Below are 57,671 nucleotides of genomic sequence, written 5' to 3'. Positions count from 1 at the left end.
ATGTCCGCCGTTTTAAAGACACCGACCTGTTCGAACAGATCTTTTACCGGATACTGAAAGAAGCGATGGCGAAAGGATTTGTCGATCCATCCGTTGCTTTTATCGATTCAACGCATGTCAAAGCCAGTGCCAATAAGAAGAAATTCAATAAGAAAGTGGTGCGCGTTGAAGCACGCAGCTACCAAGCACAGCTTGAGGAAGAGATCAATATAGATCGTGAAGAACATGGAAAAAAGCCGTTTCCCCCCACAGGAAAAGGAAGAGATGAAGGAAATCAAGGCGAGCACGACTGACCCAGACAGCGGATACTATGTGAAAGACGAACGAGAGAAAAACTTTGCCTATTCCTTTCACACCGCCTGTGATGCCAACGGATTTGTCCTTGCTTCCCGTGTCACGGGTGCCAATGTTCATGACAGCCGTGTATTTACAGACGTTCTCGATCAAGTCATGGAAAAAGTCTCGAAGCCTGATGCCGTAGCTGCCGATGCCGGATACAAAACACCTTTTATCGCCAAGTACATAGCCGATCGGGAGATCCGGCCGGTTCTCCCGTATTCCAGACCTCGTACGCCGAAAGAGTATTTGAAGAAGAGTGACTATGCTTATGATGAGCACTATGACTGCTACATCTGCCCGGAGGGGCAGGTGCTTTCTTACCGCACGACTACGCGTGAAGGATACAGGCAGTATGCTTCTAATCCTCATCATTGCGCGGAATGCCCATTTCTGTCTGTGTGTACTCAGAGCCAGAATCATATGAAGCTGGTTCACCGGCATATATGGGAACACTATCTTGAAGAAGCGGACCACCTGCGCCATACGGCGCAGAATAAATACATGTATGCAAGGCGCAAAGAAACGATTGAGCGGGTCTTTGCAGATGCTAAGGAAAAGCATGGCATGCGATGGACAACCCTCAGAGGACTGGGGAAATTATCCATGCAGGCGATGCTTACTTTCGCTGCCATGAATCTTAAAAAGCTGGCCTGCTGGTCGTGGAAACCAGTGCAGCCAGCTTAATAGGGCTGTCCAAATGCATAAAAAAAAGACAAAGCGGCCTCAAATCCTCAAATCGAAGATTTGAGAACCACTTTGTCTACAGTCTGAAACGGCTTCCGTACAAGGAAGCCGTTTTTTATAAGGAAAACCGATTTAATATATAGAGAGCCCTGGCAGCGCATCGCTCAAAACTGGCGCTTCTTCTTTCATTTAACATAAGATAAAGAGGATGATATAAAAAGGAGAGATCAGCATGAATCAAAAGCCGGTCATTTTTGCCCATCGCGGTGCAAGCGGAACATGCCCCGAAAATACAATGGCCGCTTTCCGGGCAGCTGCTCAAAAAGGGGCAGACGGCATTGAACTCGATGTACAAATGACAAGGGATGGAGAGCTTGTCATTATTCATGATGAAACCGTTAATCGGACAACAAACGGCAGGGGAGCCATTGGGCGAATGACGCTGGATGAATTGGCACAGCTTGATGCAGGAAGCTGGTTCAGTCCGTCCTTCGCAGGCGAAAAAATTCCAACACTCGATGAATTTTTTAAGTGGGCGGCAGGCAATAAGCTGCAGATCAATATTGAACTCAAAACCAATAAAGTACCCTACCACGGAATCGAAAAACAAGTGCTGGATTTGATTGGCGCTTACCAGATGCGGGAGAGAGTTATTATTTCTTCGTTTAACTTCGACAGCATTAAGCGGGTGATTGAGCTGGACCCGTACATAGCAATTGCGGGACTTATTTGGAAGATACGCCGTGATGCATTGGCAAGAGCGAAAGAGCTTGGTTTAAGGGCCCTTCATACACAGTCATCCTATGCGCTTAGCGGCTATGGAAGGGAAGCCGTTGACAGCGGCATGCTTCTTCGTCTCTATACAATTAACCATCCGAAAGAGTGGGAGCGGATTCGGAGCAGCGGTGTGCCGGTAGAAGCGCTTATTACCGATTTTCCTGAACGGTTTCGTTAACGCTTTGAGCGGCTGATCGTTGTAAATTTAATACCGCATCCGCATAAAGTGCTGTGCTTTAGCTTTTTCATAGCCATTTGGCAGTCAGGACAAATTTGGGCTTTTTTCAACGAATGTTCACTCCTTTTCAAAGTAAAAGAGGTATCCGCAAACGGGCGGAATACCTCTTTTTTTATTTACTGAGCTGGAACGGCAAGGCCAAGCCCTTCTGCAATGCGTGTGCCGTATTCTGGATCTGCTTTATAGAAATGGGCGATCTGGCGAAGCTTAATGTCTTCACGCTCTACCGGTTTCATCGCACCAACGATGTTGTTAACAAGGCGTGTGCGCTCATCTTCAGACAATAAACGGTACAAGTCGCCTGCTTGTGTGTAATGGTCATCATGGCTGTAGTTGTGCTGACCTGCAAAGCCTTGCACCTCAAATGGTGTCAGCTTCGCTTCCGGTGTTTCAGCCGGGCCGCCAAAGCTGTTTGGCTCATAATAAACCGACTTGCCGCCATTGCCGTCGAAGCGCATTTGGCCGTCGCGCTGATAGTTGTGGTACGGGCATTTTGGCGAGTTGATTGGCAGTGTATTATGGTTAGCGCCAACACGGTAGCGGTGCGCATCTGCATAAGCGAACAAGCGGCCTTGAAGCATTTTGTCTGGTGACGGCTCAATGCCTGGAACAAGAGTACCTGGTGAGAATGTAGCCTGCTCAACTTCTGCAAAATAGTTTTCTGGATTGCGGTCCAGTGTCATTTTACCAACTTCGATTAATGGATAGTCTTTTTGTGACCATACTTTTGTGACATCAAATGGATCCCATTTGTACGTATTGGCATCTTCGTATGGCATAATTTGCACATACAATGTCCATGATGGGAAATCACCGTTTTCAATAGCGTTAAATAAGTCTTCTGTATGATAATCCGGATTTTCACCAGCTAGTTTTGCGGCAACATCTACATCCAGATTTTTTACGCCTTGATCTGTTTTAAAGTGGTATTTCACCCAGACAGCTTGTCCTTCAGCGTTTACCCATTTAAAGGTATGGCTGCCGAATCCATGCATATGACGGAGCGTTGCCGGGATACCACGGTCAGACATTAAAATCGTAACCTGATGAAGTGATTCAGGTGATAAAGACCAGAAATCCCAAACGGCTGTAGGATTTTTCAAGTGCGTTTGGGGATGGCGTTTTTGTGTATGAATAAAGTCAGGAAATTTAATCGCATCGCGAATAAAAAATACAGGTGTGTTGTTTCCGACAATATCATAGTTGCCTTCTTCTGTATAAAACTTAACTGCAAAGCCGCGCGGATCACGAACCGTATCAGCTGATCCAAGCTCACCGGCAACGGTTGAGAAGCGGATAAACATCGGCGTACGTTTGCCTGCTTCAGATAAAAAGTCTGCTTTTGTATATTTTGAGATTTCATCATTTGTTACTTCAAAGTAGCCGTGTGCACCAGCGCCTTTTGCGTGAACAACGCGCTCAGGTACGCGTTCGCGGTTGAAGTGAGCCAGTTTTTCAAGCAAATGAACATCTTGAATTAAAGTAGGACCGCGATCTCCCGCTGTTTGTGAGTTTTGATTATCCCCAACAGGAGCACCCCAGCTGGTTGTTAAACGATTGCTTTTTTTGATCAAAGAAATCACCTCATCAATTATTGTTTACTATAAGTAAATGATAACACTTCTCAAACGAAAGTCAATATTTATTTATAATAATTATCATTAAAAACCTTCTCTAATATGATAATGTATGAAATCGAGACCGTCTATAGAATTATTTTTTAAAATCATAAGGGCGCAATATCCTTTTTTATGAAAAATCTATCGTTGAAAGCGCTGTCTGAAACGGTGTATACTTTTAGCAAATAAAAAAGGAGGAGAATCGAATGACAACGATTCATATTTTCGACCCGGCCATGTGCTGTTCTGGCACATGCGGTCCACGTGTAGACCCGGAGCTTGCCCGTGTGGCCGCATCAGTCCATATGTGGCAGGAAAAAGGGGCCCATATTAAACGCTTTAACTTAGCGGATCATTCAGATGCTTTTTTGGAAAATGAAACGGTACATACACTTATGCAAGAAAAAGGGCCGGGAATTTTACCCATTATTTTTCTGAACGGAGAAGTAGTGAAAGAACGCATGTATCCTACGGATGCTGAATTTACAGAATGGCTGGGTGCAGAAGCGGGAAGTTTACAGAAGTAAAACGGATAAGCTGAAAAAGGAGACAGCTAAATGCTGTCTCCTTTTCTTTGTTTATTTTTTCAAGGTAGTCGTTATGAAGAAGTCCATTCGCCTCCATTAACGTGAATAGTCTGCCCGGTCATATACCGTGAATCGTCGGAAGCAAGATATACGTAAGCTGGGGCCAGTTCAAACGGCTGCCCTTGGCGATCCATCAGGTTATTAACGAGCGGAACCTGGTCTGCTGAAAAGCTTGCCGGAATAAGAGGCGTCCACACGCGGCCGGGTGCCACGGCGTTTACGCGGATTCCCTGGCTGATAACGTTGTTGGCCAGAGCCCGTGTAAAGCCAATATTTGCTGCTTTTGTGGACGAATAATCAATCAATTCCTTATGGCCCCGGTAAGCTGTAACGGAAGAAGTATTAATAATAGAACTTCCTGCTTTCAAATGGGGAAGAGCGGCCCGCGTTGTATAAAAATGAGAATAAATATTAATTTTAAAGGTGAGATCAAACTGTTCGTCTGTAATATCGAGCAGGCTGAGCTGCTGAAATTGAATGCCGACGTGATTGCACAGCACATCAAGACCGCCAAGTGTTTTTACGGTGTTTTCCACAATGGCAGCACATTGCTCTTTTTTTCCGAGATCACCCGGCAGCAGTAAGCAAGACTGTCCGAGTTCCTGGATTCTGTTTTTGGTCCGCTCGGCATCTTCGTGCTCATCCAAGTAAGCAATCGCCACATTGGCTCCTTCTTTGGCAAAAGCAATGGCCACGGCGGCTCCGATGCCACTGTCTCCTCCTGTGATCAGGGCCGTTTTTCCTTTCAGCTTCCCGCTTCCTTTTTCATTCGGATTTTCTACAATTGGGCGGGGCACCATCCACTTTTCCAACCCAGGCTGCCGCAGCTGCCGCTGTTCTGGAACTGTAAGCGAAACATCTTCATATTGTGTTATTTTTCCGTAATTAGGGTAAAGAGGATATGAATGTGGAGACCCGTTTTGGTTCTTATCTTTTTTATCATTCAAAATGGAAAGACCTCCCTCATTTGAAAATGACCTATCACACTGTATGTAAGATAGGCGTTTGTGGTGAATGTTTCGAAACGAAGTGGAGCCAGAGTCCATTTAAATGAAAGCTGAATAAAGTAAGGAGAAACGAAACAGAAGGGAGGAAGCTGCACGTGCAGGCTTATGAAGTACATGGCCAGGTCAGGCTGCTGCTTGTTCAACAGTCTAATGAAAAAGAACGAATTATGTACACGGCAGATGGTGGTGTGAGCATTCAAGTACCGAAAATAGGCGCAAGACCCCCATATTACTGTAATCCGCGTTATGGATGGGTATATCCGGTGATTTAAAAGGCTGCTTCTGTTTTTTTATAGTTTGCTCTGGCAGAGGAATACTAACGGGCGTACCATTTACAGCAAAAAGGGAGGATGGCAGATGGAACAGCAGATGACATATGGCAGTGATTACAAATTTATTCCCGCCACTTCAGTGAAAAGCGGCGAGTCCGTTGAAGTCGTGCCAGGAATTGTCTGCCACACAATTCAAATCGTCAATATTTGCCTGATTGGAGATCCAAACACCGGAGACTTCGTTTTAGTAGATGCAGGAATGCCCGGCTCTGCCGAAGACATTATTTCCGTATCAGAAAAGTATTTTGGTGCTGGCAGCCGTCCGAAAGCAATCATTTTAACACACGGCCATTTTGATCACGTGGGAGCTGTCATTGAATTGGTGAAACATTGGCTGGTACCGGTTTATGCACACGAACTGGAGCTGCCGCATTTAACGGGCCAAGAGCCATACCCGAAGCCGGATGCGACGGTAGAAGGAGGCATGGTAGCGAAGATGTCGCCGCTGTTTCCGCGTGAGCCGATTAACCTGGGGGGGAATGTAGAAAAGCTTCCACCTGGCGGGGAGGTCCCGCATCTGCCGGATTTTCGCTGGATTCATACGCCGGGGCATTCACCGGGCCACATATCGCTGTTCCGCGACAAGGATCGCCTTTTACTGGCGGGTGATGCGTTTGTAACCGTTAAGCAGGATTCTTTTTACAAAGTGGTGACGCAAAAGGAAGAGTTAAACGGTCCGCCTCGGTACTTGACGACCGACTGGGAAGCTGCAAAAAATTCTGTAGCGGCGTTGGAGAAGCTAAAGCCGGCTGTCACGATAACGGGCCATGGGCGCCCGATAAGCGGCACCGAATTATCGGGTGGGTTAGCTGTGCTCGTTCAAGAATTCGAGAGAGTGGCAGTTCCTGATTATGGAAAATACGTAGATGAAGAAAAATAACTGTACGTAAAAAATGGTCTCTTTTGGAAAGAGACCATTTTTTTTATAGAAAAGCGTCCAAAAGTATGCCGCCCAGGGCGCCGATTATGACGACCATCCAGGCAGGGAGCTTCCAATGTGCCAGGAGGCTGAATAATACGGCAGCTAAAACAAAATCAAGGGGACGATTGATGCTGCTCGTCCAAATGGGCATGTAAAATGCAGCAATCAATAAACCGATAACCGCAGCATTTACACCCATCAGAGCGCCTTGAACAGCAGGCTTGCGGCGAAGTTCATCCCAAAAAGGGAGGATACCGAAAACGAGCAGAAACGCTGGCAGGAAGATGGCAGCTGTAGCGAGCAGCCCGCCTTTCCAGCCATCAATCACGGCACCAATATAAGCGGCGAATGTAAAAAGCGGCCCCGGTACAGCTTGAGCAGCTCCATAGCCGGCTAAAAACTGTTCTGCTGTCAGCCAGCCTGCTGGAACAAATTCCCGTTCCAAAAGAGGCAGAACAACATGCCCGCCGCCGAACACAAGTGCACCACTACGGTAAAAGCTGTCAAACAGTGCCAGCCAGTTCAGCCCTGTCGCCTGGCGAAGCAAAGGAAGACAGAAGAGCAGAGCGAAGAAAAGCACGAGACAAGCGATACCAAATGCCCGGGAAATAGGAAAAATAAAAGGACGGGCCGTATTTGAATCATGCTTTGGATAAAGAAAAAAGCCGATTAAAGCAGCCGCTGCAATGATGAGTACCTGCACAAACACAGCCTGCCAGAGCAAAACGACTGCCAGTGCAGCGAGCACAATGGCTTTCCGCTTAAGATCCGGTGCTAATTTTTCCGCCATTCCTAAAATGGCATGAGCCACAACCGCTACAGCCACAAGCTTCAATCCGTGAATCCAGCCGGCTTCCGCTATGTTTCCTCCTTGCAAAAGAAGGGCAAACAAAATGAGGGCTATAACAGAAGGAAGCGTAAAGCCGAGAAAAGCCAGCAAGCCGCCGATCAGACCGCCTCTTGCGGCACCAATGCTGATGCCGACCTGGCTGCTTGCCGGGCCGGGAATAAATTGACAGAGAGCGACCAAGTCAGCATAGCTCTGTTCATCTATCCATTTTCGTCTGCGTACATATTCTTCGTGAAAATATCCTAAGTGGGCTGTGGGGCCGCCGAAAGAAGTCAGCCCAAGCCGGGTTGATACAACTAAAATTTCCCATAGTGTCTTAGCATTTCTTTTCTTCATCGTTTACTCCTTTAATTTCAAAAACGTTTTATTTAAGGTAGCACGGCTGTTTCATTCCTTCAAGAAGCAAGAGGAAACCTTTACAAAATATTAAAGATCAGCCGTTTTGCCGGAAAGAAAAACAAGGAAAGAAAGGGTGAAAGTAATAATTTTTCCATTAAATTAAATTTTCAAAAAATTTTTATTATTGTATTGCAACAAGTTTATTACTCTAATATAATAAATTTTCAGAAAGTGAGGAAAAAAGTATGAATCAATCACTATTTCGAAAAAAGAATATTAGGGATCTGCTTGATGGCCAGCCAAAAGGCAGCGCACTCAAAAAAGAATTGGGTCCCTTTGATTTAACGATGCTGGGTATTGGTGCCATTATCGGAACGGGAATTTTCGTTCTGACTGGGACAGGTGCCTTAACCGCTGGACCGGGGTTAATTATATCCTTTGTGATCGCTGGTCTTGCTTGTTTGTTTGCTGCTCTGTCTTATGCGGAATTTGCGTCAACGGTACCAATCGCAGGTTCTGTTTACACATACACGTATACGACACTTGGTGAATTTATTGCTTTTATCATTGGATGGGATTTGGTTCTTGAGTATTTGTTGGCTGTAAGTGCCGTGTCAGTCGGATGGTCTGGTTATTTTCAATCATTGCTTGCTGGGTTCGGCCTTCATATTCCTACTGCTTTAACAGCAGCTCCAGGTACCATTGAAGGAACGACAACGTATTTTAATCTTCCGGCCTTTTTAATTGTTATGCTTATTACGTTTTTACTTTCAATTGGTGTGAGAGAATCAAAGCGCGTGAACAATATCATGGTTATCATCAAGGTAGCAGTTGTTCTTTTGTTTATCGTAGTAGCTGCCGGGTATGTAAAGCCGGCTAACTGGGATCCGTTTATGCCATTTGGTTTTGATGGTGTATTTGCCGCTGCGGCACTTGTATTCTTTGCTTTTATCGGATTTGATGCGATCTCATCTGCGGCTGAAGAAACAAAAAATCCGAAAAGAGACCTGCCAATCGGAATTCTTTCATCGCTGTTTATTTGTACAGTACTTTATGTAGTCGTTTCTGCGATTATGACAGGTGTTGTGCCATTTGCTCAATTCGAAGGAGTGGCGCATCCAATTTCACTGCCGCTTCAAGTCGCTGGACAAAATTGGGTAGCTGGTGTAATTGACCTTGGTGCAATTTTAGGAATGACAACGGTTATGCTCGTTATGTTGTATGGCCAGACACGTGTTATGTTTTCCATGTCACGGGACGGTTTAATGCCGCCTGTTTTGTCAAAAGTTCACAAGAAATACCAAACACCTTTTGCAGCAACATGGATTTTCGGATTGATTGCCGGCTTGATGGGTGCGCTTATTTCGCTAGATGAACTGGCGAAGCTTGTTAACATCGGTACGTTGTCCGCATTTGTTCTCGTATCGATTGCTGTTATCGTACTTCGATACAAGCAGCCGGACCTGCCGCGTGCATTCCGCTGCCCGGCTGTTCCGTTGATTCCGATTTTAGCCATCCTATTCTGCGGATTTTTGATTCTGCAGCTTGGTGCAACTACATGGATTCGTTTTATTATCTGGCTGCTGATCGGTGTCGTGATTTATTTCGTCTATTCACGGAAGCATTCAAAATTAAATCAATAACAATAAAAAAACCGTCCCGAATTAGGGACGGTTTTTTCTTATCTGTATGATGAAGAGATTTATTTAATAAGACGTGAGCGACGCAGAATAGGATATATGACAATACCTAGAAGGAACAATCCAATTCCAAGAGTAAAGGTTAACCAGTCCGCTGTTCCTGATTTAATAACCCAAAGAGAGTACACAAGCGCAATTGCAGCAATGATCCCGTGACGGATGCGCGCTTTGTCGCCTGCTTCGTACGTTTCGCCTTTTAAAGTAAGCTTTAACAGATACAGAGATGAAACCAGGTACGGAATCAAGTAAGCAAGCGTAGCGGACGTTGTTAAAAACGTGAATGCTTCGCTGATTGTTCCGGAAATCGTCGAGAAAATAAAAATCTGTGACATCGCATTTGTGATGGCTAATGAGCGAGACGGGCTGCCTTTTTTATTCACTTTCGCAAAGAAAGCCGGGAAGTTGCCTTCTTTCGCTGCAGTGTATGGCACCTCAGAGGCGAGCAGAATCCAGCCGATTGTGGAACCGAACAACGAGATCACCGCAAGCAGGGCCATCACGGTTGCTCCTGTATCGCCGATCAAAACAGAAAGAGCATCGACAAATGGCTTATCAGACGATCTTAATACATCCTGCGGCAATACACCCATCGTAATCAGGGTCAGCGCTACATAAATGGCAAGGGCAATGAGCAGGCCAAGAACCGTTGCACGTCCAACATCACGCTGGGATTTCGCCCGGCCGGACAAGATAACAGCTGACTCGATTCCAACAAATGCCCAAAGCGTAGAAATGGCTGCCATGTTTACTTGACTGAATAAGCCGTGCGTCTGGCCTTCACTGTCTGTTATCGGTGTATACATCTCGCCAAAATTCGATACTTGGAAAGCGAACAGAGCAGCTGTGACAAACAGCAGAAACCCGATCACTTTTGAAGCAGTAGCGACAAAGTTTAACTTACCGGCAGTTTGCATGCTTGTGATCAAAATAAAATGTGTTCCCCAAAGCAGTAAGCTGCAAATGATAAATGTAATCGTCTGCCCTACAGAAACTTGCTGAGAGCCAATTGTGAAAAGAAGATGCTCACTTCTCATAACCGGGAAAAACGTTGATAAGTAGCCTGCAAAACTTGTAATGATCGCGACATTGCTGATCCAGTTGGCGACCCAATAGCCCCATACCATCGAAAATCCGGCAGTGTTTCCATAATTTGGTGATTCAAACAACGATCGCGCGTAGCTTTGCGGGCCGCCTGTTAAGTCAGGCTTGCGAATTGACAATGTGCCAAAAACGAGAGCAATCATTAAAACACCGAAACCAGTCAGAAGCCAGGCAATCGTTACACCAAGTGGGCTCGCGATCTGGGCCAGCGTGCTCGGCAGCATAAAAATACCGGAACCGACCATGTTTCCGACGACAATAGCCGTCAGAAGCCATAATCCCCATTTTTTATCCATTCCATGTTCCTCCTAAATAAAAAACACAAATGCATGGGACATTTGTGTTTTATCGCTATAACCCTCATTTTCTATCTCTTTATAGTTCTCCACAGAATCAATCTGTGACAGTTTTGCACCTATTTGATACAAACCCAGCCTGAAGCATAAAATGGATGCTTCAAACTTCGGCGATCATTCCTTTTACATACCTTCACCAGCCCCATTAGACTTCTGACATGCTACTTTTAATAATCGCAACCTCTACCTCATTGAGACAGCCATGAGGATTTTATATTTAATTTTTACAAACTAGAGAATAACAAATAATATTTAGTTATGTCAATATAATATAAAAATTATCTGCTTCACATTAAAATATTTTTCACATTATTGCTATAATAAAAGGAACAGAACGTACGGAAGGTGCAGAAAACATGACAAACAAAAAACCAACACAATCGAAGCATTTAGCCAGTGCATCACTTGCTGTGATGGGCGGTGGTTTTATTGCAACTATTCCTTTTCAAGAAACAGCCTGGAGTGCTATTTTGCATGGCGGATTTGAAGCGGGCCTTGTTGGCGGTCTTGCTGACTGGTTTGCCGTAACGGCGCTGTTTCGTCATCCAATGGGCATTCCTATTCCGCATACAGCCCTTCTGCCAAAAAACCGCAAAAAAATTGTAGCGGCGCTTGTAAATACACTGGAAAACGACTGGCTTTCTAAAGAAAGCATTCAAAGTAAACTGCAAAATGTGCATGTTATTCAAAAAATGATACCGGTTGTCCAAAAAGAAGTCTCGTCAGAAGCGGTGAAAAAAGAAATCAATGGGCTCCTTGATCAAATGGTCCGCTCCATCGATGTGACAAAAATAGCGCCTCTAATCGAAAAAGAACTGAAAAAGGCGTTGCGTTCTATTGATACCGGGCATGTGATCGAAATGGCTGTAGAAAAGCTGATTCATCATCAATACGATGAAAAAGCGCTTGATTATATGCTTGATCGCATGGAGCAGTGGCTGAATAAAAATGAAACGAGCCGCCAGCTCGGCCGAACTGCCCTAAGAGCCATAGAAGGCTTGGAGCTGGATGGATTTATGCAGTTTGCCCTGAAATCGTTCCAGCAGATGTTAAGCGAAGAGAAGCTGGGAAGCCTGTTGCAAAACCTGCTGCGGAATGCACTCATTAATATAAAAAAGCCGGAGGATATGAACCGGCAGGCGTTTTTGTTAAAGGTGAAGGAAGAAATGCGGGGAATTACAGAACGGAAAGAATGGATGGAGGTTATAGAGGCCCGGAAAGAAGCAGCGATTCAGGACTGGGAGCTTTCTGGGAAAATTGAGGAGATCTTAACATCCATTCAGCAAAAAGCTTCTGCTTTTATCGAAAGCGGTGAATGCATGGAGAACTATGTCCTTCCTTTTATCAACCGGACGATTCGAAGCGTGCAGGATAATCCGGAGAAAATAAACCGGCTGGAAGCATGGGCTCAGCATCAAATAGGTGTGCTCGTTGAAGAAAACCATTCAAAAATCGGCAAGCTGGTAGAAGAAAATTTAAATAAGCTTGATAATGAAACACTTGTTCATATGATGGAAAACCATATTGGCAAAGATCTGCAATGGATTCGGGTGAATGGGGCTGTCTGCGGCTTTTTTATCGGTCTTGTGCTGGCCGGTATTCAGGCTCTCGTGTAATCTTTAATTTCTTCTTTACAGATGTTTACGATTCAACGTATGATGAAAAACAGTTGATTTTGACAAATGGGAGGAAGAGGCAGTGGCAGGACAGAAAAAAAAGCTTGAAGCCGAGCTGGGTGAAGCGCTTATTAAGCTGCAGCGCGAATTGATCGGGCGGGGACCGCAGGAAACGAAAATCTATATTGTTCAGGATATGGTGATCGCCCGGTTCAAAGGCGTGATGACGGTAGAAGAAAAGCACTTAGCCGGCCACCAGGATGGACGGAAGCTTGTAAAGGAAATGCGCCAGGTGCTGCGGGAAATGTACAGCAGTCAATTCGAAGAAATCGTCGAAAAGCATACAGGCTGCAAAGTGCTCTCAAGCCATAGTGATATGAGCACCAAAACGGGGGAACGCATTGAAATATTTGTGATCGCCCGCAATTTGGAAAAAGAAATGACTGCTGACTAAAATTCTATTGACTTTAAAAAGTGAGCGCAGTAGAATGATGTCATCAACAAACACATAATCGGCCTAATCCCCCAGAGGGGAACGGAGGACCCAATTTTTTCGGGGCTAATTCCACGGTTTTTTGTGGAAAGGATGAGAGTACTTCTTCGCCATCCTGCCCGTCAGCTAACTTCGTCGGCTAAAGCGAGGGAGGTCTAAAGACCACCTTTATTCAGGGGGCTTTTTTTTTGTGGCGGTATACTGCTGCGAAAGAGAGCAGCTTGATCAAAAAAGCAGGTCTTTTTATTATGCCTATTTTTAAAAAAACAGCTTGGAAGACAGAACGCAAAGAGGGCAGAAGTGCTTGCTGGGCGTTACGTAGACCAATGATGTTTTTTTCAATTGCAAATCAGGAAAATTCTTTTCTTGTTTTCGCGTGGAAAAAATGTCATTGGTTTTTTTCTGCGTAAAAACAGCAAGAAAGAAGCGAAATTAGTGAAATACACACTTCAAAACTGGATGGTGAACAACGTGGTGTCTTCTGTGAAACGGTTTTTGATCGGGCGGCCGTTAAAGTCAACTGAGCTTGGGGAACAAAAATTAAACAAAACAAAAGCACTTGCCATTTTGTCCTCAGATGCTCTTTCGTCTGTTGCGTATGGTCCGGAACAAATACTGCTTGTTTTAATGACTGTTAGTGCAGCTGCTTTTTGGTATTCGATGCCGATCGCGTTCGGTGTGCTCATTTTATTAACAGCACTGATCCTGTCTTATCGGCAGATTATTTATGCTTATCCGCAAGGCGGCGACGCATATGTGGTGTCGAAAACAAACCTGGGAACCAATCCGGGGCTGATAGCCGGGGGATCGCTGCTGGTTGATTATATTTTAACGGTTGCCGTTAGTGTGTCGGCTGGTACAGACGCCATTACGTCCGCTTTTCCAGCCCTGCATGAATACAATGTAATGATCGCTGTTATATTTGTTGTGCTGTTAACGCTTCTTAATTTGCGTGGAGTGACAGAATCTGCCTCCGTGCTGGCGTATCCGGTTTATTTGTTTGTCCTTGCTTTGTTTATTTTAATTGGTGTGGGGCTGTTTCGAATTGCAACCGGTGAGGTGCCGCCGGATCTGCATACTCCGGCCGGAACCCCGGTTGCAGGCATCAGCTTATTTATTCTGCTGCGGGCGTTTGCATCGGGAAGTTCCGCTTTAACGGGAGTTGAAGCAATTTCCAATGCGATCCCGAACTTTAAAAGCCCGGCTCCAGTCAATGCAGCCAAAACGCTGACAGCGATGGGGCTTCTGCTGGCTCTCTTGTTTTGGGGCATTGTGTATTTAGCTTATTATTATGGCATTTCGCCGCTGGCAGAAGTAACGGTCGTTTCGCAGATTGCGGAAGAAACATTCGGCCGTACTTTTATGTATTTCTTTATTCAAGGAACGACCGCTTTAATTTTAATTCTCGCCGCGAATACAGGATATTCGGCATTTCCTTTGCTGGCGGTAAATTTAGCACAGGATAAATTTATTCCAAGAATGTTTACCTTTAGAGGAGATCGGCTTGGCTACTCGAATGGTATTATGATCTTAGGTGCTGCTTCTATCCTTTTAATTATTTTATTTGGCGGGCATACGGAAAACTTGATTCCGCTTTACGCGGTCGGCGTGTTTATCCCGTTCACGCTTTCACAGACGGGAATGATGGTAAAATGGCTTCGTGAAAAGCCAAAAGGATGGGTCACGAAATTTGTGATTAATACAACCGGAGCTTTGATCAGCTTTGTTGTCACGATCGTGTTTTTCTTGACAAAGTTTGTGCAGGTTTGGCCGGTACTTGTGTTTCTGCCTATTATTATTTACCTCTTTCACCGGATTAAAATGCATTATGAAGCGGTCGGTGACCAGCTGCGTATTACGACATGCGAGCCTGCTGTGCCGATTGAAGGAAATATTATTATTGTCCCGGTTTCCGGTATTACACATGTAGTTGAAAACTCTTTAAACTATGCGAAGTCTCTTTCGCCCGAGCGGATTATTGCCGTTTATGTTGCATTTGAAAGAGAAGAAGAAAAAAAGTTTGAAGAAAAGTGGAGTAAATGGCAGCCGGATGTACGGCTGGTTACCCTGCACTCGCAGTATCGGAGTATTATTCAGCCGCTGACAAAATTCGTAGACACAGTGGAGCATAAGGCGCGCGAATCGAATTACCAGGTGACGGTTCTTATTCCGCAGTTTATTCGGAAAAAAGGCTGGCATAACTTTCTTCACAATCAATCCAGTCTGCTTATCCGGGCTTTTCTGCTTTACCGCAGAAATGTCGTTGTCACAACGGTTCCGTATCATTTGAAAAAGTAAAAAAACGCCGCACAGCTCTGTGCGGCGTTTTTTTAAAGAAGTCTCTCACCAAGCAGGGAAGCAATAAGCGCCACCGCTGCATCACCTGTTTTATTTTTCTCATCTAAAATAGGGTTGACCTCCACAAATTCCGCTGACGTAATGATGTCCGCTTCCTCAAGCATTTCCATCGCCAGGTGGCTTTCGCGGTAGCTGAGCCCGCCTGCAACGGGTGTTCCCACTCCCGGTGCTTCGGTCGGATCAAGCCCGTCAAGGTCCAATGAAAGATGAACATAATCGGCGCGCTCACGCAAATACTCAATGGTTTCTTTCATGACGGCTGTCATGCCAAGACGGTCTATTTCATGCATGGTGTACACTTTAATTCCTTTTTCTTTAATGAGCTCGCGCTCACCATGATCCAAATCCCTTGCCCCAATAATTACCACATTCTCTGGCTTTACTTTTGGAGAATAGCCGCCAATATGGGTGAGGGAGCGGTGTCCGATGCCGAGGCTTGCGGCAAGCGGCATCCCGTGAATGTTGCCAGATGGAGAGGTTTCCGCTGTGTTTAAATCGCCGTGCGCATCATACCAGATCAAGCCAAGGCTTTGATGTTTTTTTGCGATGCCTGCAAGCGTTCCGATTGCCACGCTGTGATCACCGCCGAGTACAAGCGGAAAGCGGCCCTGGCTGACCGTTTCTTCCACTTTTTTTGCCAGCGCTTCACTAGCCTCTGCAACCGCTGTTAAATTTTTTAAGTTGGCTGTTTCTTTTGGAATAGCCCGTTCCTGAATTTCCACTTTAATATCGCCTTCATCGCGGACTGTATATCCAAGCGTGCGGATCCGCTCTGTCAGCCCCGCATAGCGGATGGCGCTTGGACCCATGTCGACACCCCGGCGTGTTTGCCCTAAATCCATTGGTACCCCTATGATTGACACTTGTTTCTTTTGCATGTAAATGTCCCCTTTGCATCGTAAATGCCCTGCTGTTTTATGAAACATACAAAAAATAAAATGGCCCAAGCACGCATCTTTGGAGTATTTATACTTGTTTATTCATTTTTTGAAGAGAGGCCGACTTTCTTTAAACGGTACTGAAGGCTTTGCCTGCTTAGGCCCAGCTGTTTAGCGGTCCTGGAAATACTCCATTGGTTCTTATGCAGGAAATGCTCAATGTAGTATTTTTCAAAGGCATCCAGCTGATCTTTCAAATGAGTGGTTCCTTCTTCGTCGCCATTAAGGAATGAGGCAAGCTTTGATACGGGCGCAGACTGGTCGCTTGTCATTGATTTATGGCGGAAGTGATAAGGGAGATGGTCATATTCGATCCATTCCTCGTCTAAAAGCAAATTCATGGATGCTTCGATCACATGCTCAAGCTCCCGCACGTTTCCAGGCCAATGATACGCATTGAGAGCATCCAGCACTTCCGGCTTTACACCGAGTACTTTCATATCAAACAGTGCATTGTATTTCGTGATAAATTGTTCGATTAACAGCGGAATGTCATCCAAGCGCTCACGAAGCGGAGGAATAAAAATGGTCACTACTCCAAGCCGGTAATATAAGTCTTTGCGCAAGTGATCGTTTGCGATTGCATCGATAGGGTCTTCATTGATCGTGGCGATAATCCGGACGTTAATTGGAATATCTTTCGTGCCGCCGATCCGTCTGACCCTTTTTTCCTGAAGAACACGCAGCAGCTTCGCCTGCAGGTGAATGTTCATTGAGTTGATCTCATCAAGAAGAAGCGTGCCGCCTTCTGCCTGCTCGAACAAGCCGGCGCTGTCAATGGCTCCGGTAAAAGCTCCTTTTGTGGTACCAAATAGCAGCCCTTCAATTAAGTTGTCTGGCAGCGCCGCGCAGTTTTGTGAGATAAACGGCGCTGAAGCCCGGGCACTCCCGTTATGGATGCTTTGTGCAAACAGTTCTTTTCCTGTGCCGGTTTCGCCAACGACAAGCACATAGGAAGAAGTACGGGTAGCCCGCTTGGACAGTTCGATCACTTCCTGTATGGCATCGCTCTGGCCGATAATACTGTCAAATGTAAAGCGTGTATCCTCCTTTCGGGTACTACTGCGCATGAGGCGTTCAATTTTCGTAACATCCTTAGCCATTTCAACGGCACCGCGGATTTCATCCTTTTCCCGGAACGGAAATGTATGATTAATAGTTGTAATTTCCGTTCCTTTATTATTAAAGTATGTTTGTTTTACATTGACGGTTTCTTCTCCCTGCTGCAGTGCCCGGACGAGCGTACTGTTTTGGTTTTCGGGAAACATAAATACGTCCAGTACATTTTTGTGGAGCACATCCTGCGTGTCCATTGCTTCGATTTCACGCATTTTTCGGTTGTAAATAATGGTTTTCCCTTCTTCGTCAATTGCATGAATCCCCACGTCGACTTGATCCATAATATATTCATATAAGGCGTTCATAAAATGCAGCTGATCTTCTTTCATCCCGGAGTCCTCCGTTTCAGGTGTGTTGCTCTCATTCACTATAGAGCAAAAAAAATAGACTGAAAAGGCAAATTTTTTCGTCTCATGCAAAATAATTTTGCGTATCGAAAGAGTTTCAAGGAAACAAAAGCTGATCTTCCGCTCGTTAAAAAAATGGCATGCTTCTTGCATAGTATAAAGCGAGACAGTTATTTTTCTGGAGGGATCATCATGGTAATCGCATACAAGCACGAACCATTTACTGATTTTAGTGTGGAAGAAAACAAGCAGGCGTTTCAAGAGGCGCTTGGGTTTGTAAATACAAAGCTCGGTGAAGAATACCCGCTTGTCATTAATGGAAAGCGTGTACAGACAGAAAAGAAAACAACATCCATCAACCCGGCACGCAAGGAAGAAGTGATCGGAACGGTTTCAATGGCAGGTAAACAAGAAGCCGAGCAGGCGATGCAGGCAGCGCTCACTGCTTTCCAAACGTGGCAGTATACAGATCCGTCAGCACGCGCTCAGATTTTATTCCGCGCAGCTGCGATTATCCGGCGCAGAAAGCATGAATTCTCGGCATGGCTTGTAAAAGAAGCAGGAAAACCATGGGAAGAAGCAGATGCAGATACAGCGGAAGCGATTGATTTTCTGGAGTACTATGCACGCCAAATGAACGAGCTGAAAAAGGGATCACCCGTTCAAAGCCGTCCGAGTGAGCACAATGAGTTCGGTTACATTCCGCTTGGTGTCGGCATTGTGATTTCACCGTTTAATTTTCCGCTGGCTATCATGGCCGGCACAACAGTTGCAGCCATTGTAACGGGCAACACTGTTCTGTTAAAACCGGCAGAAACCACACCGGTTATTGCAGCAAAATTTGTAGAGGTGATGGAGGAAGCAGGTCTTCCACCGGGCGTTCTGAATTATATCCCGGGCAGCGGTGCCGAAATTGGCGACTTTTTAACGGAGCATCCAAAAACACGCTTCGTTTCGTTTACCGGCTCTCGTGCCGTTGGCTGCCGTATTTACGAACGGGCATCAAAAGTGCAGGAAGGACAAATTTGGCTGAAGCGGGTTATTGCAGAAATGGGCGGAAAAGACACGATGCTTGTTGACAGCAGCGCCGATTTGGATCTTGCTGCAACATCTATTGTTTATTCAGCTTTTGGATTTTCCGGCCAAAAATGTTCCGCGGGATCACGCGCAGTCATTCACGAAGATGTATATGATGAAGTGCTCGAAAAGGCAGCGGCCTTAACGAAAACCTTAACGCTGGGCAGCCCGGAATCTGCTGATACGTATATGGGCCCGGTGATTGACGAACGGGCATTCCAAAAAATTATGAACTACATTGAAATTGGCAAAGGAGAAGGCCGGCTTGTAACCGGAGGAAACGGAAATGACGAAACTGGCTACTTTATTGAGCCGACGATTATTGCCGATGTAGGGGAACGGGACCGCCTCATGCAGGAAGAAATTTTTGGCCCGGTCGTCGCATTTTGCAAGGCAAGAGATTTCGATCACATGCTGGAGATTGCAAACAACACAGATTACGGCTTAACCGGAGCACTTATCTCCAACAATCGTGAACATATTGACAGAGCCCGCAAAGAATTCCACGTCGGGAACCTTTACTTTAACCGCGGCTGCACAGGTGCTATTGTCGGCTACCAGCCATTTGGCGGCTTTAACATGTCAGGAACCGATTCAAAAGCAGGAAGCCCGGATTATTTGATTCTTCACATGCAGGGAAAAACAATTTCGGAATTTTTTTAAACTCAAAAAGGGGGAGAAGAAAATGACATCTGCAACAAACTCATCGAAAAAAATCATTGAACAAACGGAGCAATTTGGGGCGCATAACTATCATCCGCTGCCAATCGTTGTGTCGGAAGCAGAAGGGGTATGGGTAAAAGATCCAGAAGGCAATCGTTACATGGATATGCTGAGCGCTTATTCCGCTGTTAACCAGGGGCATCGTCATCCGAAAATTATTCAGGCACTAAAAGACCAGGCAGACCGGGTTACACTTACTTCACGTGCTTTTCACAATGACCAGCTTGGTCCGTGGTATGAAAAAATTTGTGAATTAACGGGTAAAAATATGGCTCTGCCAATGAATACTGGAGCGGAAGCGGTAGAAACAGCAGTAAAAGCAGCACGCCGCTGGGCATATGACGTAAAAGGTGTGGCAGAAAACCAGGCTGAAATCATCGCCTGTATCGGCAACTTTCATGGGCGGACAATGACTGCTGTATCGCTTTCTTCAGAAGCAGAATATAAACGCGGTTTTGGACCGATGCTGCCCGGAATCAAGCTGATTCCATATGGCGATATTGACGCGCTTGAAGCAGCCATTACACCGAACACAGCCGCCTTTTTAATTGAACCGATTCAAGGTGAAGCTGGGATTGTCATTCCACCGGAAGGCTTCTTAAAAGCAGCTTCAACGCTGTGTAGAGAACAAAACGTGCTGTTTATTGCAGATGAAATTCAAGCCGGCCTTGCCCGCAGCGGTAAATTGTTTGCCTGCCAGTGGGAAGATGTTGTTCCAGACATGCTGATTCTTGGAAAAGCATTGGGCGGCGGAGTATTCCCGATTTCCTGCGTTGTGGCAGACAAAGACGTACTAGGGGTGTTTAACCCTGGATCACATGGTTCTACGTTTGGAGGCAACCCACTTGCGTGTGCGGTGTCGCTCGCTTCACTCCAAGTGATTGAGGAAGAAAAACTTGTAGAGCGTTCATTGGAACTTGGTACGTACTTTAAAGAAAAGCTGTCAGCGATTACACATCCGGCCATTAAAGAAGTGCGCGGACGCGGATTGTTTATCGGCGTTGAACTGACAGAGCCAGCTCGCCCATACTGCGAGCGTTTAAAACAGGAAGGTCTTTTATGCAAAGAAACACATGAAACGGTGATCCGTTTTGCTCCGCCGTTGATTATTTCTAAAGAAGATCTCGATTGGGCCATTGAAAAAATTCAAAAGATTTTTGCTTAATAAGAAGCCGGCGGATAAATCCGCCGGTTTCTTTTTTTGCTTCCAGACAATAAATTTTTCTGCTATATGCAAAATTTATTGTCTATTTTTATTTTTCCGAAGGCCGATCCCTTTGGAATAGCGTTCGCTGTTTTTGGCATAATCCTTGCATTCTTTTTCATAAGATCAAACAGAAAGGTGGCCGCGATGCCCATGCTGAAAAACGAAATAAAAGGAAAGCCGCTTGTTCAAAAATCAGCAGCGATTCCAAATGAAGAAAAGCAAAAACAAGTAAGCAGCTTGTTTCAATCTACCCAAACGATTATAAAGAAAGCACTCGATACACTTGGATACCCTGAAAGTGTTTTCGAATTATTAAAGGAGCCTATGCGGATGCTGACAGTTCGGATTCCAGTCCGAATGGATGATGGGCATGTAAAGGTGTTTACCGGCTTTCGCTCCCAGCACAGTGACGCAGTCGGCCCGACCAAAGGCGGCGTCCGGTTTCATCCAAACGTGACGGAAGAAGAAGTAAAAGCGCTGTCGATTTGGATGACACTTAAATGCGGGATTGCCAGTCTTCCTTACGGCGGTGGAAAAGGCGGCATTATTTGCGATCCGCAGCGAATGTCAGCTGGTGAGCTTGAACGGCTCAGCCGCGGCTATGTACGCGCAATCAGCCAGATTGTCGGGCCGACCAAAGATATCCCGGCTCCAGATGTGTATACAAACGCGCAAATTATGGCCTGGATGATGGATGAGTACAGCCATATACGGGAATTTGATTCTCCTGGCTTTATTACCGGAAAGCCAATTGTACTTGGCGGATCTCACGGCCGGGAAACGGCAACTGCACAGGGAGTCGTCATGTGTCTAAGAGAAGCAGTCAGAAAAAAAGGAATGAAAATTGAAGGCGCCCGTATTGTTATTCAAGGATTCGGCAATGCCGGCAGCTTCCTGGCCAAGTTTTTGCATGATGAAGGCGCTCGTATTATCGGTATCTCGGATGTGCTTGGCGGTATTCATGATCCAAATGGGCTTGATATTCCGTACTTACTTGACCGCCGCGACAGCTTTGGCATGGTGACAAACCTGTTCGAAGACACGATCTCGAACCAGGAACTGCTGGAGCTTGACTGTGACATTTTAATTCCAGCTGCCATTTCCAACCAAATAATGGAAGGAAACGCAGAGCACATCAAGGCAGAAATTATTGTAGAAGCAGCGAACGGCCCGACGACGATTGGCGCAACGAAACAATTAACCGAGCGCGGCGTTTTGCTTGTTCCGGACATTTTGGCAAGCTCCGGCGGCGTAACGGTTTCGTATTTTGAATGGGTGCAAAATAATGGAGGCTATTACTGGTCAGAAGAAGAGGTTATGCAGAAATTGCAAAAGAGAATGGTCGATTCGTTTAACCTCATTTATGAAACGGCACAAATACATGGGGTTGATATGCGGCTTGCGGCTTACATTGTCGGCATTAAACGTGCGGCGGAAGCAGCGACATTCAGAGGATGGGTATAAATAAAGAGTCTGGCAGTCTTTCTTCCACGAAAATTGAAAAAAGTAAAAGAATGTCCCAGAATGAAGGGACATTCTTTTATTTGGAAAGGGATTGATCGGTATGAAAAAGCGTCTATGGGATTCACCAGAAAAACTTCGTGCCCTGCTGGATGAACTTGTCAGCTGGAAAAGCATCACCCTGTCTGAGGATGAGCGGCAGTTTCCAATGAAGCTGCAATCGAAGCTGCTCGGACTCCACTATTTTCAGCAGCATCCTGAGCACCTGTCCCTTCATCCAGCCGATTTGCGGCGGAGGTTTTTAACGGCGCTTTACAAACATCCAAAAGCTGTGCGCACCATTTGCTTGATCAGCCATTTTGACACAGTCAGTACAGAAGAATATGGCGAGCTGGAGCCGCTGGCGACGCAGCCGGAAGAATTGACCGCCTACTGGCTGGAGCGGCCGAATGATCTGCCGCCGGACGTGCTGGCTGATTTGCAATCAGGTGAGTATTTATTCGGACGCGGGACGATGGATATGAAAATGGGGCTGGCTTTGCATATGCAGCTTATTGAGAAAGCAAGTGTGGAACAATGGCCCGTCAATCTGCTGCTGTTAACCGTGCCGGATGAAGAAGTAAACTCAGCTGGAATGCGCGCCGCTGTGCCGAAGCTGTTGGAACTTCAAGAGGAATTTGATCTTGAATATGAACTATTTTTAAATAGCGAGCCTGTTTTTTCTCAGGAGCCGGGTGATAGGGCACGTAAGGTCTATACGGGTACAATTGGAAAAATTATGCCAGGTGCCCTTTTTTATGGACGTGAAACACATGCGGGCGAGCCATTTAACGGATTAACGTCCCCTTACATCGCGTCATTTTTAACACGAAAAATGGAATGGAACCCCCTTTTTCAAGAAACGGAGCTTGGTGAAACAACACCGCTTCCCGTCACCCTGCAGCAAAAAGATCTTCGTCTTGAATATTCAACGCAGACGCCATACCGTTCATCTGCTCTTTACAACGTATTTTTAATGAAGCAGACAGCACAACATATAATAGAAGGATTTGAACAAATTGCTAAAGAAGCAGCCGGAGAATGTAATGCTGCCTATGAACAAATCTGCCAAATGCATGGTGTGAAGCCGGTAGGGAAGGTCCGTGTCATCCGCTTCGAAGAGCTGCTGCGCTACTCAATCGATAAACTGGGAGAAGAAGCAATAGAAGAAATCAAAGCGGATGTGTACACTCGGGAAGAATGGGACGATCGGGAAAAGTCATTTCGGATCGCGGATAAACTGATTATCCAGTCACAGGAGCTGGCACCAGCCATTATTCTGCTGTTTGCGCCTCCTTTTTATCCCGCTGTTTATTCTTCCGGTGAGGCGCTCGTAGAAGAAGCCGTCGAGTTTCTAACGACATTGGCCCAAAAAGAGTTTGGGCTGCCGATTGAACGGGTCCATTACTTTAACGGTATTTGTGATTTAAGTTATGTAAATGGAAACGGTGAGGGAGAAGGCTGGCAGGCGTTTGAAAAAAATACACCTGTATGGCAGGACGGCTATTCCATTCCATTTGCCGATATGGCTAAGCTCAAAGCTCCGGTTTTAAACATCGGGCCGTTCGGAAAAGATGCCCACAAACGGACAGAACGGCTTCATATGAAACATGCTTTTGAGCAGCTTCCGGTTCTTTTAGAAAAATGGATTAAACACAGAAAGCCTTGAACTCGTTCAAGGCTTTTTTCCTCGAAAGTCTGGACAGGGCAGGCAATTTTATGATAACTTTTAATTGAAACTGATTATCAATTGCAACCGTCCGATATAGATGATAAAGGAAAAACGTAAACGAGGTGGAAGAAATGAGCAAGCTGCGTGCGGAACGAGTAAACATTGGCTATGGGGCTGCGACAATCGTCGAGGATTTAACCGTCGATATTCCAGCGGGAAAAGTAACAACGATTATTGGGCCGAACGGCTGCGGGAAATCCACATTGCTCAAAACAATGGCACGTCTTTTAAATCAAAACAGCGGTTCGGTGTACTTAAATGGTGCGGACATTCACCGTCTGTCCACAAAAGAAATCGCCAAGCAAATGGCTATTTTGCCGCAAACGCCGGAAGCCCCAGCTGGACTGACTGTCTATGAGCTAATTTCATACGGCCGCTTCCCGCATCAAAAAGGCTTTGGCACACTAAACGCACACGATAAAGAAGTGATCCAGTGGGCGATGGATGTAACCGGTACGGCGGACTTCCGTGACCGGGAAATTGACGCGCTTTCAGGCGGCCAGCGCCAGCGTGTCTGGATCGCGATGGCGCTGGCACAGGAAACAGATTTGATTTTACTCGATGAACCAACGACTTACTTAGACTTGGCCCACCAGCTGGAAGTGCTGGAGCTTTTACAGGAATTAAATGAACGGGAAGGCCGGACCATTGTGATGGTGCTCCATGATTTAAACCACGCGGCACGCTTCGCCGATTACCTCGTCGCGATGAGAAAAGGCAGTATCATATGCGAGGGAACGCCAGAAACGGTTATGACAAAAGAAAACCTGCGTTCTGTTTTTCAAATCGATGCGGAAATTGTCCGCGATCCTCGTTCCGGCAAGCCGGTTTGTTTAACCTATGACTTGGTAAAAGCACCAGAACTTGCGCTGGCAGGAAGCCGATAAAGGAATCCAATAAAGCAGGTGACTGTGTGATTAAGTATTTTTTTTCGTATTACCGCCCATATAAAAAACTGTTTTTCTTAGACTTTTTTTGTGCGGTATTTGCGGGTCTGTTAGAGCTCGCATTTCCGCTCGTTGTGAATTATTTTATTGATACACTTCTGCCTGGAGGAAACTGGAATTTAATTATGGCCGCAGGTATTGGCTTGCTGCTTATTTATATTGTAAATGCCGGTCTTCAGTACGTGGTTACCTACTGGGGGCATATGCTCGGCATTAATATTGAAACAGATATGCGCAGCAAACTGTTTGCCCATGTGCAAAAGCTGTCATTCCGTTTTTTTGACAACACAAAAACAGGCCATCTTATTTCACGGATGACAAGTGATTTAATGGAGATTGGTGAAATGGCGCATCATGGGCCGGAAGATTTGTTTATTGCACTGATGACGCTGACCGGGGCGTTTGGCATTATGCTGACAATCAACTGGAAGCTGGCTGTGTTAACATTTATTATTGTGCCGGCTGTGCTGTGGCTCGCTGTTTTCTTCAATAAAAAAATGACCAGGGCTTTTCACCAGCTCTTTGGTGATATTGCTGATTTCAATGCCCGTATTGAAGACAGCATGGGCGGCATTCGTGTCGTGCAGGCTTTTGCGAACGAAACACATGAAAAGAAGCAATTTGAAGAAAACAATGGAAGATTCCGGATGACAAAGCTCGTTTCCTATAAAATTATGGCGCAGAATATGTCGATCAGCTACATGCTTATGCGTATCATTACGCTATTTGTACTTATTTGCGGAACGTATTTTGTGATGCAGGGTGAGCTTACCTACGGTGAATTTGTCGGATTTATTCTCCTATCTAATATTTTCTTCCGTCCGATTGAAAAAATTAATGCCATTATTGAAAGCTACCCGAAAGGAATTGCCGGTTTTAAACGCTATGTGGAACTGCTCCAGACGGCTCCCGATGTAGCGGATGCACCAGATGCCATAGACGTAGACGCAGTACATGGCGACATCAGCTATCATAACGTGACGTTCGGGTACGAAGGGAAAAAGCCGGTTCTCCAAAATATCAGCTTGTCGATTAAAGCCGGAGAAACAGTGGCGTTTGTCGGTCCGTCCGGTGCTGGTAAAACGACTATGTGCAGCTTGCTGCCGCGTTTTTATGATGCGCAGGAAGGATTTATTTCAATTGATGGGCTCGACACGAGAAAAATGTCGCTTGCGTCGCTGCGTCGTCAAATTGGGATCGTGCAGCAGGATGTATTCCTGTTTTCTGGCACAATTCGTGAAAATATTTTGTATGGCGATCTTGGTGCGTCTGAAGAAGCTATCCTGTCTGCTTTAAAACGGGCGCGTCTTGATGAATTTGTTTCTTCTTTGCCAGATGGACTCGATACGGTCATTGGCGAACGCGGCGTAAAGCTGTCGGGCGGCCAAAAGCAGCGTCTTGCCATTGCGCGTATTTTCCTGAAAAACCCGCCGATTTTAATATTGGATGAAGCAACGTCTGCTCTTGATACGGAAACAGAGCTTGCCATTCAGCAGGCGCTCTCGGAGCTGTCTGTCGGGCGGACAACGCTTGTGATTGCCCATCGGCTCGCTACAATCAAGCATGCCGACCGGATTATTGTCGTTACGCCATCAGGCATTGAAGAACAAGGCAGCCATTATGAACTGCTCGAGCAAAACGGCCATTATCGGCGTTTGCATGAAGCGCAGTTCGGCCACGTATAAGCTTATTAAAACCTTTCACTGCTTGGAGCAGTGAAAGGTTTTTTATTTAAATGAGAGCAGTAAAGCGAAAAAATGGCTCAATTAAAAAAGGAGCATTATAATGGCTCTAACAATAAAGATAGGAGCTGAGTGAAAAATGGTGAAGCAAGTGATCTTGAATGATACGCCGATTCAGGTGGAGAATTTTCACGAAGAAACGGTTGTAAATAAAAAGACGGGTGCAAAAGTGCCGAAAATCAGCTTTCAATTTCCCGTCACAAGTGAAGAGTATCATGATATAACGGTTCTTTTATATGAAAATGATTTTCAAGTGAAGGTGCCCGAAAAAGGAATGGAGTTTCCGGCTATGATTCACACGTATTCTACCTCGGTAACGAATTTATATGAAGCGGGCGCAACAGGGACATTCAGTCTGGAACTGATCGGCCGATGACAACGGAAAAGCAGCTCGTCGGTGAAAAAGCGGCGGAGTTTGTAGAAGACGGCATGATCATTGGTCTTGGAACAGGCAGTACAGTACGGTTTACCATTGAGAAAATAGGCGGGCTCGTTCAACAGGGTTTGTCCATTCAAGGCGTGGCTACGTCGATTCGAACGGAACAATTAGCGAAAGAATGCGGAATTCCGCTTCTCAGCCTGGAGGAAGTGGACGAGCTTGATCTGGCTATCGATGGCGCTGACGAAGCCGATCCTGCTTTTCATTTAATCAAAGGCGGAGGAGGGGCGCTTCTGCGGGAAAAAATCATTGCCTCTTCCGCACGGAGATTTGTAGTAGTGGCGGATCCTTCTAAAATGGTCGAACAACTCGGGCGGTTTCCTCTTCCGGTTGAGGTGGAGGCATTCGGATACAAGATGACAGAGAAAAAAATCCGTTCTTTAGGAGGGGCATCTGCATTACGGGTAAAAGAAGGAAAGCCGTATATCACCGATAATGGGCATTATATTTTTGACTGTGATTTTGGTCTTATTGCGTCGCCTGAAGAATTGGAGCGGGAATTGAATCTCATCCCTGGAGTTGTAGAAAACGGATTGTTTATCGACATGGCGGATATGATCATTACTGTAAATGAAAAACAGGAGATACAGGTTAAAAAACGAACAAAACAGGAGTGATAGGATGTATTCAGTAAGCGGCATTCAAGTGTTGGCAGAGGGCAGCTTAAAAGAGAAACGAATTGAGCTGGAAGAACATAACGAAACGTATTGCCAGACGGTCAGCTTTAAAGATCGAGAAGGTGAGCATGTCGGTGACTTGGATATTTATTTTGTGGTAAAAGGCTTTGGAAAAGAAGAGGGCAGCGAAGAAATCGATGTTCATTTTACGGTTCCATTTTTCAGTGCCTATGGCCCCGAAGGCGAGCGGTTTATGGAGGAAGCAGAAGCCATGCAGTTTATTTTTGTTCATTTCGCCAGTGAAGTTCAAGATGTTGTCGATGAAGTACTCGATACGTTATATGAACGATATGAAAACGAGGAAAAAGACCGCTTTTAAATTAAAAGCGGTCTTTGTTTTGCAGTGGTAAAGGGTTTCCCGCTTGTTTGACAAGGATTTTAAGTGTAACTAAAATAAGAACAAATGGTGGTGAAAAAAATGATCAACAGCCGTCTCGCAGTCGCAATTCATATTATGGTTCTTATTGCATCCAATCCCCGTGAAACGGTTTCATCAGAATGGATGGCAGGGAGTGTCAATACAAACCCTGTTGTGGTTCGACGGATTATGGGCATGCTTCGCAAAGCCGGTCTTTTAATCTCACGTGCCGGTAAAACAGGCGCAGCTCTGACGAGGGATCCGGCAGACATTACCCTTCTGGATATTTTTCGAGCCGTTGAGCCGAAAGAAGAATTGTTTGCCATCCATGAAAAACCGAACCCGGAGTGTGCGGTCGGAAAAAATATTCAGTCGGCGCTCGACGTCACGTTTGGGCGCGCTCAGGCTGCGATGGAGCAGGAGTTAAGCAGCCAGACCCTTAAAGATGTTATGAACCATCTCTTATAACAGGGATGGTTTTCTTTTTGAGAAAAAGTAAAAAAGTTTCTAAAAGTAATTGACGTTTTCGAAAAAAGCTGATATGATTATCTCGAATTCAAGATAAATAACCAAAACGTTAGTGGAATATATCGAACTTTTTTTTAACTATATATCTCGAATTCAAGATAATAAAAGAGGAGGAAGAAAGAATGTTAGATGCAGGATTGTTAATTATTCGTTTAGTCATTGGGCTTGCGTTTGTCGGACACGGCGCGCAGAAACTATTTGGCTCATTTGGAGGCTACGGCTTAAAAGGAACGGGAGGCTGGTTTGACTCCATCGGCATGAAGCCTGGTTACGCGATGGCGCTGATCGCAGGGCTTTCAGAGTTCGTCGGCGGTGCCCTGTTTGCGCTCGGTTTGCTCACACCGCTTGCTGGTGTATTAATTGCTTTGACAATGGTTGTTGCGATTGTAAAAGTACATGGTCCAAACGGTTTTTGGAGCACACAAAACGGCTACGAGTACAATTTAGTGCTGCTGGCTGTGGCCATCGGTATTGCCCTAACAGGCCCAGGACGCTATGCGCTGGACGCGCTGCTTGGTTAAAAAAACAAAATAGGAAGAGGGCAGCAGGGATGGGTCCCATTACAGCGGAAGTAAAAGCTGCCGCTTCCCTAATGTGAAAAAAGAGGATAAAGAAAAGACCGTCTGTTCAACAAGGCGGTCTTTTTGTTTTTGAAGTGGTAAAGTGAACCAAAGCGCGATACGATAAAAGCAGGTCTTTGATTAAAAGGAGGAAGGAAAATGGCAGACGAACAAAAACAGCAGTTGTTCAAAGATGCAATGGGCAATTACCCGACCGGTGTCACAGTAATGACAACGGTGGACTCAAATGGCAAACCGGCTGGTCTGACTGTGAATTCATTCGCTTCTGTGTCACTTGATCCCCTTTTGATTTTATGGTCGATTGACCATAAAGCTGCAACCCTGCCAGCGTTTACGGAAAACGGCACGTTCGCCGTGCACATTTTAGCGGGCAATCAAAAAGACATTTGTATGACGTTTGCGACCAAAGGAGCCGACCGTTTCAGTACTTGTAAATGGAACTTTTCACTTGAACACCATTTGCCGGTTATCGAAGGCGCATTTGCTGTTTTTCAATGCCAAACCGTTCAAACAGTGGAGGCGGGCGATCATACAATTTTGATTGGAGAAGTAGACACCATTCAAATTGATGCGGAAAAAGACCCCATGCTCTATCATCGCCGCCATTTTGCTTCGATTCCAGCCACTTTTTACGCTTCAAAGTAGTTTTTTTTAGATAGAAAGGAAAGCACAGGCGAATTTGCTCGCCTGTGCTTTTTATTTTTACAAATTAAATTTTATTGGAATGAAAAAAGGATACACTCATATATTTACTTTTGTGGTTCATTTTTCATTTCAAGGGGGAAAAGCATTGGTTATGAACGGATCAAGGGTAAGATGGGCAGCGGCAGTTCTGGCAATTTTGTCTCTGGCAATAGCTTTTGTGTGTGGTTCAGCCTCAAGTGCATCTGCAACAATCAATTATGGAGAAGAAGCAGCGGCTGTGGCCAAAAGGTATGTAGGAAGTCCGTACAAGTATGGAGGAACAACGCCAAAAGGATTCGATGCAAGCGGGTTTACACAGTATGTTTATAAAAACGCCGCAACGAAAATGACGATTCCGCGCACAAGCGCTGACCAATATAAAATCGGAACCCCGGTAAGCCGAAGCCAGCTCAAACCCGGTGATTTAGTTTTTTATGCAACCGGCACAAAAGGAAAGGTATCATTTGCTGCCATTTATTATAAAAACGGTACTTTTATTGGCGCTACCTCCAAAGGAGTAAAAGTAGTGAAAATGAGCGATACGTATTGGAAGGAACGGTATATAGGCGCTAAAAGAATTGTCAAATAACAAGCAGCATGGATAAACAAATAGAATAATCGGCCTTGTGTTAAGAAAAGCTGCGACAGCTTGGCCGGATATCAGCTTATGATTCCGGCAGCCGGAGAAGGGCTGTGAATGGAACCGGACTGTCTGCTGACAGTCCGGTTTGGCTAATTTTGAATATTCGAAAGCCTGTACAGTTCACGGGCGAGTGATTCAAGGATATACACAACAGGCACCTGGGTTGTAATATTGGAGTGTGCAAACCGCTCCTCTGAAACATAGTAGGAAAGGTTAATATCAGACATTTTGGCAATGGTGCAATGCTTGTTATTTGTAATGCTGATAATGGTGCTGCCCGCTTCACGCATTTGGTGGGTATGACGGATGGTATAGTCGTTTTCACCGGATACAGACAAAACAATCGTCGTACTGTTTTGAAGAAAGTTTGTATGAATTGGATAATGCGGGTCTTTTATGTAAAGGGACAGCTTGCCAAGGCTTGAAAAGTAGCGGGCACCGTACTCAGCTAAAATCCCTGAGCTGCCGATTCCAATAAAGATAATGCTGTCAGAAAGGGACATTGCGCGGGCTGCTTCGAGCATTTGATCTTCAATCGGCCCGTTCAGCGACCGTTCAAAAAAATCTGTGACAGAATGGTGCATGCTTTTGGGCTCAAATGGCTCCTGTTCTTTTAAATAAAGCTTCAACCGAACTTTAAACTCTGTAAAACCATCACAGCCTGCTTTTCGGCAAAAACGCAGAATGGTCGCTGTTGAGACATGTGTTTCCGCTGCCAGCTCCCGAATACGCATATAAATGACTTTGCTCCCATTTTTAGATACATATTGATAGACGGCGGTTTCAAGCTCATTAAACGATGAAATCATTTCATTTGTAAACAAGTGAAGCCCCCCTTACGAACAAAAAGCCGCTTCGGTCGACCGAAGCGGCTTTTGATTAATCTTCGCCGATAATTTTTACTTCTGTTTCAAGTTCTACACCAAATTTTTCGCGTACACGATCCTGCGCGTAACGGATCAAGTTTAAATAGTCCGTAGAAGAAGCGCCGTCCACGTTTACAATAAAGCCGGCATGTTTTTTAGAAATTTCCGCGCCGCCGATCCGGGTTCCCTGCAAGCCGCTGTCTTGAATCAGTTTGCCGGCGAAATAACCGGCCGGGCGCTTAAATACACTTCCGCAGGACGGATATTCAAGCGGCTGTTTTGATTCGCGGAGCGCAGTAAAGGTGTCCATCGCTTCTTTAATTTCTTCAAAACGGCCTGGTTTTAATTCAAACACTGCTTCTAGAATAATGTAGTCTTTTTCTGTGAAAATGCTTTTGCGGTAGCCGAAGTGAAAATCATCTTCTCCAAGCGTGATCAAGTCACCGTCATGAGAAAGAACCGTTGCTTTTCTCAGCACTGTTGACGTCTCGCCTCCATAAGCGCCGGCATTCATGACAAGAGCCCCGCCTACTGAACCCGGAATGCCGCAGGCGAACTCAAGACCGGTTAAATGATGATCGAGTGCCGTGCGGGAAACATCAATGATTTTTGCCCCGCTCCCTGCCGTAATCGTCGTGCCGTCCACATGAATTTGGTCAAAGTATTCAAGGGCAATGACGATACCGCGCAAGCCTTTATCCCGGACAAGCACGTTTGAGCCGTTTCCTAGAATCGTCAGTGGAAGCGCGTGTTCTTTTGCGTAATATATAACGGTTTGTAGATCGTCTATATGTTTAGGCTTAACGAAAACATCGGCTACCCCGCCTGTTTTCGTATATGTGTGCTTATGCAATGGAAACAGTGGATACACAGACTGTTCATCCACTTTCTTCTTTAAGTCGTTTGCAATTTGCAGCGCATCGATAGCTGCTCACCTTCCTTTTCTCATAATCCTCTCTATTATAAAGGATATGAGGGAATTCGTTAATGATCTTTCACGATTTGAGAAATGTTCCCCATTTTTCAGGGTATTGTATGTAAGTATAGACAAATGGGTGCCTGCCTTAAACGGTTGAAGAGGAGGGAATCGACACAATGACAAAAACAAAAAGCACTGCTTTTGTTCAGCAGCATTTGGCGAATGAACGCACTTATTTGGCATGGACAAGAACGGCCATTGCCATTATAGGAATCGGGTTTTTAATCAGCAACCTTCACTTTAGTTTTTTGTCCCGGCATTCGACACGTGCCGATCTCCTGGCAGACATAGTCGGGTTTGCTGCTATTCTATCAGGACTGCTGGTCCTTGCTTTTTCTACACGCAGTTATTTTATTAAAGCCAAGGCGATAGACAACGAGATGTTCAAGCCTGAAAAAGCGAGTATTTTGCTCCTGACAGGTATCATTGTCACTTTAATTTTGCTGTTCGGAGTGTATATATCATTTGTTTTTTCTTAAAAGAACTGCTGCTCCCCAGTTCTTTTTTTATGGGTTTTTATAGGAAAAATAAGGATAAATTATTACAAAAAGATCGAAATTTGTAATTTTACCGTAAAACACCGTAATGTTTATTTTTGCTAGAATAAGATTTATGAGGAATTAAGTAGAGAAAAAAGAATAGGAAATTAGGAGGTACATAGTGAACAGTTGCAAGAAAGCAATTCTTTCATTTTTAGCGGTCATCTTGTTTTTTAGCGTGTCCCCATTGGCATCTGTTAAAGCAGAAGCCGCGTCCATTGGTGAATCAGTTGTTGCTTTTGGGAAAACGTTCATGGGTGTAGAGTACGTGTTTGGCGGCACAACGCCAAAAGGATTCGACTGCTCCGGTTTCGTTCAATATATTTATAAACATGCTGCTGACATTTCTTTGCCGCGCACAACAGGTGAACAGTACAATGCAGGCACAGCAGTAGCCAAAAGCGATCTTCAGGTTGGCGATCTTGTTTTTTACGCTAACACATATAAAAAAGGCATCTCCCATGTTGGGGTATACGCAGGCAACAACCAAGTATTGAATGCCACATCAAGCAAAGGCATCGCGCTTGTTCCGCTAGATGGCGATTCATACTGGTCTCCGAGATATGCAGGCGCTAAACGCGTAATTAAAGAAGAACAAGCACCGGAATGGTTTACAGATGTAGAAAAAACAGACCTTGCGTACAATGCGATTAAATCATTGACGGAACAGGGAGTTATTAACGGATTTACAACCGATACGTTCGCGCCGGACGAAAAAATAACGCGCGGACAAGCCGCAGCCATTATCAACCGTGTACTTGGTTTGAAACCAGAAAAAATGAGCTACTTTACAGATGTGCCGAAAACAAACCGGTTTGCTGTAGATATAGCAGCGGTTCATGAAGCGGGCATTATGAATGGCTACGGAGAAAAAACATTCGGCTTAGAAGAAGAAATGACAAGAAACGAAATGGCATCTTTGATCCAGCGTGCTTTTAACTTAAAAGTGTCTGAAACGGCGGCAGCAAATGTTGTGTATACAGACATTAAGGCAGGCCATTGGGCATACGAAGGCATCGTTTCTATGGCTTCTATTGATAAAACCGGCTTTTTTAAAGGCGACAAGTTTTATGGAACACACAATGCAACACGTCAGGCATTTACAGTGGCCATCTACAATGCGATGAACGCAAAATAAAAAGCACCGCCCAAACGGGCGGTGCTTTTTATTTTGTATCTGAATCAACTTCATTAAGCATGTTTTCTATTTGCTGCAGGGAAGGCAGGGAAGAGATGGCTCCTTTGCCGGTGGTCGTAATGGCACCGGCTGCATTGGCAAAACGGACGATTTCTTCTCCGCGCTGTTCAAGAAGAGAAGAGACGTTTTCTAAATTGGCACCGGCCTGAAGCAGTTGAAATAAAAAGCCGCCAATAAAAGCATCCCCGGCACCAGTGGTATCCTGTACCTGTACAGCAAAGCCGTCTGCTTGGATTTCTGTTCCGTTTACAAACAGTGAGGCACCTGCTGCACCGCGTGTATACACGACCGCTTTTACATCTCCTGTAAACAGGGAAGCAATAGCCGCTTTTTCCTCTGAAATACCTGTAATAAATTCAAGCTCTTCATCTGAAATTTTGATCAGATGCGCTTTTGGTATGAACGCTAAAATGGTTTCGCGGCACGCATTCGGATCCTCCCAAAGCGGAAGCCGCACATTTGGATCAAAGCTGATAAAAGCACCGCGCTGTTTAGCCCGGTCGATTGCTTTAATATGCGCATGCTTCATTGGACTTTCAACTAAATCAACGGAACAAAAGTGCAGAATGTCACCGGGGTGAAACAAGGATTCGTCCACTTCGTCTGCTGTCATCAACAAATCTGCACAAGGCTTCCGGTAAAAAGAAAAGTCCCGTTCACCATCTTCACGGAGGGAAACGAACGCAAGAGCCGTATTGGCTTCACCTGTGCGGATAATGTGCTTGGTTTCCACACCTGCTTCAACCAGCTTCTCCAATAAAAAATCACCGAATGCATCGGAGCCAAGCTTCGTCAGCATGGCGGAGTGCCCGCCGAGTTTTGAAACAGCAGCGGCCACATTGGCCGGGGCTCCGCCGGGTGCGCGTTCAAAGGATACGACATCTTTAAGAGCCAGCCCTTTTTGCTGTGGGATAAAATCAATTAATACTTCTCCAATTGAAAATAATGTACTCATTTTACTCTCCTATCGTCCATTTTACCGCCTGGCATGACGCGCGGCCGCCTTTTGCAAAAAAGCGGATGCCTGCCGAGTCCCTGCTTGGAAAAATACGGCTTGTAAAAACTTCGGCTCCATCGTTTACAAAGAGCTCAAGGGAAGAGGAATCCACAAATAAACGAAACGTCACTTTGTCCCCCGCTAACGAGCAGCTGCGCACAGTTCCATATGGCGAATCCATAAGCGCACCAGAATAAGTTCTATCCAAATGGACCTTTTGCTTGAGGGCGTCGTACGTAATAACGGTTTTTTCTTCTTCGCTTACGCGAATTTCAATTCCGCATGAATCTGCATCCTCCAGCTCAAACGAACAAATCATTTCAAAAGCTGTGCCGTTGAAGCTGTCAAAAGTCTGTACCTCATCACAAAGATCAGCTGAAGCTTCCATTTGAACACCGCGCAGGCGCTCAAGCTCCCGGACTGGTCTTTGCATAAGCCGCCCGTTTTCAATCGTGATTTCCCGGGGCAGGGTCAGGCAGTGCGCCCAGCCATGTGAATCCGTTGGATAAGACATTTCAGGAAGTCCCATCCAGCCGACTAAAATACGCCGTCCATCCGGCGCTTCCATTGTTTGCGGTGCATAAAAATCAAAGCCGCGGTCCAGCTCAGCGAATACGCCATGATCTATGCTTTGTGTTTCAATATCAAGATTCCCGAGAACATAGCCGGATTGATAAATATTATGATAGCAATCGCCTTCCGGCGCAATGCCCTGCGGTGAAAAAACAAGGACACCTTGTCCATCAATCGTAAAGTAATCGGGGCATTCCCACATATAACCAAAGTGGGGAAGGGCGGTTTTAATTTCACCTTCGAATGTCCATGTTTCCATATCCGGGGAGCTGTAGAGCACGACGCAGCCCGTCAGGTTTGTCCGCTGGGCACCGATAATGGCATAAAAAAGCCCATTTTCTTTCCATACTTTTGGATCGCGGAAATGATCGGTATAGCCGGGCGGCACTTCATGAATCACTGGTTTTTGCTTTTTTTGAATAATGCCCTGCTTGTCCATAATGGCAATATTCTGCTTCGGATGCCGCACCCATTGCTCATCACGTGTATTGCCGGTATATATTAAGTACAATTGGTCATTGTGCACGATACCGCTGCCAGAGTAAGCACCATGACTGTCAAGGTCACTATCTGGCCGAATCGCGATACCGGCATTTTCCCAATGAACGAGATCTTTTGATTTTGTGTGATACCAGTATTTAATGCCGTGAACAGGGCCAAGCGGGAACCACTGGTAAAATAAATGATATTCACCATTATAAAAAGAAAAGCCGTTCGGATCATTTAACAATCCTGTTTCGGGCTGAATATGATAAGTTTGCCGCCACGGGGAACCATCCACCTGTTTTTTTAAAGCAGCCAACTCTGATTTAGATATGTCTTCAAGTCGTGTATAACGTTGTTCTGTTGTCCATTGCAATCTGATCACCTCATACTTATTAAAATGAAAAGGAGGTGGAGAAATCTTCTCCACCTAAATGTTATGCTGCTTTTTGCACAGCCTGCTTTTTCTCATCACGTTTCCCAAGGATCATCGTTACAGCAAAAGCAACTACAATCGAAATAAGCATCCCAATCACATATTGAACAAGTCCTCCATGCTGAATGGAAATGATGCCCGGAAGACCGGCTGCGCCAAGCGCAATCGCTTTTACTTTAAAGAATGTCACATACGCCGTTGCTACAGAAGAACCGATCAACGCACCAATAAACGGATAGCGAAGCTTTAAATTTACTCCGAACAGGGCAGGTTCTGTAATGCCAAGCAAGGCTGAAACACCTGCAGCAGAAGCTGTTCCTTTTAATTTTTTGTTTTTTGTTCTCATAAAGACAGCAAGTGTAGCCGCTCCTTGAGCGACGTTTGACATAGTCGCTACAACGAAGATAAAGGAGCCGCCTGTTTTTGCTATATCCGCAAGAAGTTGTGTTTCAACGGCAATAAAGCTGTGATGCATACCGGTGATGACAATAGGTGCGTAAAGCAGGCCAAACAGAGCGCCTCCTACAAAACCGGTCGTATCATAAAGCCAGATCATACCATCAGACAGCAGGTTGCCGGCTGTACGAGTAAGCGGGCCTACAAGTGTAAACGTTAAAATACCTGTAATGAAAATGGTTAAAAGCGGCGTCAGTAAGTTATCAAAGATCGACGGAACAATTTTACGAAGGGATAGTTCCACTTTAGCCAGAATAAAGGAAGCAGCGAGAACGGGAAGAACCGTACCCTGGTAACCGATTTTTTCAATTTCAAATCCGAAAATAGACCAGACAGGAATTTCGTTTTTAGCTAGAGCATCTGCAATATTGTAAGCATTCAATAAATCCGGGTGAACCATCAGCATACCGAGCGTGGCGCCAAGATAAGGGTTGCCGCCGAAGCGCTGGGTTGCAGAAAAACCAATTAAAATAGGGAGAAACACAAAGGCAGCATTGGCAAATGTATTAATAAGAGCTGCTAAATCAGCCATATTTGGATAAGCTTCAATCAGTGACTTGCCATCTACAAACAGTCCCTGCGCTGTGAGCAGGTTATTGATTCCCATCAACAGACCGCCGGCAACGATGGCTGGAATAATCGGTACAAAAATATCAGACAGCATTTTTACAAACCGCTGGAGAGGGTTCATTTTCTTGGCGCCGGCGCTTTTCACATCAGCTGTTGACATGCCGCCAGTACCAGTCAGCTTGGCAAACTCTGCATATACCTTGTTAACGGTACCAGAGCCAAAGATAATTTGGTATTGACCGCCGGTAGAAAAAGTCCCTTTAACGCTGTCCATCGCGTCAAGCTTTTCCTGATCGACAATCGATTCATCATGCAGGGCGAGCCGAAGGCGTGTAGCACAGTGGGCAGCGGCTGCAATGTTTTCCTTTCCGCCAAGCGCTTCAAGCGTTTCGCGTGCAATTTGAGGGTAATTCATTGGAGCTCCTCCTTTGTAGGTAAAGTATAACCGATACGTGTAAGATTATTTGGAACCGGTTCCTAAAAACATTAAATAAAAAGAGGAACCGGTTCCAAAAGCGAGTAAATAGGAAAACCGGAATTGGAACCGGTTTCTATTTGATTATAAAAGATGATCTGTACGGATGTCAACACTTTCTCGTAAAACAAGTTCAAATCGCGAATAGGTCAATTTTGGAATCTCTTCACCTTTGATCAGCTTGGTGATATGATCCGCTGCCATCTGGCCGGCTTCTTTAAAATGAATGTGGACGGTTGTTAAAGAAGGATGCATCATAGCGGTTACTTCATAGCCTCCAAAGCCCGTAATGGAAATATCTTTTGGAACATACTGTTTTTTTCGGTAGGCTGCTTTCATGGCCCCGAAAGCAATATTGTCGGTGGCACAAATAAGCGCTGAAGGCGAAAATTCATCAAAAAGCTGTTCTGCTTTTTCGGCAGCGTCCGTCATATTAAAAGTCGTTTCAAAAAAGCGGGCTTCTACTTCTTCCGCATGTTCGCGCAGCGCCTGGGCAACTCCTTTTTTTCGCTTGACTCCGACTGCTACGTCATATTCGCCGACCCCAAGAAAAGCAATTTTTTTATGTCCGCGCTGGGCAATGTATTTACCAATGGCGTAGCCTGCTGTTTCATCATCGTGGATCAGGCTGTATACCTCTTCGCGCTGCTGGCCGACAAGAAGAACCGGGATATCGATGGTGCGAAACGCTTGTAAATGCGCATCTGTTACTTGGGTAGCGAGCAGAATAATGCCCGCCGCTTTTTGTTTGGCGAGTGTATAAATGTTTTCAATTTCCCGCTGGAGATCTTGTCCCGTATTGGAAACAAGCATATGATAATTTAATTCGCGAAGCCGTTCATCAATCCCCATCAGCGTACGGGAAGTAGCGTAGGAATCGAGCCGGGGAACGATTGTGCCGATCATGTTTGTTTGTTTCGCTTTTAAGCTCTGGGCAAAAGCGTTCGGTGTATAGCCTGTTTCATTGATGACCCGTTCAATTTTCCTTTTTGTTTCTTCACTGACCGAACCGCCGTTTAAGAACCGTGACACAGTGCTTTTTGCGACACCGGCGATTTTGGCAATATCTGCAATGGTTTTCATCAAATCCCACTCCGTTTCTATCTTCTACTATACATGATTGAAGAGGAGGGAGAAAACGAAAGAAAGCGAAATACAGAAAGAGAATTTTATGGAAGCGAAGAGGTTCACACCGTTTGGGGTGAAATACAGAAAAAAATCGACAATGATGAAATGTAAGCGTTATAAAATGGCTAGGGAAGGTTTAAGGAAGTTGAGGAGTTTCATTTTAAAGCACACAAAATCGCCTGGCGTTTGTTACAAAAAGAAAAAAAGCCGTTCGTCATGACTTCCGGGTGGTTAATAACCAAAATACCCCGCTTTCGCGTTCTAAAAGTTCATGGCTTGCTGCGAGGGAGCTGACAGGCGATATACCAGGAAAGGCTGAACGGATGTATGCGGATATTTCGGCTCCCATACATATAAAAGATGACTTTTAAAGTGCTGTTGGGCATTTGGAGGAGGCGGAATCAATGAAACAAGCAATTGAAAAAGCACATCGCGCTGTTCGTCAGGATGAGAAGCGGGCAGCACACAGTCCGTACCGGCTCGGTTATCATATTATGGCACCAGCCCGCTGGATAAACGATCCAAACGGTCTTATTCAATGGCGGGGTGACTATCACGTGTTTTATCAGTATCACCCGTATGATGTAAAGCCAGGCTTCATCCATTGGGGACATATGAAAAGCCGTGACCTTGTTCATTAGGAGCATTTGCCGATTGCGCTTGCGCCAGATGAGGAATATGACGGAAGCGGCTGTTTTTCCGGCAGTGCAGTCGACAATGATGGCATATTAACGCTCGTTTATACCGGGCATGCAGAAGATGAAGACGGAATAAAAGAGGTCCAGTGTATCGCAACGAGCACAGATGGCATTTATTTCGAGAAGCATCCGCAAAACCCGATTATTTCTGCTCCTCCCCGGGGAGCCGCAGCTGATTTTCGTGACCCGAAAGTGTGGAAGTATAAAGAGAAATGGTATATGGTTGTCGGCAGTCAAAAGGACAAGCTTGGCCGTATACACTTGTATGAGTCGGCGGATCTTCTTTTGTGGGAGGACCGCGGGGCTATTGTAAAAAACGACGGCAAGCTTGGATTTATGCTTGAATGTCCTGACTTTTTTGAGCTTGAGGGCAGGCATGTGCTTCTCGTTTCGCCGCAAGGCATTAAAGCTTCTGGCGACCGCTATCAAAACCTTTACCAGACCGGAACGCTGATCGGCGATTTGGATTACGAAACGGCTGCATTCACACACGGTGAATTTACCGAGCTTGATCAAGGCTTTGATTTTTATGCGGCACAGTCATTTGAGGATGACCAGGGACGGCGGATTATATTCGGCTGGATGAATATGTGGGAGGCAGTTATGCCGGAACAGGCACATGGCTGGGCAGGGGCGCTGACGATTCCGCGCCAGCTGTCCTTTAACCAATCAGGACGGCTTGTGATGCAGCCTGTAGAAGAATTGAAAAAACTGCGCCGGGAAAAAACGATCGCCGGTCCAATGCCTCTTTCCGGGACACGGCTGTTCCATATATCCGGAGACCGTCTGGAAATCAAAGCGGAATTTGAAGCGCGAAGTGCTACATCGCTTGGCCTGCATGTAAGATGCTCAGAAGACAGCCGGGAAAAAACGACGATCCGCTTTGAGGCAGCAGATCAAGCTATCATTTTTGACCGACATTCATCTGGTGAAGGGGACGGCGGTATCCGCAAAGCAAAAATTGGAGCATCAGCTGTTGTGAAACTGCATATATTTGTCGATCGTTCTTCGGTTGAAGTGTTTGTGAATGACGGAGAAGCGGTTATGACCGGGCGTATTTATCCGAATGAAAAAAGTACAAAGGTTCAATTATTTGCCGAGGGCGGCGAAGCGAGGCTCGTTTCGTTCGCAGCATGGAAATTGAAAGATGTGTGGAAACAGGAATAAATGTTTTTAAACCACCTAGAAAATAGGTGGTTTTTTTCATTGACATAAAACAAACGTTTTATTAAGATGTCTGTAAATAAATAAACGAAAGAAGGATTTGTTTGTCGTGGATACTTCAGCAATGTTTTGGAATGCGTCGATTCAGGAATTGAAAAAAGGCTACGTAGAAGAAACTGATTTTTTTACCTGCCTGCTGTGTGGAAGAAGAATCGAGAAAGGGATCATTTATCCGGTTGAAGATAAGCTCTATGATGCGGAGCGGTATACGCAGGCTCACATTAAACAAGAACACGTCTCTGTTTTTGACTATATCATGAAAATGGATAAAAAGCTGACGGGGCTGACCGAACATCAAAATAAGCTGCTGCGCCTTTTTTACGAGGGAAAAAACAATAAAGAAATACAGGCGGAAATGGGGATCGGAAGCATCTCTACCATCCGGAACCATCGTTTTGTACTAAAAGAAAAAGAACGCCAGGCTAAAATGTTTTTGGCAGTGATGGAGCTGTTAAATGAAAGGGATGCCCATGCTCCTGTTGTCGTGCCTCCCCACAAACAGGCCAGAATGGTTGACAGCCGTTATAACGTAACAGAAGAGGAACAGGAAAAGGTGATTCAAAAATTTATGCCAGAGGGGGTTCTGCTGGCATTTCCGCCAAAAGAAAAACAGCGGCTCATTATTATGCGGGAAATGGCGAAAAAGTTCAAAGCAGGCCAGGTGTATAGCGAAAAAGAAACAAACGAGATCCTGTTCGCTATTTTCAATGATTACGTCAAAATAAGAAGATACTTAATTGAATATGGCTTTTTAAACCGCAAGCCGGACGGCAGCGAATATTGGGTAAATGAATAAGGGGAGGCATTGAAAATAGAGCGAAAAAGAGAACTGAAACAGCAGTTTAAAGAAATGAAGATAGAAGCAGGCATATATGAAATAAAAAATAGGATCAATCAAAAGATCTTTATCGGCAGCACCCGGAATTTCAAAACGTTGAATGGGCGAAAGTTCGAGCTGGAAGCAGGTTCAAGCACAAACAAGGCTTTACAGAAAGAATGGAACGAATTTGGAAAAGAAGCTTTTCAATTTACGATTCTTGAGCAGCTGAAAAAGCCGGAGGAAAAATGCCTTGCTGAAAAACAGCCGTATGGAGAAAAGGATTATAACGGGCTTTAATAAAAACGGAAATGTGGTTGAGATTGATTCCGTTAAATAAGTAAATACCAAAAAAGCCGGCCTGCTCAAATGCGAGCAAGCCGGCTTTTTTGGTGGGAACACACTTTTAAAAAGCATGCATATTATTGGTAAGAAGAGGTGGTGAACATGAAAGTTTTACACAATCCGGTGGAAACCGAAAAACAGGAATGGAAGAAGGAACGTAAACGGCAAAAAGCGAAAACGGCCCTGACTGTTTTTTCTCCACTTTTTCTTCTGCTGATCTGGGAATTTTTATCTCGAAGCGGCTTAATCGATGCACGGTTTTTTCCGCCGCCGACCGCTATTGCAGCTACATTTGTTGACATGCTTGTAAGCGGTGAACTGTTCGGGCATATTCGGATTTCGTTGTTCCGTATTCTGGTGGGCTTTTTGCTTGGGGCCATTCCCGGTATTATCCTCGGTCTGTTCATGGGCTTGTATGCACCAATCAGGCATTTTCTTTCTCCTCTAATTATGGCGCTTATGCCCATCCCCACACTTGCATTGCTGCCAATTATTTTAATTTTGTTTGGCATTGGTGAAACCTCGAAAGTTGTGACGATTGCAGGGAGTGTCTTTTTTCCAGTGGTGATCAATACAGCGGCTGGTGTTCTTTCCATTGATTCCATTTACTTGGACGTAGCCAAAAACTATGGCGCAAGCCGTAAAGATTTCTTTTTTAAAATTGCCCTGCCTGGTTCACTTCCCTTTATGCTTGAAGGAATTCAAATGGGGCAGGCGATTGCTCTGTTAACTATTGTAGCGGCTGAGATGATGGGGGCACGGTCGGGAATTGGCTACTTAATTTGGACGTCGTATAACGCGTTTCTGCTCAAAGACATGTTTGTCGGGCTTATTTTAATTTCATTTTTCGGCTATCTTTTTTCCCTGCTGCTGCGTGCGCTGCAGCGAAAGTTACTTCCATGGAGGTGATCAAATGAGCGATAAGCCAAAAATATCCATTCGCGACCTGACGAAAGTGTTCTATAAAAAGCAGAGCAGCACAACCGCCATTGAGAGAATCTCTATTGATATTGCAGAAGGAGAATTTGTTTGTTTGGTCGGGCCGAGCGGATGCGGGAAAACTACACTGCTCCGTATTATTGCCGGTCTCGAAAAACAAAGTGCCGGCCGTTTTGACATTCAAAAAAGTGGTGCAGACCGCCCGAGCCAGTCGATGGTGTTTCAGGAGAAGGGGCTTCTGCCATGGCTGACAGTGGAAGAAAACGTCGCCTTCGGTTTGAATATGCGTCACTTGCCAAAATCCTATGTGAAAGAAAAAACACAATATTTTTTGGCGAAAGTGGGACTGGAGAAATTCGCGAAAATGTATCCGAAAGAGCTTTCGGGCGGAATGAAGCAGCGGGTCAGCATCGCCAGGGCTTTTGCGAACGACCCTGAGATTCTGCTCATGGATGAACCATTCGGGGCACTCGATGAACAGAACCGGTTTATTTTACAGGAGGAGCTGCTGTCGATTTGGTCCGAAACGAAGAAAACGGTTCTTTTTATCACACACAGTATCGATGAAGCTCTTTATTTAAGCGACCGGGTTCTTTTGATGAGCGCGCAGCCCGGCCGTATTGCTGCTGATGTCCGCATTGATCTGCCGAGGCCAAGAAAGCTTGAAGATATCCGGTCCAATCCGGACATGACCGCCGCTTTTTCGAAAATCTGGCAGCATCTGCAGGAAGAAGTACAGGGATCAAGAGAATGAAAGGAGCATCAGAATGAAAAAGTGGCTTGGATTGTTAAGTGTTATGTTCCTTTTAGCGGGCTGTGGAGAAGAAAGACCATCTAGTGTAGGGAATGAAGTAAGTAAGACTAATCCATCCGGTGATCTGGCTCCTTTGGAAGAAAAAACAAAAGTCATTATAGCGGAAGACGGTTCGGCGTCCGGTGCTGGATTTTACATTGCCAATGAAAAAGGATATTTTGAGGACTACAACATTGAAGTGGAGTTTGCGACGTTTGCTAACAGTGACGATATGCTTCCCGCTCTTGCATCCGGTGAAGTAGATATTGCGGGAGGGGTTTCTTCCGCCTCATTCTTTAACGCCATTGCTCAAGGAATCGATGTAAAAATTATCGCTGACAAAGGGCACAACGAAAAAGGGAAATCGTATTTTACTTTCGTGATTGGCGCAGACAAGAAGGATAAAATTAAAGATTACAGCGATTTAAAAGGAAAAAAAGTAGCGGTATCCACCGAGCATGCGGTTGATGATTATATCTTCCGGAAAATGCTCGAACACGCCGGCTTAAAGGAGAGCGACGTAGAGTTTGTTTTAATGCCGGACTTCGGCAATATGCTGGCAGCTATCGAAAATGGCTCCGTTGATGCAGCGCTTCAAATTGAACCGCTCATTACACAGGGCGTATCGGAAGGCATTCATGTCCGCTTCGGTGATGCAACGGACTTTGCCCCGAAAGCGCAAATCGCCATGGTGCTTGGCTCGCCGCAGTTTATTAACGAACAAAAGGATGTTTCTTTGCGCTTTATGGCTGCCTATTTAAAAGGAGTCCGCGATTATAACGATGCCTTTAAGAAAGGAGAAGGCAAGGAAGCGATCATTGACATTATGACCAAGTATACTTCTTTGAAGGATGCAGCAGTGTGGGAAGAAGTGTACGTAACAGGCCTTGATCCAAATGGAGAAATGTCCGTAGACGATATCCGCCAGCAATATGATATGTACAAGAAAAATGGGGCCATTCGCGGCGAGTTTGATTTTGATAAAGCGATTGATACAACCGTTACAGAAAAAGCGGTGGAGATCATTGGCGTTTATAAATAAAAGACCAGGCATAAATATCTGGTCCAAGGCTGTCGACAAAGTCGTCGGTCTTTTTTTATGAAAGCTTTCACCGCCGAAAACGGGCAGGAGACTTTTCGAGAAACATCGCTTCCCCATTTGTTTCGAAAAAGCAGTAAAGAGGCATATTCACATGCGTTTTTACCACTTTGTTGGTAGGACAAGCGTATTTATTAAGCTGTGCAATTTTGTCCAGCCGCACAGGCGGCGTACGTGCGAAGACTCCTACGGGACAAGTGGGCTCAGCGCCTGCCCATGGAAAGGGAAGCCGTGCGTCCGCCGCCTTATCGGCTCTCATTCTAACCGTCCGCACTCGTTGTATGAATAAGAAGCAATGCATAAAACGCACAGACCGTCGAGCAGGTGGACGGGTCGGCAGGGAAAATGGCTGAGCTGATTAAAGAAGTGCGCTTTGATTCAGAGCAAAGCTCCCTCGTTGTTGACACACTTCGGCGGGCCATTGACAAATTTACACTATCAAAAGGATGAAGGTGTTTCGCGCGTTGCGAGGCGCCTTTATCCTTTTGTCTGGCTGCGCGGAAAGAAAAAGAGTATGGTAAAATAAAAGAATCAAACGAAGCCGTTAAAAGCGCACAGTAATCTATCCGTAAAGATGAGAAAAGCGTCAGGGAGGAAGCGGGAAAATGGAAAACCGGTTTGCAAAGCAGCAAAAATTTTATCCGATCGGCACAAAAGGCCAGAAAGGGCTGGCGCAGTCGACGGTCGCGATTATTGGGTGCGGGGCGCTCGGTTCTGCCGCGGCAGATACACTGGCGCGCGCTGGTGTTGGCCGGCTGCTGCTTGTCGATCGTGATTATGTTGAAGTGTCCAACCTGCACAGGCAGCCGCTTTACACAGAAGCGGATGCACGCGATATGATGCCAAAAGTGGAAGCGGCGAAAAAGCGTCTGGCGGCCGTTAACAGCGAGGTTGCTGTGGAAACGTGGATGGATCATGCAGATGCAGCGCTCATCGAAGGGCTGGCACAGCGAAGTGATCTACTGATTGACGGGACCGACAACTTTGAAACACGTCTTGTTATCAACGATGCAAGTGTCAAGCAGGGCATTCCTTGGATCTATGGAGCCTGCGTCGGTGCAACAAGTGTCGTTATGCCGTTTATCCCTGGAGAAGGCCCTTGCTTTCGGTGCCTGCTGCCGGTACTTCCCTCTTCTGCTGAAACATGCGACACAGCCGGTGTGATTGCGCCGGCTGTATATATAACTGCAGCTTTTCAGTGTGCTGAAGCACTAAAGTGGTTGACGGGGAACGCTGACTCTATACGGCGTGATATGCTGCGAATTGACGCATGGACAAATGAAAAGCACGCATTCGGTGTAAAAAAAATGAAGCGGCCGGACTGCCCATCGTGCGGAGCGAAACGCACGTATCCGGCTTTGAGCCAGTCAGATGAAACAAAGGCGGCTTTATTGTGCGGCCGTGACACCATTCAGCTGACACCTGGTGCCGGCCGGACGCTGACACTTGAAGACGGAGAGAAAATAGCCCGGAAACAGCAGTTGAAACATAAGCGGACGCCTTATTTTTTGCAGATTATGTTTGGTGAACATCGAATTGTTTTGTTTGAAAACGGTCGTTTGTTTTTTCATGGGATGCAGGACGCTAAGCAGGCTTTAAAAATTTATAACCAGCTTTTCAGTTAAGGGGGAGCGGAAGAAATGTCAGTTGATTTTGGGAAAGAAATGTCATGTTCAGCCGGTGTTCTGACTGTGAGCGACACACGAACCGTTGAATCGGATAAAAGCGGTGCTCACATCCAGGCTCTCCTGGAAGAAAACGGCCATCAAACAACGCGGTATGCCATTGTGCCGGATGAACAGAAAGCAGTGGGCGAGATGATTGGAAAGTGGCTCGAAGATGATCAAATTGATTTGATCATTGTAACAGGCGGAACTGGCATTGCACCCCGGGATATTACTATTGAGACGGTAAAGCCGCTGCTTCAAAAGGAAATTCCGGGATTTGGAGAGTTTTTTCGTTATTTAAGTTTCACAGAAGATATTGGCACAAAAGCGATGTTATCCAGAGCGTTAGCGGGAACAGCTAAAGGCGGAAAACTGCTTTTTGCTCTGCCGGGCTCGCGCGGGGCGGTTGATCTAGCGATGCGGAAGTTGATTTTGCCGGAAGCGGCACATTTGCTTCATGAAGCTAGAAAATAAAAAGGGCATAAAAAGTGTAGAGCTTTTTATTCGGTGGTAGAGGAAAGGAAAAGCGGCCGCTTAACTGCGGCCGCGCTCATAGTCTCCGTTTTTGCCGCCTGACTTTCTCTGCAAATACGTTGGACCGATCACCATTTCTTTCCCGGATGCTTTACACATATCATAAATAGTGAGCGCAGCGGCTGAAGCGGCAGTCAATGCCTCCATCTCAACCCCGGTTACACCCTTTGTTTTTGCTTCTGCCTCAATGAATACAACAAAGCGGCCGGCTGCTTCGTCTACTTTCCAATGGAACGTGATATTAACGCCGGTTAAAGGGATAGGGTGGCACATGGGAATAATTGAGGAGGTTTGTTTAGCGGCCATGATGCCGGCTACTTGGGCAACCGCGAAAACATCCCCTTTTTTATTTGTACCTTGCGTGATCTGCTCATAAATAGATTGGTTTACTTCGATAGAGGAATGGGCCACAGCAAGACGGACCGTTTCCTGTTTCTCGGAAACATCCACCATTTTAGCGCGTCCCTGCTCATTAAAATGCGTGAATTCAGACATACAAACATCCTTTCAAGTAATAGATAATCTCAGTATAGCATGGGGAAAAGAAAGCGAGGAAAAGAGAATGGTTGAAAAGCGACAGCCGATTGCAGTAAAAGAGGCGATTGAGAGAGTGATGAAACGGGTGACACATTTAACAGAAGAAACGGTACCGCTCCATGAAGCATACGGGCGGATTTTAGCGGAGCCGGTTCGAGCCAGTCACGATGTGCCCCCGTTTGATCGTTCTCCGTATGACGGATTTGCCGTCCGCTCTGCCGACACAAAAGGCGCCTCTGGCGAGTCGCGTGTTGAGTTTCGCGTCATTGATCACATTGGCGCAGGAGCTGTGTCGCCGCATACAGTCGGCGCAGGAGAAGCAGTTCGTATCATGACCGGGGCCCCGCTGCCAGACGGAGCGGACGCTGTTGTGATGCTGGAGCAGACAGTGATCACAGAGGATACGTTTACCATTCGCAAGCCATTTGAACCGCTTGAAAACGTGTCGTTAAGAGGAGAGGATGCACAGGAAGGAGAGCTCATCGTCGAAGCCGGCACTTTTATCCAGCCTGGCGTGATCGCTGTCCTGGCAACATTCGGATACGCACAGGTGCGTGTAGCAAAAAAGCCGGTCGTCGGGCTGCTGGCAACAGGCACCGAGCTTGTTGACGTTCATGAGCCGCTTGCGCCGGGGAAAATCCGTAACTCAAATGGTCCTATGATTGCCGCTCAGCTGGCGCGAATGGGCATAGAGTGCCGGCTGCTTGGTTCGCTTCCCGATGATGAGGATGCCTGCTTTGATATGGTGAAAGCGGCAATTAACGAATGTGATGCCGTCATCACAACGGGCGGAGTATCGGTAGGTGATTTTGACTTCCTGCCGGCCGTATACGCCCGTCTCGGAGCTGAGGTATTATTTAATAAAGTACAGATGCGTCCTGGCAGTGTTACAACGGTTGCTCATGCGCGGGATACTTTTTTATTTGGCTTGTCTGGAAACCCATCCGCCTGCTTTGTCGGCTTTGAGCTTTTTGTGCGTCCCGCTCTTCTTTCCATGATGGGGAGCGGCCGGCCGTATTTGCCTTATGAGAAGGCGGTGCTGGCGGCAGATTTTAAAAAGCCAAATCCGTTTAACCGGTTCGTTCGGGCTGTTTATACATCCACGCCATCAGGTGCGGTGGTCAGCCCGGCGGGATTTAATAAATCGAACTCGGTCACATCGATTGCAAGAGGAAACGCGTTTATCGTATTGCCGGGCGGCACGCGCGGATTCCAAAAAGGTGATGAAGTAGATGTACTGATCATTGGATCGGAGGAAGGAGCAGCAGTATGGGAGCTGAATTAAAACCATTTCATGTAACAGAGGATCCGCTTGACGGAGCGCCGTATATGGATTACGTCACGCACCCGGGAGCAGGTGCGGTTACACTGTTTGCTGGTACAGTTCGTGAGTGGACAAATGGAAAGCGGACAATGTATTTAAAATATGAAGCATACGTGCCAATGGCTGAAAAAAAGCTGGCGCAAATCGGTGATGAAATTATGGAGAAATGGCCGGGTTCACGCGTAGCGATTGTTCATCGGATTGGCGAGCTTGCTATTTCTGACATTGCGGTGATTATCGCTGTCTCCTCTCCGCATCGAAGAGCCGCTTATGAAGCGAATGAATACGCGATTGAGCAAATCAAAAAAGTGGTGCCGATCTGGAAAAAAGAAATATGGGAAGATGGAGAAGAATGGATCGGCGATCAAGCTTATAAACCGGAAGGAGGCAAAGCATGATTTATCTGCATTATTTTGCGGGCTTAAAAGAAGCGGCCGGAAAAGCCGAAGAAGAGCTTAAATGGGAGAGCGGCACTGCAGCAGATGTGCTGCAGTGGGCCAAAACAGCGTATCCAGAGTTTGATTTTTCCGCTGTGCAAATAGCGGTTAATGAAGAATATGTACTCGAAGGTGAGCCTGTTCACCCAGGTGATCACGTAGCTTTTATTCCACCGGTAAGCGGGGGATAACCAAAACTATGAAAAAGGACTGAGCGCTTTGAACATAACCGATACACTTCAGCGTCCATTGCGTGATTTGCGGATTTCCGTAACTGACCGGTGCAACTTTCGCTGTACGTATTGCATGCCGAAGGAGATTTTTGGTGATGATTACGCGTTTATGCCGAAAAGCGAGCTTCTCTCTTTTGAAGAAATCACACGGCTGGCAGCGCTGTTTATAGGATTTGGTGTTAAGAAAGTGCGGCTGACAGGCGGAGAACCGCTGCTGCGTCGTAATCTGCCGGAGTTAATCCGCATGCTGTCAGCGCTTGACGGACTAGAAGACATCGGTCTGACGACAAACGGACTTTTGCTGAGGCAGCATGGTAAATTGTTGTTCGATGCAGGGCTTCGGAGGCTGAACATCAGTCTGGATGCGTTATCAAAAGAAACGTTCGGGAAGATGAATGGCCGGGGAGTTTCACCGGATGTTATTCTTCAAAATATTGACTACGCGCAGTCACTTGGATTTACAGTGAAGGTCAATATGGTCGTGCAAAAAGGTGTGAACGATCATGAAGTCGTTCCGATGGCAGCTTATTTTAAGGAGCGGGCCATCACTCTCCGTTTTATTGAATTTATGGATGTAGGCACAGACAACGGCTGGAGTTTTAAACAAGTCGTCACAAAAGGAGAGCTTCTTGACCGCCTTCGCGAAACAGAAGAACTCATTTCAGCCGAATCAGCTTATTTCGGTGAAGTAGCCGGACGGTACCGTTATAAAGATGCGAAAGCAGAAGTTGGGTTTATTCCTTCTGTTTCTGAGTCGTTTTGTTCTTCCTGCACACGCGCCCGGCTTTCATCGGATGGAAAGTTTTATACGTGCTTGTTTGCGACAAATGGATTTGATATAAGAGAACTGCTGCGCTCCGGTGCTTCAGACGAAGAGCTGGCCCAGGCTATTCGCGGTGTATGGGAAAAGCGGACAGACCGCTATTCCGATGAACGAACAGAGCAAACGGCTAAAAGCCGTAAAAAAATCGGCATGTCTTATATTGGCGGATAAAAGCAGCGCTGGCACCTTTGATCAGGGGGCCGGCGCTTTTGTTTTATCGGCATGTCCCGTATACTTACTTTTATAAAAGCGTTTTCTTAATCAAGGGAGGATCATGATGAACTATCGCGAACTGGGCAATACGGGATTGAAGGTAAGCGAAATCAGCTTTGGTACGTAGGCAATCGGTGGCTCTTGGGGGAAAACGACAGATGAAGAATCATTAAAAGCCCTGAATTACGCAATGGAACAGGGTGTGAATTTTTTTGATACAGCCGATGTTTACGGAGACGGCCATAGTGAACGGCTGCTGGCTAAAGCCACCAAAGGAAGAGAAGATGAGGTTTATGTTGCAACGAAGTTTTGCCGCCAAGGAGATATTCATGCGCCGGAAACTTATTCTTATGAACAAGTCAGTACATATTGCGAAGCAAGTTTAAGAAGAATGGCGCGTGAGAGAGTTGGTTTGTATCAAATTCACTGTCCGGCTACAAAGATTTTGGAGGAAGGCGAGGTCTTTCATGTTTTGGACCGCCTTCAAAGAGAAGGAAAAGTACGGCACTACGGAGTCAGTGTAGAAAGCGTCGAAGAGGGCCTTCTTTGCCTTGAACACCCAAACGTCAAAAGCCTGCAGGTGATTTTCAACCTTTTTCGTCAAAAGCCCGCGGAAGAGCTGTTTCAAAGAGCGAAGAAACAGGGCGTTGGTATTATCGTCCGCCTTCCGCTTGCGAGCGGCCTGCTGACGGGCAAGTTCAAGCAAAGTGATACGTTTGAAGAGGACGATCACCGCCATCTTAATAATGATGGACATGCATTTAATGTTGGTGAAACCTTTGCGGGGCTTGGCTTTCAAAAAGGCGTTGAGCTTTCGGGTGAATTAAAGTGGATTGCAGAGGGAAGAGGATCGATGGCAGAAGCCTCTCTTCGCTGGATACTCGATTATCCGGAAGTAACGTGCATCATTCCCGGATTTAAAAACACGCGGCAAGTCGAGCAAAACCTGCGGGCGCTCCACACACCTTCTTTCACACAGGAAGAGCAGGAGCGGATCAAAACGTTTTATGATGAAAAAGTAAAACAGCATATTCGTGGTGTTTATTAATGGATGCCTGCTCTCCAACGGTGGAGGAGCAGGCCCTTTTTTTGATATGATACGATTAATACATATAAGGATAGGAGCGATTGGATGTACGAGGAGTATACTGCGTTTGCGATTGAGCTTGGAAAGGAAGCGGGTGCTTTTTTACGGCCGAATGCCGGAAAAGCGGGCGGACAGACAATCAAAGCAGCAAAGGATTTCGTTACGGAAATGGATATCAAAGTCGAAGCGCTTATTATCGAACGAATTCAACAGAAGTATCCAGAACATCGCATTTTCAGTGAAGAAGCTGGAGTGATTGAGGCGGACAGTGACTACGAATGGGTAATTGATCCGATTGATGGAACGATTAACTACAGCATTGGCGTACCGCAGTATGGCGTCTCCATTGCGCTTACATACAAAGGAGAACCGATTGTCGGAGTCATTGATCTGCCAGGGCTGGATGAAACGTATTGGGCATCAAAAGGCGGCGGTGCTTTTAAGGATGGTGAACCGATTCGTGTAAGGAATGTGCCTTTGGCGGAATCCTTTGTTTCACATAGCGATTTTGCGAAAGACGGCAGCAAAGAAGCGAATGTGCAGCGGCTCGATCTGCTTTCGAAGATTGTAAACGATGTATACCGCGTCCGCATTATTGGCACGGCAGCTGTTACGCTCGCATACATTGCAGCCGGAAAATGGGATGCTGCACTTTATATGAACCCGGCTTTTTATGATATTGCGGCAGGTCAGCTTCTTGTAACTGAAGCAGGAGGTGTAGTGGCAGCAGCCGGTCCGTATACGATGTTTGGACAGAAACAGGCGGCTGACAAACTCGTTTCTTTGCTTGAGGAAGCAAAATGAAGCTGATTGCTATAGATATGGATGGAACACTTCTCAGCAGCCAAAATAAGATTCCGCATGAAAATATAGAAGCGATACGCAAAGCGCAGAAAAAAGGAATAGAGGTTGTCATTTCAACTGGACGCTCATACCCGGATGCTTCAAAGCTTATGAAGGAGGCTGGACTGGTCACCTGGATTATCGGCGCGAACGGAGCGACAATACATGACCCGTCCGGAACTTGTGTCCAGGCTGTTTCCTTAAGCAGGGAACAGGCAGAAGAGATCCTCGCTTATTTTGAAGCGCGCAGCTTTTACTACGAGGTATTTTCAGAACAAAGCATTTTTTCACCGAACAATGGCCATGAATTGGTGAAAGTTGAAATGGACCGTATTCTAACAGCCAACCCGCATGCGGACCGTGAAGAAATGAAAGAAGCGGCCGAGCGGCAGTTTAGTCAGGAACCTTTTCATTTTGTAACGTCTTATAAAGAGATACTGCAGGAAACGAATCAGTATTTTAATTTGCTCGCTTTTTCTTATGATGAAGAAAAATTGCAGGAAGCATGGGACCGTTATGCGGGCCGGCGTGATCTTGCTCTGACGGCTTCAGCGAGTCATGTGTTCGATATTATGCATCCGGATGTTTCAAAAGGAAATGCTGTTCGGAAGCTGGCTGATCAATTTGGTGTGAAAACAGAAGAAACGATGGCGATCGGCGACAACTTCAATGATATATCGATGTTTGAAGCCGCCGGCCGGAGTGTGGCAATGGGCAATGCGCCGGAAGGAGTAAAAGAAAAAGCGGGGGCTGTCACACTCGCCAACGACGAATTTGGTGTCGCTCATGCGATTCGCCAGCTCTTGTAAAATCCTCCTTTCTTTATACGTATTTTGGGACTATAATGAAACGCATATTTCTAAAATTAAAGATAAGTGAGTGATAAACAATGGAGCCGAAAAAATGCAGAGAATCTCGTGTCGTGCGGACAAGCCGGGTGTTTCCAAACGATGTAAACAATCATAATACATTATTTGGGGGACGTCTGATGAGTGATGTGGACCAGGTTGCGTCCATTTCAGCTGCGCGCCACAGCCGGAAGGAATGTGTAACGGCTTCAACCGATTCTGTCGACTTTTTACATCCGATCCGCCCGAGCGATTCGGTTTGCTTTGAATCGTTTGTGACGTGGACAGGCAGTTCTTCGATGGAAGTCTTTGTTAAAATTATTGCGGAAGATTTAAAAACCGGTGCGAGAAAAATCGCGGCTACTGCTTTTTTGACGTTTGTCGCCCTGGACGACAACCGGCGTCCGGCTCCTGTTCCAGGTGTGATCCCTGTTACGAATGAAGAAAAAAAGCTGAATGAAACGGCACCAATGCGGGCACAAAAGCGGAAAGAGCGGAAAAAGGACAGTAAAGAATTAGCGGCTTATTTAACGACAGACAAATTAGAGTCGTAAGTCGTCTCGTTTGATCCCACTTCCTTTTTTTGAAATAATGAGCAGGAAATGATTTGGAAAGAGGTGCTCATATACAATGAAAGTGCTGGTAGTTGGAGCAAACGGACAAATCGGGCAAAAATTAGTCGGGCTTCTGCAGGGTAGTGAGAAGCACGAAGCGCGGGCTATGGTACGCAAGGAAGAACAAGCGGAAGCGCTGAGGGAAAAAGGAATAGAAGCGGTTGTTGCCAATCTGGAAGGCAGTGTAGATGAGCTGACAGATGCGGCGTATGGCTGTGATGCGATTGTTTTTACCGCTGGATCCGGCGGTCACACCGGTCCTGATAAAACGCTTTTGATTGACTTAGATGGAGCAGCAAAAATGGTGGAAGCAGCCGAAAAAATCGGAGTAAAACGATTTGTGATGGTGAGTGCGCTACAAGCGAACAATCGCGAAAACTGGAATAAAGCGATTCTTCCTTACTATGTAGCGAAGCACTATGCAGACCGTGCAGTTGAACAAAGCTCACTGACTTATACGATTGTGCGCCCTGGCGGCTTGTTGGATGAGCCGGGCACAGGAAGAGTGGAGGCGGGCGAACAGCTTGAGCGCGGTTCCATTCCGCGTGAAGACGTAGCGTCGGTCGTTTTTCATGCACTTGACGAGGCCCATACGTTTAACCGTTCCTTTGATCTGATCTCTGGAGAAAAGTCGATCAGCAGTGCGTTAAAACAAATTTAAAAACAGCTCTCCCTATGAAACAGGAGAGCTGTTTTTTAATGAATGGCTTTAAGATCAATTCGTTCAATAAATTCAACAAACGCTCTGACAATATTTAATTCAAGCGATTCCTCATGAAAAAACATCCAGCCTTTCCGCTTGATCAGCTCGCCGTTTGGCTGCCTTAAAGGAATTTTATGGAGATTTTCGATGTCTTCTAAAATCATGCTTGGCAAAATGGCATAGCCGAGACCGTTTGCCACCATGTTTTTGCACGTGCCGGCTTTGTCAACGTCAATGCTGATTAAAGGTGGCTTCGCATAATTCTCTGCCCACCAGTTATCGACGACCATTTTCAGTCCTTGATCAGTCCTGTAATCAATTCTCGGATGGTCTGGCAGGTTGTCCAGGTCAATTTCATGCTTCGATGCCACACAGATGGTTTCTTCAAACAGGAGGCGCTTTTGGTCTTTCCAGCCGTAATCGCCTTTGACGAATCCAACGTGTACATCCTGGTTGTGTATTAAATGGGTAATATGGCTGCTCCATTCTGTCACAACTTTAAACTCGACATTTGGATATTCTTCTTTAAACATTTTTAAAAGGCCCGGCAGCTTATAATCCGTAAAAAAAGTTGAGACACCGAGACGAAGTGTGCCGGACATCGTATTTTCCATATTTAACACGTTTTCTTTGATTTTCTGCATGCGGTGAATCATATCGTCTGCACACTTTGCTAAATAATCTCCCTGCGGTGTAAACTGTACACCGCGCCTCCCACGTGTGACAATCTGCACGCCAAACTCTTTTTCCATTTGTTTCAGCCGGTTTGTCAGAGCAGGCTGGGAAATATAAAGCGACCGCGCGGCGCTTGTAATATTTTTATGTGCATGCAGCGTTTGTAATATAAGCCAGTCGCGCTCATCCATTTGACCGTCTCCTTACAGAAATAATCAATATTTATCGTTAAGTATAGATAAACGATATTTTATTTATTTCTCTTTTTTCATTATAGTAAATAGTAGAACAAGAAGAAAGAAGGAGTCACCATGAAAGAAACAAAATGGCTGTTTATTGCCATAAGCGCTATTGGAGGGCTGCTGCTTTCCATGACTGGCCTGTCGATTGGCTGGATGCTCGGCACACTTTTAGCCGCTATGCTTATTTCTTTCACTAAGCCAAACGTTTTAGGAAAGAAAGGCGTTCCGAAATACTGGCTTTATGCTGGTCAATGTATTTTAGGCATTGAGCTTGGTCAAAAAATCAATCTTTCCGTTCTTGCTGTTTTTCAAAGGGATTGGGCGGTTATTATCATTATGCTCCTGCTTTCGATCGTATTTTCGCTCCTGTCAGGTGTGGTTTTGTGGAAATTCAGCAAAACAGATATGCTGACAAGCTTTTTCAGTACAGCTCCTGGCGGTTTGTCGGCTATGCCGGGAATTGCCGAAGAAGTAGGAGCTAATACAGCGGTTGTCAGCATTTTGCAGACGATGCGTGTGTTTTTGGTTATCTTTATTATCCCTATCGTTGTTTCGGTCCTCGTATTTCACCCATCTGGCGCTTCTGCTGCCCAAACAGCTCCTTCTGTATTTGAATGGACCAGCTTTGGCTGGACAGCGGTTCTCGCTGTAACAGCGTATGCGGGCTACCATGTCGGAAAAAAATTAAAATTTCCTGCTCCCTGGCTGCTGGGAGGCATGCTGTCAACAGCAATTGTACAGGCAGGTACATCTTCTGTGGTCGGATACGATATGCAGGCTTACTGGCCGCACGAAATTATGATCCTTTCGCAAATTGTGATTGCTGCTTCCATTGGATCAAGGTTTCGAAAAGAAATGTTTTATGGGTTGAAGCAGACCATTGCTATCGCGTTTATTAGTACGGTTCTGTTTATTAGCGCTATGTTTGTTTGCGCGTATATCGTGTCAAAAGCAACGGGTCTCGCGTTTATGACGGCTGCTTTGGCGTTTGCGCCAGGTGGCGTAGCGGAAATGGCAACTACCGCAGTCGTTCTCAATGCTGATGCGACTTTTGTTGTAGCTGTTCAAGTTTTGCGTATTATTGCGGTGATCCTCGTGCTGCCGCCAGTATTCCGAATGCTGCACGCGTGGGAGACAAGAAAAGACACTCATTCTCATGCATCCGTTTAGTACAATTAACTTTTCACCCTGTTTTTCTTCTTTAGTAGAAGAGAAGAAAAACAGGGTTATTTTTTTAGTCTTTTTAAAAAAAGGTTTGACTTTTAAAAAGTAAAAGTGTTATATTTAACACCGTCGCTTGAACAGTAAGTGAGAATCTTAAACGGTTCTGGTTAATATCTTTTCAAAAAGATTGACTAGATTTGAGAGATATGATAAAGTGATGTATCTTCGTTAATAACTTCTCAGTGTGAAATAAATAAACTTTAAAAAAGTTGTTGACATTGAAAAGTGATTAATGATATGCTTTTATAGCTGTCGCAGAGATAGCGCAAACGAATTGAACATTGAAAACTGAACAAAATCAATAAAAACGTCAACGTTTTAAATTTTTATTTTCCATTAAAAACACCCCGTGTTTTAATGGGGAAAAATGAGCAAGTCAAACTTTTTTGGAGAGTTTGATCCTGGCTCAGGACGAACGCTGGCGGCGTGCCTAATACATGCAAGTCGAGCGGACTTGACAGAGCTTGCTCTGTTCAAGTTAGCGGCGGACGG

At 45.7% G+C, this 57,671-nt stretch carries 54 protein-coding genes, 1 rRNA gene, 3 pseudogenes and 2 riboswitches (1 of these 60 running past the window's edge); of the genes and pseudogenes, 43 read left to right on the top strand and 15 right to left on the bottom strand.

Annotated elements, in window-relative coordinates:
* A pseudogene (locus tag M3221_RS21635) lies at nt 1–1,023 on the top strand (IS1182 family transposase) (it extends 334 nt beyond the left edge of the window).
* Between the two features lie 232 nt (nt 1,024–1,255).
* Nucleotides 1,256–1,978 (top strand): glycerophosphodiester phosphodiesterase, encoded by a 723-nt coding sequence (locus tag M3221_RS21630; RefSeq protein ID WP_251273758.1) that lies wholly within the window; start codon nt 1,256–1,258, stop codon nt 1,976–1,978.
* Between the two features lie 176 nt (nt 1,979–2,154).
* Here M3221_RS21630 and katA read toward each other — a convergent pair whose 3' ends face one another.
* Nucleotides 2,155–3,609 (bottom strand): catalase KatA, encoded by a 1,455-nt coding sequence (katA, locus tag M3221_RS21625; RefSeq protein ID WP_251273764.1) that lies wholly within the window; start codon nt 3,607–3,609, stop codon nt 2,155–2,157.
* 254 nt (nt 3,610–3,863) lie between these two features.
* Here katA and arsD point away from each other — a divergent pair, with 254 nt between their 5' ends.
* A complete protein-coding gene (gene arsD / locus M3221_RS21620) occupies nt 3,864–4,184 on the top strand; it encodes an arsenite efflux transporter metallochaperone ArsD (protein ID WP_251273757.1) in 321 nt (106 codons plus the stop codon).
* Nucleotides 4,185–4,255: 71 nt separating this feature from the next.
* Here arsD and M3221_RS21615 read toward each other — a convergent pair whose 3' ends face one another.
* Nucleotides 4,256–5,191, bottom strand: coding sequence for an SDR family oxidoreductase (locus M3221_RS21615; protein WP_251273756.1), 936 nt, complete (start codon nt 5,189–5,191; stop codon nt 4,256–4,258).
* 155 nt (nt 5,192–5,346) lie between these two features.
* On the opposite strand from M3221_RS21615, the gene M3221_RS21610 reads away from it, so the two are divergent.
* Entirely contained in the window at nt 5,347–5,523 is a 177-nt protein-coding gene (locus M3221_RS21610; RefSeq protein ID WP_251273755.1) for a hypothetical protein, read from the top strand.
* 85 nt (nt 5,524–5,608) lie between these two features.
* A complete protein-coding gene (locus M3221_RS21605) occupies nt 5,609–6,463 on the top strand; it encodes an MBL fold metallo-hydrolase (protein WP_251273754.1) in 855 nt (284 codons plus the stop codon).
* 43 nt (nt 6,464–6,506) lie between these two features.
* On the opposite strand, the gene chrA is transcribed toward M3221_RS21605, so the two are convergent.
* Nucleotides 6,507–7,691 (bottom strand): chromate efflux transporter, encoded by a 1,185-nt coding sequence (chrA, locus tag M3221_RS21600; protein ID WP_251273753.1) that lies wholly within the window; start codon nt 7,689–7,691, stop codon nt 6,507–6,509.
* 248 nt (nt 7,692–7,939) lie between these two features.
* Between chrA and M3221_RS21595 the strand changes: the two genes are divergently transcribed.
* Entirely contained in the window at nt 7,940–9,337 is a 1,398-nt protein-coding gene (locus M3221_RS21595) for an amino acid permease (protein WP_251273752.1), read from the top strand.
* Nucleotides 9,338–9,396: 59 nt separating this feature from the next.
* On the opposite strand, the gene M3221_RS21590 is transcribed toward M3221_RS21595, so the two are convergent.
* Nucleotides 9,397–10,791, bottom strand: a complete 1,395-nt coding sequence (locus M3221_RS21590) for an amino acid permease (RefSeq protein WP_251273751.1) — start codon at nt 10,789–10,791, stop codon at nt 9,397–9,399.
* Between the two features lie 74 nt (nt 10,792–10,865).
* Nucleotides 10,866–11,045: riboswitch (Lysine riboswitch) on the bottom strand.
* A gap of 162 nt (nt 11,046–11,207) precedes the next feature.
* Here M3221_RS21590 and M3221_RS21585 point away from each other — a divergent pair.
* The 3 genes from M3221_RS21585 to M3221_RS21575 all read left to right on the top strand — a co-directional run bounded on the left by M3221_RS21585 (nt 11,208) and on the right by M3221_RS21575 (nt 15,258).
* On the top strand, nt 11,208–12,467 hold the full coding sequence (locus tag M3221_RS21585; protein WP_251273750.1) for a DUF445 domain-containing protein: 1,260 nt from the start codon (nt 11,208–11,210) through the stop codon (nt 12,465–12,467).
* An 82-nt stretch (nt 12,468–12,549) separates the two neighbouring features.
* Nucleotides 12,550–12,921: a Na-translocating system protein MpsC family protein gene (locus M3221_RS21580; RefSeq protein WP_251273749.1), complete on the top strand. Its 372-nt coding sequence runs from the start codon at nt 12,550–12,552 to the stop codon at nt 12,919–12,921.
* A gap of 50 nt (nt 12,922–12,971) precedes the next feature.
* A riboswitch (cyclic di-AMP (ydaO/yuaA leader) is annotated at nt 12,972–13,116 on the top strand.
* A 315-nt stretch (nt 13,117–13,431) separates the two neighbouring features.
* A complete protein-coding gene (locus tag M3221_RS21575) occupies nt 13,432–15,258 on the top strand; it encodes an APC family permease (RefSeq protein ID WP_251273763.1) in 1,827 nt (608 codons plus the stop codon).
* Nucleotides 15,259–15,290: 32 nt separating this feature from the next.
* Here M3221_RS21575 and rocF read toward each other — a convergent pair whose 3' ends face one another.
* On the bottom strand, nt 15,291–16,196 hold the full coding sequence (gene rocF, locus M3221_RS21570) for an arginase (protein WP_251273748.1): 906 nt from the start codon (nt 16,194–16,196) through the stop codon (nt 15,291–15,293).
* 98 nt (nt 16,197–16,294) lie between these two features.
* Nucleotides 16,295–17,704 carry a sigma-54 interaction domain-containing protein gene (locus tag M3221_RS21565; protein WP_251273747.1) on the bottom strand — a complete coding sequence of 470 codons (1,410 nt, stop codon included), beginning with the start codon at nt 17,702–17,704 and terminating at the stop codon, nt 16,295–16,297.
* Nucleotides 17,705–17,914: 210 nt separating this feature from the next.
* On the opposite strand from M3221_RS21565, the gene pruA reads away from it, so the two are divergent.
* The 13 genes from pruA to M3221_RS21500 all read left to right on the top strand — a co-directional run bounded on the left by pruA (nt 17,915) and on the right by M3221_RS21500 (nt 30,506).
* Nucleotides 17,915–19,462 carry an L-glutamate gamma-semialdehyde dehydrogenase gene (gene pruA, locus M3221_RS21560; protein ID WP_251273746.1) on the top strand — a complete coding sequence of 516 codons (1,548 nt, stop codon included), beginning with the start codon at nt 17,915–17,917 and terminating at the stop codon, nt 19,460–19,462.
* 22 nt (nt 19,463–19,484) lie between these two features.
* Entirely contained in the window at nt 19,485–20,687 is a 1,203-nt protein-coding gene (locus M3221_RS21555) for an ornithine--oxo-acid transaminase (protein ID WP_251273745.1), read from the top strand.
* A 186-nt stretch (nt 20,688–20,873) separates the two neighbouring features.
* Entirely contained in the window at nt 20,874–22,193 is a 1,320-nt protein-coding gene (locus M3221_RS21550) for a Glu/Leu/Phe/Val dehydrogenase (RefSeq protein WP_396395220.1), read from the top strand.
* Nucleotides 22,194–22,293: 100 nt separating this feature from the next.
* The gene (locus M3221_RS21545; RefSeq protein ID WP_251273744.1) at nt 22,294–23,898 is read left to right on the top strand and encodes a M20/M25/M40 family metallo-hydrolase; all 1,605 of its coding nucleotides are present in this window, start codon (nt 22,294–22,296) and stop codon (nt 23,896–23,898) included.
* Nucleotides 23,899–24,032: 134 nt separating this feature from the next.
* Nucleotides 24,033–24,848, top strand: a complete 816-nt coding sequence (locus M3221_RS21540; RefSeq protein WP_251273743.1) for an ABC transporter ATP-binding protein — start codon at nt 24,033–24,035, stop codon at nt 24,846–24,848.
* 26 nt (nt 24,849–24,874) lie between these two features.
* On the top strand, nt 24,875–26,593 hold the full coding sequence (locus M3221_RS21535; RefSeq protein ID WP_251273742.1) for an ABC transporter ATP-binding protein: 1,719 nt from the start codon (nt 24,875–24,877) through the stop codon (nt 26,591–26,593).
* Between the two features lie 136 nt (nt 26,594–26,729).
* A complete protein-coding gene (locus tag M3221_RS21530; RefSeq protein WP_251273741.1) occupies nt 26,730–27,026 on the top strand; it encodes a DUF3219 family protein in 297 nt (98 codons plus the stop codon).
* Nucleotides 27,023–27,706, top strand: coding sequence for a ribose-5-phosphate isomerase RpiA (gene rpiA / locus M3221_RS21525; RefSeq protein WP_251273740.1), 684 nt, complete (start codon nt 27,023–27,025; stop codon nt 27,704–27,706). Before M3221_RS21530 ends, rpiA begins: the two co-directional genes overlap by 4 nt.
* A gap of 4 nt (nt 27,707–27,710) precedes the next feature.
* Entirely contained in the window at nt 27,711–28,085 is a 375-nt protein-coding gene (locus M3221_RS21520; RefSeq protein WP_251273739.1) for a hypothetical protein, read from the top strand.
* 99 nt (nt 28,086–28,184) lie between these two features.
* Complete coding sequence (locus M3221_RS21515; protein ID WP_251273738.1) at nt 28,185–28,592, top strand: Rrf2 family transcriptional regulator; 408 nt, start codon at nt 28,185–28,187, stop codon at nt 28,590–28,592.
* A gap of 182 nt (nt 28,593–28,774) precedes the next feature.
* Nucleotides 28,775–29,173: a DoxX family protein gene (locus tag M3221_RS21510; protein WP_251273737.1), complete on the top strand. Its 399-nt coding sequence runs from the start codon at nt 28,775–28,777 to the stop codon at nt 29,171–29,173.
* Between the two features lie 198 nt (nt 29,174–29,371).
* Nucleotides 29,372–29,878: a flavin reductase family protein gene (locus M3221_RS21505; protein WP_251273736.1), complete on the top strand. Its 507-nt coding sequence runs from the start codon at nt 29,372–29,374 to the stop codon at nt 29,876–29,878.
* A gap of 151 nt (nt 29,879–30,029) precedes the next feature.
* Nucleotides 30,030–30,506, top strand: a complete 477-nt coding sequence (locus tag M3221_RS21500) for a C40 family peptidase (protein WP_251273735.1) — start codon at nt 30,030–30,032, stop codon at nt 30,504–30,506.
* A gap of 143 nt (nt 30,507–30,649) precedes the next feature.
* Here M3221_RS21500 and M3221_RS21495 read toward each other — a convergent pair whose 3' ends face one another.
* A complete protein-coding gene (locus M3221_RS21495) occupies nt 30,650–31,384 on the bottom strand; it encodes a MurR/RpiR family transcriptional regulator (RefSeq protein ID WP_251273734.1) in 735 nt (244 codons plus the stop codon).
* Nucleotides 31,385–31,439: 55 nt separating this feature from the next.
* The gene (murB, locus tag M3221_RS21490; RefSeq protein WP_396395227.1) at nt 31,440–32,336 is read right to left on the bottom strand and encodes a UDP-N-acetylmuramate dehydrogenase; all 897 of its coding nucleotides are present in this window, start codon (nt 32,334–32,336) and stop codon (nt 31,440–31,442) included.
* Nucleotides 32,337–32,521: 185 nt separating this feature from the next.
* Between murB and M3221_RS21485 the strand changes: the two genes are divergently transcribed.
* Together M3221_RS21485 and M3221_RS21480 are read left to right on the top strand one after the other, a co-directional pair.
* On the top strand, nt 32,522–32,884 hold the full coding sequence (locus M3221_RS21485) for a YidH family protein (protein ID WP_251273732.1): 363 nt from the start codon (nt 32,522–32,524) through the stop codon (nt 32,882–32,884).
* A 181-nt stretch (nt 32,885–33,065) separates the two neighbouring features.
* Nucleotides 33,066–34,082 (top strand): C40 family peptidase, encoded by a 1,017-nt coding sequence (locus tag M3221_RS21480; RefSeq protein ID WP_251273731.1) that lies wholly within the window; start codon nt 33,066–33,068, stop codon nt 34,080–34,082.
* Nucleotides 34,083–34,110: 28 nt separating this feature from the next.
* Here the strand turns inward: M3221_RS21480 and M3221_RS21475 are convergent, their stop codons facing one another.
* The 4 genes from M3221_RS21475 to M3221_RS21460 form a co-directional block, all read right to left on the bottom strand.
* A complete protein-coding gene (locus tag M3221_RS21475; RefSeq protein WP_251273730.1) occupies nt 34,111–35,097 on the bottom strand; it encodes a carbohydrate kinase family protein in 987 nt (328 codons plus the stop codon).
* A 1-nt stretch (nt 35,098) separates the two neighbouring features.
* Entirely contained in the window at nt 35,099–36,571 is a 1,473-nt protein-coding gene (locus tag M3221_RS21470; protein ID WP_251273729.1) for a glycoside hydrolase family 32 protein, read from the bottom strand.
* Between the two features lie 61 nt (nt 36,572–36,632).
* Nucleotides 36,633–38,072 carry a sucrose-specific PTS transporter subunit IIBC gene (locus M3221_RS21465; RefSeq protein WP_251273728.1) on the bottom strand — a complete coding sequence of 480 codons (1,440 nt, stop codon included), beginning with the start codon at nt 38,070–38,072 and terminating at the stop codon, nt 36,633–36,635.
* Between the two features lie 144 nt (nt 38,073–38,216).
* Nucleotides 38,217–39,215, bottom strand: coding sequence for a LacI family DNA-binding transcriptional regulator (locus M3221_RS21460; RefSeq protein ID WP_251273727.1), 999 nt, complete (start codon nt 39,213–39,215; stop codon nt 38,217–38,219).
* Between the two features lie 449 nt (nt 39,216–39,664).
* Here M3221_RS21460 and M3221_RS21455 point away from each other — a divergent pair.
* The 6 genes and pseudogenes from M3221_RS21455 (at nt 39,665) to M3221_RS21430 (ending at nt 45,118) form a co-directional block, all read left to right on the top strand.
* Nucleotides 39,665–41,125, top strand: a pseudogene (locus M3221_RS21455) (glycoside hydrolase family 32 protein).
* Nucleotides 41,126–41,231: 106 nt separating this feature from the next.
* Nucleotides 41,232–41,978, top strand: a complete 747-nt coding sequence (locus tag M3221_RS21450) for a DUF2087 domain-containing protein (protein WP_251273726.1) — start codon at nt 41,232–41,234, stop codon at nt 41,976–41,978.
* Nucleotides 41,979–41,993: 15 nt separating this feature from the next.
* Nucleotides 41,994–42,299 (top strand): GIY-YIG nuclease family protein, encoded by a 306-nt coding sequence (locus M3221_RS21445; protein ID WP_251273761.1) that lies wholly within the window; start codon nt 41,994–41,996, stop codon nt 42,297–42,299.
* A gap of 147 nt (nt 42,300–42,446) precedes the next feature.
* Nucleotides 42,447–43,253, top strand: a complete 807-nt coding sequence (locus M3221_RS21440) for an ABC transporter permease (RefSeq protein ID WP_251273725.1) — start codon at nt 42,447–42,449, stop codon at nt 43,251–43,253.
* A 4-nt stretch (nt 43,254–43,257) separates the two neighbouring features.
* Nucleotides 43,258–44,037, top strand: coding sequence for an ABC transporter ATP-binding protein (locus tag M3221_RS21435; RefSeq protein WP_251273724.1), 780 nt, complete (start codon nt 43,258–43,260; stop codon nt 44,035–44,037).
* Nucleotides 44,038–44,050: 13 nt separating this feature from the next.
* Nucleotides 44,051–45,118, top strand: a complete 1,068-nt coding sequence (locus M3221_RS21430; RefSeq protein WP_251273723.1) for an ABC transporter substrate-binding protein — start codon at nt 44,051–44,053, stop codon at nt 45,116–45,118.
* 67 nt (nt 45,119–45,185) lie between these two features.
* On the opposite strand, the gene M3221_RS21425 is transcribed toward M3221_RS21430, so the two are convergent.
* Nucleotides 45,186–45,434 carry a hypothetical protein gene (locus M3221_RS21425; protein ID WP_251273722.1) on the bottom strand — a complete coding sequence of 83 codons (249 nt, stop codon included), beginning with the start codon at nt 45,432–45,434 and terminating at the stop codon, nt 45,186–45,188.
* Between the two features lie 346 nt (nt 45,435–45,780).
* Between M3221_RS21425 and M3221_RS21420 the strand changes: the two genes are divergently transcribed.
* Nucleotides 45,781–46,800, top strand: coding sequence for a ThiF family adenylyltransferase (locus M3221_RS21420; RefSeq protein WP_251273721.1), 1,020 nt, complete (start codon nt 45,781–45,783; stop codon nt 46,798–46,800).
* A 15-nt stretch (nt 46,801–46,815) separates the two neighbouring features.
* Entirely contained in the window at nt 46,816–47,316 is a 501-nt protein-coding gene (locus tag M3221_RS21415) for a MogA/MoaB family molybdenum cofactor biosynthesis protein (protein ID WP_251273720.1), read from the top strand.
* Between the two features lie 60 nt (nt 47,317–47,376).
* On the opposite strand, the gene moaC is transcribed toward M3221_RS21415, so the two are convergent.
* Entirely contained in the window at nt 47,377–47,871 is a 495-nt protein-coding gene (gene moaC, locus M3221_RS21410) for a cyclic pyranopterin monophosphate synthase MoaC (RefSeq protein ID WP_251273719.1), read from the bottom strand.
* Between the two features lie 67 nt (nt 47,872–47,938).
* Here moaC and M3221_RS21405 point away from each other — a divergent pair, with 67 nt between their 5' ends.
* From M3221_RS21405 to M3221_RS21365, 9 genes and pseudogenes are all read left to right on the top strand, one after another.
* Nucleotides 47,939–49,198: a molybdopterin molybdotransferase MoeA gene (locus tag M3221_RS21405; RefSeq protein WP_251273718.1), complete on the top strand. Its 1,260-nt coding sequence runs from the start codon at nt 47,939–47,941 to the stop codon at nt 49,196–49,198.
* A complete protein-coding gene (locus M3221_RS21400; protein ID WP_285881688.1) occupies nt 49,183–49,635 on the top strand; it encodes a molybdenum cofactor biosynthesis protein MoaE in 453 nt (150 codons plus the stop codon). Before M3221_RS21405 ends, M3221_RS21400 begins: the two co-directional genes overlap by 16 nt.
* The gene (gene moaD, locus M3221_RS21395) at nt 49,632–49,865 is read left to right on the top strand and encodes a molybdopterin converting factor subunit 1 (protein WP_251273717.1); all 234 of its coding nucleotides are present in this window, start codon (nt 49,632–49,634) and stop codon (nt 49,863–49,865) included. The genes M3221_RS21400 and moaD overlap by 4 nt, the downstream gene beginning before the upstream one ends.
* 19 nt (nt 49,866–49,884) lie before the next feature.
* Complete coding sequence (gene moaA, locus M3221_RS21390) at nt 49,885–50,901, top strand: GTP 3',8-cyclase MoaA (RefSeq protein WP_251273759.1); 1,017 nt, start codon at nt 49,885–49,887, stop codon at nt 50,899–50,901.
* A gap of 106 nt (nt 50,902–51,007) precedes the next feature.
* Nucleotides 51,008–51,991, top strand: a pseudogene (locus tag M3221_RS21385) (aldo/keto reductase).
* 84 nt (nt 51,992–52,075) lie between these two features.
* Nucleotides 52,076–52,834 (top strand): inositol monophosphatase family protein, encoded by a 759-nt coding sequence (locus M3221_RS21380; RefSeq protein WP_251273716.1) that lies wholly within the window; start codon nt 52,076–52,078, stop codon nt 52,832–52,834.
* The gene (locus tag M3221_RS21375) at nt 52,831–53,682 is read left to right on the top strand and encodes a Cof-type HAD-IIB family hydrolase (protein WP_251273715.1); all 852 of its coding nucleotides are present in this window, start codon (nt 52,831–52,833) and stop codon (nt 53,680–53,682) included. Before M3221_RS21380 ends, M3221_RS21375 begins: the two co-directional genes overlap by 4 nt.
* Before the next feature lie 80 nt (nt 53,683–53,762).
* Nucleotides 53,763–54,275, top strand: a complete 513-nt coding sequence (locus tag M3221_RS21370) for an acyl-CoA thioesterase (RefSeq protein WP_242234713.1) — start codon at nt 53,763–53,765, stop codon at nt 54,273–54,275.
* A gap of 76 nt (nt 54,276–54,351) precedes the next feature.
* Nucleotides 54,352–54,996 carry an SDR family oxidoreductase gene (locus M3221_RS21365; protein WP_251273714.1) on the top strand — a complete coding sequence of 215 codons (645 nt, stop codon included), beginning with the start codon at nt 54,352–54,354 and terminating at the stop codon, nt 54,994–54,996.
* A gap of 35 nt (nt 54,997–55,031) precedes the next feature.
* On the opposite strand, the gene M3221_RS21360 is transcribed toward M3221_RS21365, so the two are convergent.
* On the bottom strand, nt 55,032–55,904 hold the full coding sequence (locus tag M3221_RS21360; RefSeq protein ID WP_251273713.1) for a LysR family transcriptional regulator: 873 nt from the start codon (nt 55,902–55,904) through the stop codon (nt 55,032–55,034).
* Nucleotides 55,905–56,024: 120 nt separating this feature from the next.
* Between M3221_RS21360 and M3221_RS21355 the strand changes: the two genes are divergently transcribed.
* Together M3221_RS21355 and M3221_RS21350 are read left to right on the top strand one after the other, a co-directional pair.
* The gene (locus M3221_RS21355; protein WP_251273712.1) at nt 56,025–57,125 is read left to right on the top strand and encodes an AbrB family transcriptional regulator; all 1,101 of its coding nucleotides are present in this window, start codon (nt 56,025–56,027) and stop codon (nt 57,123–57,125) included.
* 437 nt (nt 57,126–57,562) lie between these two features.
* Nucleotides 57,563–57,671: ribosomal RNA gene (locus M3221_RS21350) — 16S ribosomal RNA — on the top strand; the annotation flags it as partial.

Origin of the sequence: Domibacillus indicus (assembly GCF_023715895.1) — a bacterium.
In the GTDB taxonomy this organism is placed as follows: Bacteria; Bacillota; Bacilli; order Bacillales; family Domibacillaceae; genus Domibacillus; species Domibacillus indicus_A.
This window is presented reverse-complemented; position numbering and strand designations above follow the sequence as displayed.

Coding starts and splice junctions, on each gene's coding strand:
- rocF (WP_251273748.1), bottom strand. CDS start 16,196: ATGCAAAAGAAACAAGTGTCAATCATAGGGGTACCAATGGATTTAGGG.
- M3221_RS21545 (WP_251273744.1), top strand. CDS start 22,294: ATGAAAAAGCGTCTATGGGATTCACCAGAAAAACTTCGTGCCCTGCTG.
- M3221_RS21485 (WP_251273732.1), top strand. CDS start 32,522: ATGACAAAAACAAAAAGCACTGCTTTTGTTCAGCAGCATTTGGCGAAT.
- moaC (WP_251273719.1), bottom strand. CDS start 47,871: ATGTCTGAATTCACGCATTTTAATGAGCAGGGACGCGCTAAAATGGTG.
- M3221_RS21435 (WP_251273724.1), top strand. CDS start 43,258: ATGAGCGATAAGCCAAAAATATCCATTCGCGACCTGACGAAAGTGTTC.
- M3221_RS21515 (WP_251273738.1), top strand. CDS start 28,185: ATGATCAACAGCCGTCTCGCAGTCGCAATTCATATTATGGTTCTTATT.
- M3221_RS21375 (WP_251273715.1), top strand. CDS start 52,831: ATGAAGCTGATTGCTATAGATATGGATGGAACACTTCTCAGCAGCCAA.
- M3221_RS21380 (WP_251273716.1), top strand. CDS start 52,076: ATGTACGAGGAGTATACTGCGTTTGCGATTGAGCTTGGAAAGGAAGCG.
- M3221_RS21565 (WP_251273747.1), bottom strand. CDS start 17,704: ATGAAAGAAGATCAGCTGCATTTTATGAACGCCTTATATGAATATATT.
- M3221_RS21585 (WP_251273750.1), top strand. CDS start 11,208: ATGACAAACAAAAAACCAACACAATCGAAGCATTTAGCCAGTGCATCA.
- arsD (WP_251273757.1), top strand. CDS start 3,864: ATGACAACGATTCATATTTTCGACCCGGCCATGTGCTGTTCTGGCACA.
- M3221_RS21370 (WP_242234713.1), top strand. CDS start 53,763: ATGGAGCCGAAAAAATGCAGAGAATCTCGTGTCGTGCGGACAAGCCGG.
- M3221_RS21550 (WP_396395220.1), top strand. CDS start 20,874: ATGCCCATGCTGAAAAACGAAATAAAAGGAAAGCCGCTTGTTCAAAAA.
- M3221_RS21440 (WP_251273725.1), top strand. CDS start 42,447: ATGAAAGTTTTACACAATCCGGTGGAAACCGAAAAACAGGAATGGAAG.
- M3221_RS21465 (WP_251273728.1), bottom strand. CDS start 38,072: ATGAATTACCCTCAAATTGCACGCGAAACGCTTGAAGCGCTTGGCGGA.
- M3221_RS21520 (WP_251273739.1), top strand. CDS start 27,711: ATGTATTCAGTAAGCGGCATTCAAGTGTTGGCAGAGGGCAGCTTAAAA.
- M3221_RS21475 (WP_251273730.1), bottom strand. CDS start 35,097: ATGAGTACATTATTTTCAATTGGAGAAGTATTAATTGATTTTATCCCA.
- M3221_RS21605 (WP_251273754.1), top strand. CDS start 5,609: ATGGAACAGCAGATGACATATGGCAGTGATTACAAATTTATTCCCGCC.
- moaD (WP_251273717.1), top strand. CDS start 49,632: ATGATTTATCTGCATTATTTTGCGGGCTTAAAAGAAGCGGCCGGAAAA.
- M3221_RS21510 (WP_251273737.1), top strand. CDS start 28,775: ATGTTAGATGCAGGATTGTTAATTATTCGTTTAGTCATTGGGCTTGCG.
- M3221_RS21460 (WP_251273727.1), bottom strand. CDS start 39,215: ATGAAAACCATTGCAGATATTGCCAAAATCGCCGGTGTCGCAAAAAGC.
- M3221_RS21400 (WP_285881688.1), top strand. CDS start 49,183: ATGGGAGCTGAATTAAAACCATTTCATGTAACAGAGGATCCGCTTGAC.
- chrA (WP_251273753.1), bottom strand. CDS start 7,691: ATGAAGAAAAGAAATGCTAAGACACTATGGGAAATTTTAGTTGTATCA.
- M3221_RS21505 (WP_251273736.1), top strand. CDS start 29,372: ATGGCAGACGAACAAAAACAGCAGTTGTTCAAAGATGCAATGGGCAAT.
- M3221_RS21630 (WP_251273758.1), top strand. CDS start 1,256: ATGAATCAAAAGCCGGTCATTTTTGCCCATCGCGGTGCAAGCGGAACA.
- M3221_RS21500 (WP_251273735.1), top strand. CDS start 30,030: ATGAACGGATCAAGGGTAAGATGGGCAGCGGCAGTTCTGGCAATTTTG.
- M3221_RS21430 (WP_251273723.1), top strand. CDS start 44,051: ATGAAAAAGTGGCTTGGATTGTTAAGTGTTATGTTCCTTTTAGCGGGC.
- pruA (WP_251273746.1), top strand. CDS start 17,915: ATGGTAATCGCATACAAGCACGAACCATTTACTGATTTTAGTGTGGAA.
- M3221_RS21415 (WP_251273720.1), top strand. CDS start 46,816: ATGTCAGTTGATTTTGGGAAAGAAATGTCATGTTCAGCCGGTGTTCTG.
- M3221_RS21590 (WP_251273751.1), bottom strand. CDS start 10,791: ATGGATAAAAAATGGGGATTATGGCTTCTGACGGCTATTGTCGTCGGA.
- M3221_RS21420 (WP_251273721.1), top strand. CDS start 45,781: ATGGAAAACCGGTTTGCAAAGCAGCAAAAATTTTATCCGATCGGCACA.
- M3221_RS21595 (WP_251273752.1), top strand. CDS start 7,940: ATGAATCAATCACTATTTCGAAAAAAGAATATTAGGGATCTGCTTGAT.
- M3221_RS21360 (WP_251273713.1), bottom strand. CDS start 55,904: ATGGATGAGCGCGACTGGCTTATATTACAAACGCTGCATGCACATAAA.
- M3221_RS21540 (WP_251273743.1), top strand. CDS start 24,033: ATGAGCAAGCTGCGTGCGGAACGAGTAAACATTGGCTATGGGGCTGCG.
- M3221_RS21530 (WP_251273741.1), top strand. CDS start 26,730: ATGGTGAAGCAAGTGATCTTGAATGATACGCCGATTCAGGTGGAGAAT.
- M3221_RS21555 (WP_251273745.1), top strand. CDS start 19,485: ATGACATCTGCAACAAACTCATCGAAAAAAATCATTGAACAAACGGAG.
- rpiA (WP_251273740.1), top strand. CDS start 27,023: ATGACAACGGAAAAGCAGCTCGTCGGTGAAAAAGCGGCGGAGTTTGTA.
- M3221_RS21355 (WP_251273712.1), top strand. CDS start 56,025: ATGAAAGAAACAAAATGGCTGTTTATTGCCATAAGCGCTATTGGAGGG.
- M3221_RS21425 (WP_251273722.1), bottom strand. CDS start 45,434: ATGAGAGCCGATAAGGCGGCGGACGCACGGCTTCCCTTTCCATGGGCA.
- M3221_RS21405 (WP_251273718.1), top strand. CDS start 47,939: ATGGTTGAAAAGCGACAGCCGATTGCAGTAAAAGAGGCGATTGAGAGA.
- M3221_RS21365 (WP_251273714.1), top strand. CDS start 54,352: ATGAAAGTGCTGGTAGTTGGAGCAAACGGACAAATCGGGCAAAAATTA.